The organism is Devosia sp., assembly GCF_017744655.1.
Lineage (GTDB): Bacteria > Pseudomonadota > Alphaproteobacteria > Rhizobiales > Devosiaceae > Devosia.
In genome coordinates, this window is sequence record NZ_JAGIAW010000001.1 from 336467 (window position 1) to 390440 (window position 53974).

Here is a 53974-nt window from a genome sequence, read left to right on the forward strand (position 1 = left end):
GATCATGCTCGGGCTGATCGAGGCGATGATCGACCGGACGGCTGATGCGCTGGAGCGGATCGGTAATGAAACAGACGGTCTGTCGCGCAGCGTGTTCAAGACGGCGCAGGCCAAGACCAAGGCCAGCACCAAGACGCACGATCTTGAAAACGTCATTTCCCTCATTGGGTTAAAGGCGGAGTTACTGACGATGATTCAAGAAAGCCTCGTCAGCGTCTCGCGGCTGGTGGCCTATTATGCGGCGACGGAAGACACGAGCGACAACAAGGAGAGCAAGCATCTGGTGCGGTTGATCCAGCGCGATGCGAACTCGCTGGGCGAGCATGCGCGGGCGCTCTCGGCGCGTCTCGGCTTCCTGCTCGATGCGACGCTGGGGGCGATCAATCTCGAGCAGAACCAGATCATCAAGATCTTCTCCGTGGCTGCGGTGGTCTTTCTGCCGCCGACGCTGGTCGCCTCGATCTATGGGATGAACTATGACTTCATGCCGGAGCTGCACTGGAACTTTGGCTATCCCTTTGCGCTGGGGCTGATGGTGCTCTCGGCGGCCGTGCCGTTCCTCTACTTCAAGCGCAAGGGCTGGCTCTAGGCGGTTAGACGCCGAGGCGATTTCCTCGGCGGGCGAGGCCAATGAGTTTGTCGAGCACTAGGCCCATGACAATGGCGAGGACGATCGCCAGGATCATGCCGAGAAGCGGGTTGCTGGAGAACCAGCGGCCCGCGAGATAGCCCATGGCTACATTGTAGGTGGCCCAGAGGGCGCTCGCGAGAATGCAGAGCGGGGCGAAGCGGCGATAGGGATAGGAGACTGTTCCCGCCGTGAGATTGACCGCGAGGCGGGCCCAGGGAATGAAACGGGCGACAAGCACCAGCATGGCGGGGCGAGTTTGCAGGCTCTTTTCCGCCCAGCCAAGCAGGCGGGTGAGAGGGCGGAAGCGCAGGCTTTCGACACGCTGACGACCGAGAAGGCTGCCAATCAGGTAGGTGGCGTTGTCGGCGATGATGGCACCGAGGGTGGCGATCAGCAGCAATGGCAGCAGATGCGGGGTTTCGCTTGATGCGGCGAGGGCCGCCAGGGCGATGATGACGGCTTCGCTGGGAAAGAGCGGGAAGAAGCCGTCGAGGATCACCAGTGCCAGGGCGATCAGGTAAATCCAGGGCGATGCGGCAAGCGGCAGGATGATGTCGAGCAGGAAGTCCATGTGGGCTTCTAGCGTGGCTGGGGTACGGCTGTGTGACGGCGGAAATCGCTATCGCCGCCAAATGGCCTCAGAACAGCCCACAGGAGGCCTTGTTGCTCGCCTCACATCGGCGTGATCGCTCAAGCGATCGGCTTAAAGCAAAGAGGTTGAAATGAAGAATTTGCGCCTTGCCGCCCTTGCGGCCTTTACGGCCCTGGCCCTTGCAGCCTGTGGCGGCGATGCTCCTCCGCCGGCTGATGCTCCGGCGGACACGAACACCACTACGCCGGCAGCACCACCGCCGGCCTCCTAAGAGGACCGGCTGAAATTTGCCCCGGCTTCGGCCGGGGCTTTTGTTTTGATATTAGGCCGCCCGTGCGTGGGAGGGGCGATGCAGGGCGCTGACTAGGCTGTCAACGCGATAGGGCTTCGGGAAGAAGAGGGCGCCGGCTGGCAGATCGGCTGGGGTCGGGAGAACGCCGCCGGAGACGACGATAATCGGCAGGTGCGGCAGCGTGGTGGCGGCGAGACGCGCCAGAGCCAGGCCATCGGGACCGGCGCCGAGTTCAATGTCGGTGATCAGGGCGTCGACGGCTTCATCGAGGAGATGGGCTCCGGCGCTGGCATTGGTGGCCGGCAGGGGAGAATAGCCGAGGTCGGCCAGCTGATCGCAGAGATCGAGCAGCAGAAGCGGGTTGTCTTCGACGACCAGTATCTTGGAAATGCGTGACATCGGCTTCTCCATTGGCGCAGGCACAAGGGGAAGAGATTCGCCAGCCGAACGTTGCATGCTCACAGCGCATGGCTGGTGGCATGGTTAGCATTTTCCTAAAATTGTAAGCATTAACGCCAGTTGGGCGCTCAGAGTTGCGCGCGATAAAGCGCGACGCGGATGCCGCCGTGAAGCACCGGGGGCAAGGCGGGCTGGAATTTGAGACCCGTAGCGCCTGCCAGGTTCTTGTCGGCGGTGATGATGCCGACGCGCCAGCCTTTGAAGCGGGTTTTGAGGACTGTGCCCAGAGTGCGATGCAGGGTGACGAGCGGAGCCTTGTCGCCGATGCGGGTACCGTAAGGCGGGTTGAGGATGACGAGGCCGGGCGGGCCCGGAGGAGGCTCGAGGTCTTCGATGGATTTTTGGTCAAACTGGGTGAGGGCCGAAGCGCCTGAGCGGGTGGCGTTTTCGCCGGCCATGCGGATGGCACCGGGGTCCTTGTCCGAGCCGTAGAATTTGAGGTCGGTGGTCTTGGATGTGACGGCGCCGCGGAGGGACTGCCAGGCTTTGGCGTCGAAAGAGGGGAGGCTTTCGAAGCTGAAGCTGCGTTCGCGGCCTGGGGGTAGGCCGAGCGCGATTTCGGCGGCTTCGATGACAAAAGTGCCGGAGCCGCACATGGGGTCGAGGACGGGTTCGGTGCCGATATAGCCGCACTGGCGGAGGAACATGGCGGCCATGGTTTCGCGCATCGGCGCCTTGTTGACCGCTTCCTTGAAACCGCGCTTGTGGAGCGACTCGCCTGTGGTGTCGATGCTGAGGGTGACGAGGTCGTCCTCGATGCGGACCATGATGCGGAGGGCGGCGTCTTCCACGATGGGAGCGCCGAACTCTTCGCTGATGGCGGTGGCGACACGCTGGGCGGCGGCACCATCGTGGTAGATGCGGGAGCGCTTGCAACTGGCTTCGACGCGGATGGGGACGGACTTGTCGAGGAAATCGCCCCAAGGGATTTTTCGCGAGCGTTTATCGAGTTGTGCAAGATGCATGGCGCGGAATTCGCCGAAGCGGGCGAGGATGCGGGTCGCGCCGCGAAGAACGAGGTTGGCGCGCCATACGTCGGCCCAGGTGCCGGTGAAGGCGACACCGCCATCGACAACGGTGGCGCCTTCAAAACCCTGTTCGAGGGCTTCTGCGCAAAGCGGGGCTTCGAGGCCCGGGGTCGAGACGAGGTAGATTGGAAAGCTGGCGGTCATGCGCCAGCACTAGCGGGGTCGAAGGGCGGGGGCAATGGTGTCGAGGCCATGCGGAGGCGAGACGGATTGCCGGGACGAGCCCGGCAATGACAACAGAGGGGAAGCGCGTTGCGTGAGGGGGCCGCTCTTGGCTAGTTATTGATCGCCAGAATGCCCCACTGGGTTTCGCTGCAGCTATCGTCGAGGCAGGCATTGGTGATCCACATGGCGCCATTGGCGAGGCCGACGCCTTCGCTGGTGACGATCAGGTCGTCGACGTCCTGCGAGCCAATGGCTTCGAGGGTTTCGGGCAGGATCAGGCTGTCGAAATTGTCGATGAAATCCTGCTCTTCGAGGATGTCATAGGTCTCGCCATTGGCGTTGATGGTGAGGGGGTAGAAGGCGTAGCTGGTGATATCGGTCGGATTGGACATCGTCGCGTCCTGAATGCCGGCAAAGAGTTCGAAGAAGCCGTCGGCGTCGCCATGGATGGCTTCAATATTGGCATAAACCTCTTCTTCGCTGGCCATTGCAGGGGTAAAAAGGGCCAAGGCGAGCAGGGCGGGCGCGGCGTAGCGCAGCATGGGGATGGTTCTCCGGAGGCGACGTTCGGGTGGCCTCAGGCAATTTTGAGCCAAATCGACGCAAGTACAAGACATCAGGCAAAATATACCCGCCGTTAAGTCCGGACCCGGCATTATGAGACCGCTGGAGAAGACAGGTTGGGTCTACTCCCCCGCTTTTGTTTTCAGTATTGCGTCAGGTCGGGTTCGATGCGTCTCATTATCGGTATTGTCTTCGTGTTTGCCTGCGTGCTCGGCGGCTATGCAGCCATGGGCGGGCACGTTGAAGTTCTTTGGCAGCCGTTCGAATTCGTCATCATTCTGGGCGCGGCGATCGGCGCCTACATCATCGGCAATAGCGGTCGGGTGCTGAAATCGACCGTCGGCATCTTCGGCACGCTGTTCAAGGGCCCACGCTATAACAAGGCGGCCTATGTGGAACTGCTGGGCCTGCAGTTCAGCCTTTACAAGCTGATCCAGGCCAAGGGCGTGCTGGCCATCGAAGCGCATATCGAAAACCCGCACGAATCCGAACTGTTCAACCGTTTCCCGACCTTCGCCAAGAACCACCACGCGGTGGAATTCCTCTGCGACTATCTCCGCATGGTCACCATGGGCACCAACAATGCCCATGAGATGGAAGCGCTGATGGACGAGGAACTGGAAACCCACCACCAGGAACAAGAACAGCTCGTGGGCGCCATGCAGGCGCTGGCCGATGGCACGCCGGCTCTCGGCATCGTGGCCGCCGTGCTCGGCGTTATCAAGACCATGGGCGCCATCACCGAGCCGCCGGAAGTTCTCGGTCACCTCATCGGTGGTGCTCTCGTGGGTACCTTCTTCGGCGTGTTCGTCGCTTACGGCTTCTTCGGCCCGATGGCCCAGTCGCTGCGCGGCATTTTCGAAGCCGAATCCAAGTACTTCCTCTCGATGAAGGTTGGCCTTCTCGCCCATATCAGCGGCCAGCCGCCGGTGATGGCTGTCGAGTTCGCCCGCAAGGCGCTGATGAGCGACGTGCGTCCGACCTTCAACGAAGTCGAAGAAGCCACTGCAGCTCTGCCGTCTGCCACCTAAGTTTTCTACTTCTAGCGGGCCGCGCGATCTCCCCACAGATCGGGCGGCCCAAACGCTGCCAGGGGGCACGTCATGGCGAATTTCGAACAGCCGATCATCATCAAGAAGGTCAAGAAGGGTGGGCACGCCCACCATGGCGGCGCGTGGAAGATCGCCTATGCCGACTTCGTGACGGCCATGATGGCGTTCTTCCTGCTGATGTGGCTGATCAACATGACGACGGCCGAGCAGAAGCAGGGTCTTGCCGACTACTTTTCCCCGCCTTCGGTCAGTCTGTCCGATAGTGGTGCCGGTGGCGTCATGGGTGGCCAGGCCATGGATAATGCCGGTTCGAGCATGTCGGGTTCGGCTTCCGACATCACGGCGAAGGAACCGGCGGCAGCGGCGGAAGCCGTGACCGGCGAAGCCGATCTCTCGGTGGGCGGCCAGGCGCGCGACAATGGCAGCGAGCAGGAAGCCTCGAGCGATTCCGAATTCAATCTCAAGGCGGTCGATTCCCAGGAATTCCACTCGGCCGCGGCGAGCATCCGCCAGGCCTGGCAGTCGATGCCGGAGTTGACGCCCTTCATGGACAACCTGATCGTCGAGGAAACCGAAGACGGCCTCGACATCCAGATCGTCGATCAGCAGGGCAAGCGCATGTTCCCCGAAGGATCGAAGTATCCGCTGGAAGTGACTCGCGCCGCGATCGCCGCCATGGCGCCCTACCTGCAGCAGCTCAATTCGCAGATGACGATTTCGGGCCATACGGCTGCCGGCGGCCGCTATGAGAACCCGCGCTATGGCGCCTGGGAACTGTCGGCCGACCGCGCCAATGTCGTGCGTTCGACGCTGGGCGAATTCGGGGTTACCGATGACCGCATCAAGTCGGTGGCCGGGCGCGCTTCGGATGAACCCTTCTTCCCGAATGACCCCTATATGGCGGCCAATGAGCGCGTGAAGATCACCGTGCTGCGGACGGCGCCGCCGGTGCCGGTGGGCCTCAAGCCTTAAATACTGACCGGAACCCCTCGCAAAGCCTGACGTTCTTCTCGCATCGTAACTTTGCGAGAAGCGTCATGTTCCAGCTATTGCTCATTCTCATCGTCATTGCCCTCGTGGCCGGCGCCATGGGCTTTACCGGTATTGCCGCCGGCGCGGCGGGTCTCGCCAAGATCATCTTCGTGCTGATGCTGATCGGGATCGGCATCATGGTGCTGCTGGCACTGATGGGACTGGTGATCCTGTTCTAGAGAAGCAGCTTGAAGCCCTCATGGGACTGCTCGAAGCCGAGCTTGCGGTAGAAGCGGTGGGCATCGAGGCGGATCTTGTTGGAGGTCAGTTGCACGATGCCGCAGCCGGCCTCGCGGCAGCGCTCCACTGCCCATTGCACCATTTGCGACCCGAGACCGTTGCCGCGCTGATCGGTACGGATATGGACGTTTTCGAGGATGGCGCGTCGTGTGCCGAAGCGGGGAAGGCCCGGTAGGAAGCTGATCTGGAGCGTGCCCACGACCTCGTTGTTTCGCTCGACGACGATAAGCCGATGGTTTGGATCGGCTGCGATCTCATCGAAGGCAGCGCGATGGCGTGGGTCCGCCAGCGTCTCCGGATCGAGCGGCGGCGTATCGGCACCGCGGGCATCGCCAGCGTGGCAGAGCGTGAGAATGGTAGGAATTTCTTCGGGGCGGGCGTCGCGGTAGATGAGATCGGACATATCAGCTTCGGTGTGGCGAGAGGGAACGGGCGATCCCTAGCACGACAAGAGCGATGATGGCAGTCACACCCGCGACCCAGGAACCGACCGAGAGCAGGGCGCCTGTGCCGGCCCAGGTGATCGAGGCGAAGGCTTCGGAAATAGTGGCCGCGCGCGAGGCGACCTGGCGGCGGCGGAACATGGCGCGACGCATGGGAATGCGGAACCAGACCTGTATGGCGGTCGCCGAGGCGGCGGAGAGAATGGAGCAGATGCCGGTGGCGAGCGCCATGGTCCAGCTATTGAGCGCGAGAAGGGCCAGGAGCGGGGCGAGAATTGCGGCGACGGCGACGAGCACGGCCTCGACCTTGGCGCGGAGAACGCTTCGGGCCGGGATGGGAGCCGTCGCCACGAGGTCGTAGGCGTCTTCGCCTGAGAGGGCCAGCCAGGCAAGGCCCCCGGCCAATTGGCCCGATGCCATCACCAGAACGGGTACGATGACAATGAAGGCGCCCGCGCCTTCGCCGTAATTGACCCACAGCAGCAGGGCGGGTGGGAGCAGATAGAGCATCTGCATCAGGGTTTGCGACAGGAGCCATGGATCGCGCTGGAGCAAACGCCATTCCTTGTAGCGCAGGACCTGGGCCTGGCTGCGGCCCGTGAAGTAGGTTCCCGTTCTGGTGCGATGGCGGGTCGATTGACCGATGCTGGCTGCCGCAACGGCGAGACGGCCATAGCTGGGGGAAAAGAGCAGCATGGCGAGGGCCAGGGCGGCGAGGAAACTTGCGATGACGGGCACTGCCGAAACGGCGTCGCCCATGACGGCGCGAGCGGGGAGCCAGAGCCGGTGGTCGGGGGGCGGCAGGGCGGCAAGAAGATCGGGCGAGCTGAAGAGAGCGAAGCGCGAATAGGTGTTGAACGATAGAATGGCCACGGCCTGGATGCCGATGACGAAGCCAGCGCCAACAATGGCGGCGAGGATCTGGGCGATGAGGCGCGTGCGTTTGGGGCCGACGAGGCGGAAGAGGCCCATGGTGAGTGCCATGGCGATGGCGACGGCCAGCGCGGAGCAGGCGGGTAGGACGAGATAGGCCCAGAGCCAGTGCGTGCCGGCAAAGAGAGCCAGCATGTTGATGATGGGACTGGCGAGGAGAGCGCTCAGAATGGCCGTGGACAGGGCCACGGCGCCGGTGCGGACGGCGAAGAGCGTGCGGGTGGAAGCAGGGGACGAGAGGATCAGGTCGAGATCTGAGCGGGCGTAGTAGACGCGGGTGATGGCTTCGAGCGCCTGGGAGAGCATGACCGAGAAGAACAGGAGGCCGACGCCTGTCACCATCGCGAGCGTGGGCTTGTCGGGCGCTATGCCATTGGCTGCTGCGGGAGCGATGATGGCGGCGGCGATGAGGTGGAGCAGCGCATAGATGGCGAGGCCGCCGAAGAGAAAGCCCAGGAGGCGGACGCGATGGCCGCCGGTCATCATGGCGAGCCAATCGCGCCATGCGAGGCGCAGTTCGTGGCGCGCGAACCAGAGGAGGGAGCCGGACTGCGCCATCATGCGGTGGCGGAGCTGGTTTCGACGAGTTCGAGGAAGATTTCCTCGAGGGTCGATTCGCGGCCGGTGCGGGCGCGCAGTTCGGCGAGCGTGCCCTCGGCGACGAGGCGACCGCCGGCAATGACGCCGATGCGCTGAGCCATGCGTTCGGCGACCTCAAGGATGTGGGTGGTCATGATGATGGTGACGCCATGGCGCACCTTTTCTAAGAGGACGTCCTTTACCTGACGGGCGGAGCCGGCATCGAGGCCGGTGAGGGGTTCGTCGAGGATGATGAGGCGCGGATCGTGGATCAGGGCGCCGGCCAGGGCGACCTTTTGCAGCATGCCTTTGGAAAAGCCGCCGCAGAGTTCGTTGGCGTGCGGCTTGAGGCCCAGGATGTCGAGGAGGTCGTTGGCGGCGTTGCGGGCTTGGTCGGGGTCGACCTGCCATAGGCCGGCGACGAAATCGAGATATTCGAGCGGGGTCAGGCGATCGTAGACCATGGGCTCGTCCGACACCCAGGCGAGGAGCCGCTTGGCGGCGACCGGGTCTTTTCGGACGTCGGTGCCAAAAATTTCGATGGTGCCGGCATCGGGGGCGAGGAGGCCGGCAACCATGCGCAGGATCGTGGTCTTGCCCGCGCCATTGGGGCCGAGGAGTGCGTAGAACTCTCCGGCGGGAACTGTGAGATCGAGCCCCTGAACGACGGGACGATCGAAGCTCTTGGCGATACTGGTGATGGCAAGGGCGGGGACGGGCATGGGGGCTCCGGGCGGATTGCGCACACTCTAGGTTGACTGCCTTGCTGGCGAGTGAATCGAAATCCTCAAGATTTCGCGTGGGGCAGGGTTGCAAGAAATGCAGGTTGTCGCGAACCGGAGGGTACGGCTAGCTTGACGAAAGGCGGGCCTCCCCTCCCTGCCATTGAAAAATAAGTGTTTTTGACCGGCCTGCTGCGTCTGCAACGGGCCGTATAACGTTGGAGCTTTGCCATGACGACGGGCGTTGCCCCCATTCAGGGCCCCACCAGCCTTGCGACGAAGCTGGCGATTTTCGCCATGGCCATCGGCTCCTTTGGAATTGGTACAGGCGAGTTTGCCATTATGGGCCTGTTGCCCAATCTGGCGGGCGATCTTGGCGTGACTGAGCCCGAGGCAGGGCATGTGATTTCGGCTTATGCCTTTGGCGTGGTGGTTGGCGCCCCGCTGATTGCCGTGTTGTTCGCGCAGGTGCCGCGCAAGCCGCTGCTGCTGGCACTGATGGCGCTGTTTGCATTGGGCAATTTTGGTAGTGCCGTGGCGCCGGATTATTGGTCGCTGGTGCTGCTGCGTTTTGTTTCCGGGCTGCCGCATGGCGCCTATTTTGGCATTGCGGCGCTGATTGCGGCCTCGATGGTGGATGTGGGGTTCCGGGCTCGGGCCGTGGGTCGGGTGATGCTGGGGCTGACGCTGGCGACGCTGATCGGCATGCCGCTGGCAACCTGGCTGGGGCAGGGACTCGGCTGGCGGCCGACCTTTTTCGCCGTGGGCGGCATCGGGGCGCTGGCTGTGTTGATGGTCATGCGCTTTGTGCCGGCCATTCAGGTGGCGGAGGGCGCAAGCCCGCTGCGCGAACTGGGGGCGCTGAAGCGGCCGCAGGTGTGGCTGACGCTTGGCATTGCGGCGACGGGCTGCGGCGGCATGTTTTCCGTCTTTACCTATATCGTCCCACTTCTCACCGAGGTGACGGGTATTCCGACCATCTGGGTGCCGGTGGTGCTGGCGCTGTTTGGTGTCGGCATGACGCTGGGCAATGTGGTGGGCGCCTATATGGCCGACCGGGCGCTGATGAAGACTATTGGCGGCATGCTGGCGTTCAATATCGTCAGTCTGGCGGCCGTGCCGTGGCTGGCACAGGCTTGGCCGACCGCAGCGCTGAGCGTGCTCGGTGTCGGCTTTACGGTGGCCATCGGGACGGCGCTGCAGACGCGGTTGATGGATGTGGCGGCGGATGGGCAGACGCTGGCGGCAACGCTCAACCATGCGGCGTTCAATATCGCCAATGCGCTGGGTGCACTGTTTGGCGGGATGGCAATTGCGGCAGGGTTGGGCTGGGCCTCGACGGGACCGGTTGGTGCGGTGATGGCCGTCGTTGGGCTGGCCCTGTTCGGGGTGTCCGTCTGGCTTGAGCGCCGAGACAATCGGTGGACCCCGGACGCAGTGGCGGCCGAATGAAAAAGGGCGCCTCAGGGGGCGCCCTTCTTGTTTCAGGCGACGGTCAGTTTTACGTCGACATTGCCACGGGTGGCATTGGAATAGGGGCAGACTTCGTGGGCCTTGTGGACCAGCGCTTCGGCATCATCCTTGGAGAAGCCTGGCAGGGTCACCTTGAGCTCGACAGCGATATTGAAGCCCTTGGCACCTTCATTGGCATTTTCGCCGAAGGAAACCGAAGCGTCGATGGTAGTTTCGTCCGGCACCTTGATCTTTTCGCCGCGGGCGACGGCCTTGATGGCGCCGAGGAAGCAGGCGGAATAGCCAGCGGCAAAAAGCTGCTCGGGATTGGTGCCCGGTCCGTCATTGCCGCCCATGGCCTTGGGGGTATCGAGCGTTACTTCCAGACGACCATCGTCAGTCTTGCTGGTGCCGGTGCGGCCGCCAGTGGTGTGGGCGTGAGCGGTGTAAACTGCAGCTTTGATGGACATGGCGACGATTTCCTTTGGAGGGGTGAAATTTCGTGACGGCTATTCAGTAGTGCACAATTCAATTGCACGCAATATAAATCTGTGTGATAAATTTTTGACACTGAGGGGAGAGGCGATGAGCGAGAAGCGGATGCCGACGATCGACCAGATGCTGTGCTTTGCCGTTTACTCGGCGGGGCACGCCTTTACGCGCTTTTATAAGCCCCGGCTGGACGCGCTGGATTTGACCTATCCGCAATATCTCGCCTTTCTGGTGCTTTGGGAAAAGGACGACATCACGGTAAAGGCGCTGGGCGAGCGATTGTTCCTCGACTCGGGAACAATTACGCCTCTCATCAAGCGGTTAGAAGCGCGGGGCCTCGTCGGTCGCCATCGCGATGAAGAGGACGAACGGCAGGTGCGCATTCGCCTGACTGCCGAGGGACGTGCGCTCAAGGATAAGGCGCTGTCCATTCCGCTGGCCGTTATCGACGGCGTCGGGCAATCTTTTGAGACCACTGAGGCGATGCGGCGCGAACTGGTGGCGCTGCGGGAGCGGCTGGATAAGGCGGCGGGTTAGCTCAAGAAAGAGTTTTGGTCATCCACAGGACGAGGTCATCATCCATGCGGACGGATGCGCCGGGTGCTGCGTAATCGTTTCGGTAGGTAGCGCCGCGACCGTCCAGCGCATAGCCGTTCGCGCTATAGAGACGTTGGGCCGGACCGTAATCGGCGTAGAGACCAACGCCGAGACCAATCTGCTTGTGACCGGTGGCCCGTGCATGTGCCTCGATATGAGCGATGAGCGTGGTGGCGATGCCGCGATGGCGAGACGCCTTGGCAGTCACGAGGTCGTGCAACTCGGGAATGCGCTGTGCGGCGAAGGCCGGGTAGCCTGATTGCCACAAGATACTGCCGTAGGCCGCTGCGTGGTTCTCTTCCATGGCAACCAGGACGAAGCGCTCTCCTGCTTTATGCTGCTGGAGAATTTCCGCCCATATGTCGGGATTGTTCTTCCAGCCGTTGCCGCCATCGCAGCTCAGAATGGCGTCTCTGTTGGCCTGATTCAGTGGCTCAATTCTCAGCATGCCGGCCTCAGCGTAGCCCTACGGCATCGACCTGGCCGGAGCGGCAGCCGCCGTCCGTGGGGGAAGCTGCGGCAATGAGGCGGGGTAGGGAGTCGGGGCCGTCGATCCTGCCGGTAAGGCCGATGGTCAGTTCGGTGATGATGGTGCGATTGCCGTCTTGCTCGCAGGTCATACGGACACGCTCGCCGGCGCGGGGACCGAAAGCGTTGTCGAAGGCGGTGCGGATCTGGGTGAGGGTGATGCGCTTGCCAATGTTCGATGCAAAGAGTTCGGCGACTTCGGACGTGTTGAGGGCCAGCATGAGGTCGAGGGCGTCGGAATAGTATTGGCGCGCATCGGTGCCGTAGCAGGTGCCGTGCTTGGTCCATTCGTGGCGGTCTAGGCCGGATTGGCTGCCGGGCATGACTTCGTCGAGGTCGCGGCGAATGGCGAGGGGCAGGTCGAGGATGGGAAGATCGCGCCAGCGGCCGTCCTCGCTAGCGTAGCGATCGCCGGGAGAGACGTTGCAATATTCGTTGCTGCGCGGCTGCGGCCAGAGGCCGTGCAGGGTGAAGTTGGTGGCTTCAAAGCTGTTGGGGCGCTGGTTGCGGCACTCGGTTTTACGGGGGCTGAGTTCGCAGAACGCGGGCTGCCAGTTTACAGCGAGGATGTATTGGGTGCCGCGATAGGTTGGTGGCGGGGCGGGAGGTGAAGGTTCGTCGATGCGACCCTCCGCGTCGGTCGCGCGGATGCCGCAATCGACCGAGACCCAGCGACGGTCAGGTTCTGCCCCCGGGACGACGATCCAGAGATGGGTGGGCTGGGCCTTGTTGCCGGCGATCAGGTCATAGGCAGTGCCAGGCCGGGTGGTGATATCGCCAGGATTGGTTTCGCGACTGATGGACTGGAAGGCCGGGCAGGCTTTAGTGGCGGTGAAATAGCCGGTGAGGAGGACTTCGGCCCGGGCGGGCATGGTGAGGAGGGCGAGAAGCAGAGTGGTAAAAATCCGCAACACTTTATCCGCCCGCTCCTACAATGGTCGTCGTTGCCCGTCTTTTCCGGGCAATTCATCTTTCGTCCGCATGAACCACCGGGACAAGCCCGGTGGTGACGAAGTGCGGAAGATTTTGTTCAGTGCCTACAGAGTAATGCGGTAGACGCCGAAGCCGTCGGCATTGGTTTCGCCTGTCGCTTCAATCTTGACCGCAGTGACGTCTTCCAGATGTTCGGCGGCCTTGGGGCCGGTGGCGAAGAGCACGGTGGTGTCGGCGATGGGGGCCAGCGACCAGTTGCTGTCGGCCTTGGGGTTGATCGTGCCGTTTTCGATGATGAAGCGCACGATGATGTCGCGGTTGGTATCGGGACCCTTGAAGACGATCACATCGGAATTGATGTTCGGGAAGGTGCCGCCGCCGCCGGCGCGGTAATTGTTGGTGGCGACAACGAATTTTTGGGCCGGATCGATCGGCTTGCCGTCATAGGACAGGTCGACAATGCGGTTGGCGTCGGGGTTGGGCTCTTCCTTGCCATCCGAGGAGTATTTGGAGGGCTGGGTCAGGTCGATCTTGTAGGTGACGCCGTCGATCACGTCGAAATTGTAGGACGGGAAGTCGAGGTTGATGAGTTCGGCATCTTTCGCGCCGGCTTCGATCTGGTTGAAGATGCCGGCCGAGCGCTCGAGCCAGTTCTTCACATCGGCGCCGGTGATGACGACGGCCTGGATGGTGTTGGGATAGAGGTAAAGGTCGGCGACGTTCTTGATGGCGACGGGGCCAACGGGAACGTCTGTATAGTAATCCGGGCCGCCGCGGCCGCCGGACTTGAAGGGGGCCGCAGCCGACAGGATCGGCAGGCTTTCCCATTCGGTGCCCTTCATCATCTGCTCAATGTACCACGTCTGGGCCTGGCTCACGATCTGAACGGATGGATCGTCGGCCACGAGGGCGAAGTAGGAATGGAGCGGGGCAGCGGTCTCGCCGACGGCGCGGCGGATATAGTCGAGGGTTTCCTCGTGTTCGTCGGTGACTTCCGTGATGATGTCGGCTTCGTCCTCGACGAGCGCATTCACCTTGCCTTCGACGCGCTCGAAGATCGGGCGGGCTTCGGAAGTGTGCGAGGCAATGGTCCACCTGCCGTCGGCATCCTGCTCGAGCAGCAGGTCGATGAGGCCCATATGGCTGCCCCAGAAGCCAGGCATGACGGCCGGCTTGCCGGCAAGCGTGCCGGCAGTGATGTCGGCGCCTTCGATGCCTTCATAATCCGGGCCCGGGAAGACGAGGTGCTGGTGGCCAGTGAGGACGACGTCGATGCCTTCAACGGCAGCGAGCTGGAGCGAGGCATTTTCAGCGCCAGTCGTCTGGTCGGCGGCGATGCCGGAATGGGAGAGGGCGATGATGATGTCGGCGCCTTCTTCCTTCATCTTCGGCACATAAACCTTGGCGGTTTCGACGATGTCGCGGGTGTTGACCTTGCCGGTAAGGTGCGTCGCGTCCCAGGTCATGATCTGGGGCGGCAGGAAGCCGATGAGGCCGATCTTGATGGTCTTGGTAGCGCCAGAGCCGTCAGTCAGTTCTTTTTCGACAATACGATACGGCTGGACATAGGTTTCGTCGGCGAGCGCATCTGCGGCGAGATCGCCGCGCACGAGATTGGCGGAGACGAAGGGGAATTCCGCCCCTTCGAGGGCCTTGTCGAGAAATTCGAGGCCGTAGTTGAATTCGTGATTGCCGAGGGTCGCGGCTTCGTAGCCGAGCGTGTTCATGGCGGCGATGATCGGGTGGATATTGCCGTCGAGGCCCTTTTCGTAGGCGATGTAGTCGCCCATGGGATTGCCCTGGATGATGTCGCCATTGTCGAGCAGCATGGAATTGCCGGCTTCGGCGCGGATGCCTTCGATGAGGCTCGCGGTGCGCGCCAGGCCCATAGTGTCATTGGGGGCGTCGGCATAATAGTCATAGGCAAAGACCGCGACATGTAGGTCCGTGGTCTCGATGATGCGCAGGTGCGCCTGGTTCGCTTGCGCCTGGACGGCGAAGGGGTGCATTGCTGCCATTGCTCCTAGACTAGCAGAGCCGGCGAGAAAGCTACGGCGCGAAATCTTTGGAAGAAAATTCATCTGATGATCTCCAAGTGAAATGCCATGTGAGCCTGGGGCCGAAATTCCCGCTTGGCCGGTCTGGTCCGGCTTCTCAGGCGCTTCCTCTCCCGGGAAGCGGCTTCGACATGCCCGCCTTCGGTGACGATGGCATGACGGAGCAGGGAGACGCTATGTAGTTTTTACCGAGTGGTCAATTTATGACAGTTTGATGACGGCGACCTTTTTAGCGGCGTGTGCAACCCGTTCCAATTGTTGCGGCTTGTTGCTACCAAAGACGTGAATATGGAGGGCCGTCATGAAGTGGCGTGGTCGGGAACGCAGCAGCAATATCGAGGATCGTCGTGGACAGGCGGGCGGTTTCGGCGGACCTTCGCTAGGGCGCAGTGGTGGCATTCGCATTCCGACCGGAGGCGGATCGCGTGGCGGCATAGGCGGGGTTATCGGCATCATCGTGGTACTGGGCATCATCTGGATGGTGACAGGACAGAACCCGTTGGACTCATTGTCCGGCGGCTCGGACCCCACGACGTCGAGCGCATCATCGCAACAGCTGCCGACGGAGGGTCAGGATGAACTGGTCGATTTCGTCGGCGTGGTGGTCAAGGAAACCGAAGACCTCTGGACCGAGGTCTTTGCGGCGAGCGGCGAGGATTATCCGGAGCCGCCCGTGGTGCTTTTCAGCGGGCAGACAAATTCGGGCTGTGGCGTGGCCGACGCGCGGACCGGGCCGTTCTACTGCCCGGTGGATTCCAAGGTCTATATCGATTTGAGTTTTTATGACGAGTTGCACCGCAAGTTCGGCGCGCCGGGCGATTTTGCGCAGGCTTATGTTTTGGCGCATGAGGTGGGGCACCATGTGCAGAACCTCACCGGCGTGCTGCCGGAGTTCAATCGCCGCCGCCAGAGCATGAGCCAGGAACAGGCCAATGCCTATTCGGTGCGGGTTGAATTGCAGGCCGATTGCTACGCGGGCGTCTGGGCCAATTATGCTGGGCAGCAGAACCTGCTCGATTCCGGCGATATCGAGGAAGCGCTGAATGCGGCCGAGCAGATTGGCGACGATACACTGCAGAAGCGCATGCAGGGCTATGCAGTGCCCAAGACGTTCAATCACGGTACGTCGGCGCAGCGGCAGAACTGGTTTGAGCGCGGCTATGAATCCGGCAATCCCAACGATTGCGATACGTTCTCGGGGAATATCTGAGGCGAGATGGGGTAGCTTCGGGACATAGGGTTGGCTAAACCGGGCCGGTCTTTTTGAGTTGGCCGGCCCATGATCCCGAAAATCCTTCATTTCACCTGGAAATCCGAACAGCTTCCGCGCCAGATGCAGGCCTATTACGACGCCTGGCGGCTGTTGCATCCGGACTGGGATATTCGTCTCTGGACCGACGAGACGATGCGGGCCTTCGTGGCGGAGACCTATCCGACCGTTATCGCGACATATGACGCCTATCCCAAGATGATCCAGAGGGCAGATTCCTTCCGCTATCTGGTGCTAGGCGCCATGGGTGGCGTTTATGCCGATCTCGATGTCGAGCCTTTCCAGTCCATCGATGGGTTGCTGAACTACGAGTGTTTCCTGGGCATCGAGCCGCTAGAGCACATCTTTCCCGATCGCCATCACCAGGGCGTGCCGTTCCTTCTGACCAATGCCTTCATGGGGTCGGTGCCGGGGCACAAATTGTGGCAGGGCATTATTGCAAGGATGCCTGATTTGGTGGATCAGGAAACCTTCTATTCCACCGGGCCGTCCATGGTTACGGCGTCGGTGCTCAGGCTGCAGAAGGAAGATCGCCCGACATTGCTGTCGCCGATGGTCTGGTCGCCGCTGCTGGCGGATGGCCGCAAGACGCGCTCTGACGCCGAAGCCATCGCACTGCTGGAGCCGATCGGTACCGTTGTGCCCGCGACGAGTGGTTCGCTTGTGTCCCATGTCTGGATGACCACCTGGGTGCCCTGGCACAAGCGGGGCAACAGATTTGCTCCCATTCTGCAGGTGCCCACGGCCATCAAGTGGGCGTGGCGGCAGATGATCAATCCGGCCGTTGCCAAGGTGGTTATCTCCGATCCGCTGCAGCTTTACACCAATCAGGTCATAGTAGCGACCGAGGAACGGCCGCAGGTTCAGGTTGCGGTGCGGCTTGGGAAGCGTGATCTGTCGACGGCTCTCGCGGCGGCGCTGGCCAATCTCGACTATCCTAGGGATCGGCTGACCTTTGCAGTCCATATTTCTGCCGATGCCCACCGAGGGGACGTGGCTGCAATGCTTGAGCGGAGCGGATTGCAGGCGGAGATCGTGGGCGGCGATTTCGCGTCTTCGGCGGCGCGGGACAATGCCATTCTGGATGGGTTCGCGGCTGACAGGGATTATCTGCTGCTGGTCGACGGGGCAGTGACTTCTATTCCGGCCGATGCGATCCAGCGCATGCTTGGCGCGGGGCTTCCCGTGACGACGGTCAACGTGGTCGATGAAACGGGAGCGCCGGGGGATGACCAGCTTTTCCGCTACGAGAAAGCTGCGCCTTTTAAGGTGCTCTACAAAGATGGCGGGCGGGATGGCGTAGTGCGCCGGAATAAAGTGTTCCGGACCTATTTGGGCCATCAGAAGGTTTTCGCGCTGTTGCCGCTCGATGGGGTGGGGGAGAGTTTCGTGCTTATTGCCCGGGCTGTCGTCGACGCCGGTGTACGCTTTGCCGAGACGCCTTACAAACTACACCTCGGCGCTGAGGCCTTTGGCATCATGGCGCGAGACAAGGGTTTTGAAGCTGGTGGCCTGACCAATCTCAAAGTGGTGCGGCAGAGGTCGATCTAGGGATCAGAGACCAAAAGCGTGGCGGCAGAGCATGGCGGTGGCCCATCCGGCCGCCAGCATGATCAGGCCGGGATATTTGAGGCTGACGACCAGCGCCACAAGCATGGCGAGCTTGATGTCGTAGCCGCCGTTGAAGAAGGCGGGGGCGCAGAGGGTGGTCAGAACGGCGGCCGGAACGGCATTGAGCGCAGCTTCGAGGCGCGGCGGTATGCTGCTCATGCGGGTGATGAGCACGTAGCCGCCAATACGCGTCAGATAGGTGGCGGCGGCAGCGGCGATGATCAGCCAAGCGGTCGCCGGATCGAGTGCGAAATTCATGAATGGCCGGCCTTTGCGGTCTTGGCGCCGGACGGGGGCGACAAGGGCATGAGCGCGGCGACGAGCACGCCGAAGGCGGCGCCGATGCTGACATGCCAGGGGGAGCCCACGAACTGGTAGCCCAGGACCGAGCCGATGAAGCTGGCCGCGACCACGGGATAGAAGTTGGGTTTGCGGCGGAAGCCGACGACGATGCCGAGGAAATAGAGCGGCAGCAGGACGTCGATGGCCCAGATGCGCGGATCGCCGATCATGGCGCCAAAGGCGGCGCCTATGACGCTAAAGGTCAGCCAGGGTACGTAGATGGTCGCAGCGAAGGCGAGATACCATTCGAGCGTGATGGTCCTGCCGCCTTCGGCGCGGCGGACGGTTTCGGCGAACTGGGGGTCGATGAGCACGAAGAAGGCAAGGAGCTTCTGGCCCAGCGTGAAATGGGTGAGATAGCGGGTGAGCGCTGCCGAATAGAGAACGTGGCGGAAATTGACGGCAAAGATCGAGAGCACGATCAGCCAGGCAGCGACGTGCTGGCCGAAAAGCTCGATGCCGACGAGCTGGCTGGCGCCGGCATAGACGGTGGCCGACATCAGGGCCACTTCGGGAAGGCTGAGGCCGTTGTCCACGGCGACTGCGCCGAACAGTACCGCAAAAGGCGAGGAGGACAGCGCAACAATGGCGCCGCCCTTCAGGCCTTCAACGATCTCCTGACGGTTCATTTAGGCCGCGGGCGCCTTGTGCTCGGGCCATTCGGCAATGCCCTTCTCCTTGCGCACCAGATTGAGGAAGCGCGTGAAGAGGTAGTGGCTGTCCTGCGGGCCGGGGCTGGCTTCGGGGTGGTACTGCACCGAGAATATCGGCTTGCCGTCGACCGCGAGGCCGGCATTGGAACCGTCGAAGAGCGAGATGTGCGTCTGGGTAACGCCAGCGGGCAGGTTTTCGGCGTCTACGGCGAAACCGTGGTTCATCGAGGTGATTTCGACCTTGCCTGTGGTCAGGTCTTTCACGGGATGATTAGCGCCGTGGTGGCCCTGATGCATCTTGCTGGTGGTACCGCCCAAGGCGAGGCCGAGGAGCTGGTGGCCGAGGCAGATGCCGAACATGGGCTTGCCGGTCTCCATCAGTTTCTGGATGGTCGGGACCGCATATTTGCCGGTCGCGGCCGGATCGCCAGGGCCATTGGAGAGGAAGATGGCATCGGGATTGTGCGCTAGGACGTCGGAAGCCGAGGCGGTGGCGGGGACGACGGTGACCTTGGCGCCCTGATCGGCCAGGCAGCGCAGGATGTTGCGCTTGGCACCGTAGTCGATGGCGACAACGTGGAAATCAGGGTTTTCGACCGTGCCGTAGCCCTTGTTCCATTCCCAACTGGTCTGGTCCCAGTGATAGGTTTGGGCGGTGGTGACTTCCTTGGCGAGATCGAGACCTTCGAGGCCCGGGAAGGCCGTCAGTTCGGCCTTGATCGAGCCCTCGTCGAACTGGCCGGTCGGCTCGTGGGCGATGACGCCGTTGGGCATGCCGTTTTCGCGGATGAGGGCGGTCAGGGCGCGGGTGTCGACACCGGCGATGCCGATGATGTTGCGCTTCTTGAGCCAGGCATCGAGCTTTTCGGCAGCGCGATAATTCGAGGGGTTGGTGATGTCGGCCTTGAGCACGACACCGCGCACGCCCGAGAGGGCGGCCATGTTCACCGTTTCGATATCTTCGTCGTTGGTGCCGACATTGCCGATATGGGGGAAGGTGAAGGTGATGATCTGGCCGGCATAGGAGGGGTCGGTGAGGACTTCCTGGTAGCCGGTCATTGCCGTGTTGAAGCAGACTTCGCCGGCGGCGTGGCCGACTGCACCGATGCCATGGCCCTCAAGGCGCGTGCCGTCAGCCAGAATAAGAACTGCGGTCGCGGGGGATTGCTGCCAGCCGGTCACGGTCGGTCTCCATGCTTGGTTCGTCGGATCGCGCGCAAAGGAAAGCGGCGGAAAGCCGCTACAATGCTGCGAGGTATGTCGGTTGAGGCCTCCTCTTAGAAGGGCAAGCGACATAGCGCAAGTGGCGCGACCAGCGTTTCGCGCCTATATGGGGACAACAAATTGCATGGCAAGGAGCACACAAAGATGCGCGAAGAGATCAGCGAAGGGCTGAAAACTGCCCTCAAGGCCCGTGACCAGCGGAGAACCGCGACCTTGCGCGCCATCAACGCGGCGATCAAGGATCGCGATATTTCCAATCGTGGCGACGGCAAGGCGCCGGCGACCAATGATGAAGTGCTGGCCATCATCCAAAAGATGGTGAAGCAGCGTGAAGAGAGCTTTGCGATCTATGCGCAGGCCGGGCGCGCCGATCTCGCGACGGTGGAAAAGGAAGAGATCGACATTCTCAACGAATTCCTGCCCAAGCCGCTGAGCGAGGACGAAGTGGCTGCCGCTATCGAGGACGCTATCGTATCGAGCGGCGCGGAAGGTCCGAAGGACATGGGCAAAGTGATCGGTGTGCTGAAAGCCAATTATCCCGGTCGAATCGATTTCGGGAAGGTGAGCGGACAGGTGCGGAACGCGCTGGCAGCGAAGGGCTGACGATCTGGCGGGAGGTCAGTGGCCTCCCGCCAATTTGCTCAGGCGATGCCTTTGAACGGGTCGCGCCAGGCGTCGATCTGATTAAGACGATCATGCCAGGCGCGAATATTGGCATAGGTATTGAGAGGGATCTGCCCGCGCTCGGCATAGGGTAGGGCGGAGGCGACACGGAAGTCGGCATAGCTGAGTTTGTTGCCGACCAGCCAGTCGCGTCCGGCGAGAGTTGATTCAAGAATCGCTGCGAAACGATTGAAATCGTTGGTGGCGTCTTCAACTACATTTGGGTCCGGGTCGCCCATGAAGGATCGCGCAGTAAAATTGTGCCAGACGAGCGCTGCGCCTGCATTGGTGAAATGGTGTGCGCTCCAACTCACCCACATCATCATCTCCACCGCGTGTTCATCCGGCCAGAAGTCGCCGCCGGCAAGGCGGGAGAGCCGTAGGGCGATGGCGTCGGCCTCCCAGAGTGGCTTGCCGTCTTCGACCAGCAAGGGCGCCAGCGAATTAGGATTGAGCGGCAGGAACGCCTCGCGATCGGCCCCCATAGGCTCATAGCGGACAAGGTCGACGGGCGATTTGAGATGGCGGGCGACGGCCACTGCGACACGCGGATTGATGTTGTGGGTGTAATAGAGTGTTCTGTCGGTCATGGCTTTCCTCCTGATGCGAACCGGAATTGGTCGCGCTTTGCGGGCCGGACAACGTGGCGACGCACGCGGAAAGAGCGGTTCGACTATCGGTGGAAAAATTTTTGGCGGCTAGGCTACCAGCCTGAGCGCGGCGAGTCTGACCTGATTTCTTCCGCCATTCTTGGCCTGGTACAGGGCAGCGTCGGCGCGATTGAGGAGGACGGAAAAGTCCTCCTCGGCCGTTGAGATGGCGAGGCCGATGCTGACGGTGGCGATGAGGCCTTCGTCGTCGATGGCGAGTTCGAGATCGGCAAAGGCCTTGCGGATGCGCTCGGCGATGACTTTCGCGGCTTCCTGGTCGGCATCCCTGAGAACGACGCAGAATTCTTCGCCGCCAATGCGGGAGGCTATATCGGCCTGCCGCAGCTCTTGATCCAGAACACCCGCGAAACGCTGCAAAACGCGATCGCCCTCGGCGTGGCCCAGGCGGTCATTGACCTGCTTGAAATGGTCGAGATCGAACATTAGAACGGCCGCGTTGAGCGGTGGCTTCGAAGCGCCGAAGCGCTCGAAGAGGGCGCGACGGTTGAGGACGCCGGTCAGGGGGTCGGTATTGGCTTCGGTGTGATGATGCGCGGCGACACGCGCATGGTGCAGGGTGAGCGTGAAGGCGCCGATGCCGGTCAGCCCTACCAGCGACATGATGGAATTGAAGTCTTCGGCCCAGTTGTCAGGCGGCGCGGTCAGGTCCCAACTGCCTTCAATGGCAATGATGGCGGCACAGCAGACGAAGGACACGGCTGTCGCGGTGTAAAGCGTGGCAATGGCCGTAAGCGCCAGGCGAGGCCGGTCGTCGCTGCGCCAGTGCTCATAGGCGCAAAGGAGCATAAGCAGGGCCGACGCGAGATTGAGAACGAGGGTGCCGAAGCCGGAGAACCCCAGAGCCAAGGGAGTAGCCGTTGCGGCGATCGTGACAATGGCTGCGAGGGCCGCGGGCCATAGGGCGGCATGCTTGTTGCGGAAGCGGCGGGCGCCGGCATAGACGAGGCTGAAGCCGGCCAGGAGGAGGCTGAAGGGAACAAGCTGGTTGAAGAGCCCATAGGCGCCATTGCGCAGCCCCATGCTCACCAGGGCCAGGACCACCAGCGCCATGCCGCCTGCGCCGAAGACCAGATAGGTTTCGCTGCGCGAATTGAGCCAGCCGACCAGCAGGGCGAGCAGCAAGGAGGCGCTCGAAAACGCGATGCCGATCAGCAATGTGGCATTGTCGATGACCATTCGAGCACCCGACGCTTTGGCCCCTATTAGCGGCCAAAGTTACAACGCCCACTTACAAAGAAGCTGCAATTGTATCCATTGGCGATCACGTTTTAGGGTGAGCTATTCTGCCGCGGTGGCCACGGGGGATGGTGGCAGGGCGCCGGTGCTGTGGTCCCAGAGGCCGGAGCCGATGGCGATGGCTGCGGCGAGGGCCGAGGAAATGCCGCCGATGAGCGGGAGGAAGCCGTAGCCGAGGCCCGAATCGATAACATGTGCACCAAAGACCGCGCCGATGGCGATACCGATATTGAAGCCGGTGGGGATCAGGGCCGATGCAAGGTTCGGGGCGTCGGCGGCCCAGGCGAGGACGCGCGACTGGACCGGGGACCCGAAAGCGAAGTTCACGCCGCCCCAGAGGATGGTCACGATGGCCATGACGATGGGGTAGGGGCTGACGAAATAGATGGTGACGAACATCACGGCTTGCAGGGCCAGGATGACGACCAGCGAGGGCATGAGTTTCCAGTCGGCAAGGCGCCCGCCGATAAAGACGCCAATGGTCGAGCCGACGCCGTAAAGCAGCAGCACCCAGGGGACGACGCCGGTTTCAAGGCCGGTGACATTGGTCAGGAGCGGGGTGATGTAGGTGAAAAGGCTGTATTGGCCGATCATCACCAGGATGACGATGAAGAGCGAGGCGACGATCTGCTGGCGGCCGAGCACCTTGAACTCGCGCATAAAACTGCCGGAGGTGGTTTCCGAGGCAGCATTGCGCGGCAGGAAGAAGGCGACGGCCAGCGTGGCGACGAGACCGATAATGCCAACGGCCCAGAAGGTGGCGCGCCAGCCGAGGGCGTTGCCGATGGCGGTGCCGCCGGGAACCCCGAGAATATTGGACACGGTGAGGCCAGAGAGAATCAGGGCCACGGCGAAGCCACGCTTGTCGGGAGAGACGATGCTGACCGCGACGATGGCGGCGATGCCGAAATAGGTGCCGTGCACCACCGACACCAGCACGCGGGCCAGCATCAGCATTTCGAAGTTGGGTGCGAGGGCGCAGAAGGCTTGGCCGAGAATGAAGATACCGCCTAAAAGCAGAATCAGCGCCTTGCGGGTCATTTTCTTCGTCGCCACGGCAAGGAGCGGACCGCCGATGGCGATGCCGATGGCGTAACCTGAAATCAGATAGCCGGCGACGGGAATGGAGACGCCCAACCCAGTCGCAACATCGGGCAGGATGCCGGCAATGACGAATTCGGCCGTGCCGAAAGCGAAGGCGGCGAGGAAAAGGGCGATGAGCGGCAGGGACATGTCAGTAACCGCGCAGGCGGCCTCGATTGGAGCTCGCTCATTTCATAGTGAGCAAATCCGCACAATCCATATTTTGCCCGAAGCAGTATAGAAAAACTATAGTGGTACAAGGCTGGCGCCAATGGATTGGTAGCGCTAGACTTCTTGTGCTGGAAGGGCCTCTTCGGCCCGATGGAGGGCACTAGAATGACGGTTTCATCTCAGACGAAGCGGCGCTTTGCGGCGGCGACGGCCTTACGCGGACTGTTGATGCTGCTGGCGGGACTTTATGCCATCATTTTCCCGGGCGACGCGCTCACGGTGCTGGTGCTGTTCGGCGGCATCCTGCTTATAGTTGATGGTGCGCTCGGGCTGTGGAGCCTGACTTTTGGTGGCGGCAAGAGCGGCAATTACTGGTTCGATATCATCGCCAATGCCGCGTCGCTGATCCTCGGCATTCTGTTCTTCGTCCAGCCGTTCGTGGCGACGATTTTCACGGCGACCTTCTTTGGCACCATTGTGGGTCTGGCGGCCCTGTTCGTGGGCGTGATGCAGATCGTGGTGGTGGTGCGGGAGCGGGAAAGCTATGCGCGCATCTGGCCCGTGGTGCTGTCCGGGGTGTCCTACGTGCTGCTGGGGCTGGTCTTTTTGTTTTTCCCGGTGCTGACGGCGGCCGTCGGCATGGTCATCGGCGGCATTCTTCTGGTCTTCTTCGCCATTGGTCTCTTCGGCTGGGCCTGGCGGCTCTATCAGGCCAGCAAGGCCTGAGACCTATTTGTAGGTGACGGTGACGCCGGCGACGCTGGCGTCATCGCGAAACACAGTGGCGTCGGCGGGGCGGGTGATCGCTATTGAGTCCGCAGCCAGCCATTGTGCGGCCAGGTCGGCCTCCGCGCCGACCGAGAAGAAGCTTGCGGCATCGAACGGGATTTCTTCGCCGGGAGGAACCAGGGCGGCCTGAGTGTTGGGTTCGGTGTCGCCGCAGTCGCGTGAGAAGACCACGAGGTCGAATTGTTGATCCGGCGAAGTCAGGCGCGAGTGCTCTTCGATCGTGCATGCCGGCACAAGGTCGGCAACGATCCAGAGCGTGGCGCCGATGGCGATTGCCGGCAGCAGGGTGAAGGCAAGGAGCACCGGAACTGGCATTTTGGCGCGGGGCATGGCTGTGGAAAAGCTCCTGGCTGATGACTTCGGCCCAAGGAGTGCTTAGGTAGCACCCATGCGCTTTTCCGATCAGTTCCTGGAAGAAATCCGTCAGCGCCTGCCTATCACGCAGGTTGTGGGCGAACATGTCCTTTGGGACAAGCGGAAATCGCAGCCGGGCAAGGGCGACATGTGGGCCTGCTGCCCGTTTCATGCCGAGAAAAGCCCGAGTTTTCACGCCGATGATCGGCGCGGCATCTATCATTGCTTCGGTTGCGGGGCGAGCGGCGACCACTTTCGGTTTCTGACCGAAAAGGCCGGGATGAGTTTTCCTGAGGCAGTGGAAAAGCTGGCTGGTATGGCCGGTGTCCCTATGCCGGCGCGGGACGAGCGGACCGAGCAGCGAGAGGCGGCGCAGAAGGGCCTCACCGAGGTTATGGAACTGGCCGCCAAGTATTATGAGGCGGCGCTGTCTCATAATATCGGGGCGCGAGCACGGGGCTATCTCTTTGATCGCGGCGTATCGGCGGCCAGCCAGACGCGGTTCCGGATCGGCTTTTCGCCCGATAGCCGCAATGGCTTGAAGGAGCATCTGGCGGCCAACGGGGTTTCGGCGCAGGCCATGCTCGATGCTGGTCTCGTGACGAGCCGTGACGATGATCCGCTGACCTATGACCGGTTCCGCAATCGCGTGATGTTTCCGATCACCGATTTCAGGGGCCGGATCATTGCTTTCGGTGGCCGGGCGCTGAGCGCCGATGTGCCGGCCAAATATCTCAACTCGCCCGAGACCAGTCTCTTTTCCAAGCGCCAGACGCTTTACAATGGGCAATCGGCCCGTGCGGCGGCCCGGGAAGGGGCCACGGTTATCGTGGTGGAGGGCTATCTCGACGTGATCGCGGCGGTGGCTGCGGGCTTTGAGGGCACCGTCGCGCCTCTGGGTACAGCGCTGACGGAAGAGCATCTGCAATTGCTCTGGCGCATGGCCGAGGTGCCGGTGCTGTGCTTTGATGGTGACAAGGCGGGCCTCAAAGCCGCGGAGCGCGCCATGGATCTGGTGTTGCCGCACTTGAAGCCGGGTCAGACGGTGAAAATTGCAACGCTGCCGGAAGGGCAGGACCCGGACGACCTGATCAAGGCGCAAGGGCGGCAGGCATTTGCTGATGTGATCGACAAGGCGCGAAGCCTTTCGGACATGCTGTGGAGTCTTGAGACGGGTGGCCTCGTGCCAGAGGCTCCGGAAGAGCGGGCGGCCTTGCAGGCGCGGCTGCGCGAAAGAGCCAATTCCATTCAGGACCAGACTGTCCGCTTCCACTATCAGCAGGCGTTTGACGAAAAGCTGAAGGCGTTCTTTGCGCCGATCCGGCAGGGCAGGGATAGTCAGCGCGGTGGCGGACGGCCGGGTTATGGCAAAAGCGGCGCCTATGGTTTTCCTGCGCGGGGGACGCCGCGTTCGGTTGTTTCCGATACGCTGCGCAATTCTCGACTCGTCCGCGGTGGCCCAGGTATCGAGGCGACGCCGCGCGAAGCGACGATTATCCAGACGCTGGTCAATCACCCGGCGCTGGTCGAGGACAAATTCGAAGTGCTGGCGGCGCTCGATTGCGAAACGCCGACGGCGCAGAAGGTTTTGAGCGACATTCTGGCGCTCGCTGTGCGGCACCATGATATTTCGGCGCCCGACATGCAGGCGGCCTTGGGCGCGCGGGGCCATGGGCCGGTTCTTGACCGCATGGCGGAAACTTTGGTGCGCCAGGGCGTTTGGCAAGTGGGGGCCGATACAGCGCTGGCCGATGCCGAAACCGGATTAAGTCATGCGCTGGCCTTGCATAACAAGAAAGTTCAGCTAAATAGGGAATTGAAGGCAGCCGAAGCGGCGCTGGGCGAAGACCCGAGCGATGAAACCTTTGAAAGGCTGCGAGACATCAAGAACCAGATTACCACTGTCGATGGCACTGAGGCATTGATCGAAGGATTTGGTTCGCTATCTGGACGCGCGACTCGCAGTTTTTAGAGGACTTCTCTAAAGACCGGCGAAGACGCGCGATTTTGCATATGGCGAGTTAGCCATGGCGTCCCGAAGCGAACCATTGTGAGCGTGGCGTGTTAACGCCTTGGTTACCAAACCTTTACCTTGTCTTGAGCCGACACCACCTATGACAAGTCCGGCGCCCGATGCCCACGGGTCCCGAGGAGTAGCATATGGCCACCAAGGCAGCGAACAAAGCCAGCAAGGAAACCGAGAAGCCCGAATCCGGGGCTCCGGAGGCCTCCAATGACAGCCCCCTGATCGATCAGAACGATGCTGCGGTCAAGAAGCTGATCAAGGTCGCCAAGAAGCGCGGCTATGTTACCTATGAAGAGCTGAACGCCGTTCTGCCCGCGGACGAAACAAGTTCCGAGCAGATCGAAGATTTCATGTCCATGTTCTCGGAAATGGGCATCAATGTCGTCGACGAAGACGAGGTCGAAGAGACCGAAGTCGAGAAGGACGAAGACGAAACCGGCTCGGAAGTTGCCCCCTCGAGCGGCACTGCTCTTGCCAGCACTTCGAATACGAAGTCTGGCTCTGACCGTACCGACGATCCCGTGCGCATGTATCTGCGCGAAATGGGCTCGGTGGAACTGCTGAGCCGCGAAGGCGAAATCGCCATCGCCAAGCGCATCGAGGCCGGTCGCGAGACCATGATCGAGGGCCTCTGCGAATCGCCGCTCACCTTCCAGGCCATCATCATCTGGCGCGACCAGCTTGCTGAAGGCGAAATTCTGCTGCGCGACATCATCGACCTTGAAGCGACCTATGCTGGCCCTGATGCCAAGCAGGCTGCGCCGGAAATTCCGGTGGCGCCGGCGCGTCATGAGCCCGAGGTGGTGAAGGAAAAGGCCAAGCCTGCTCCGCGCCGCGCGTCTTCTTCCGATGACGACGACGACTATGTTCCCGAGGAGCCGGAAGCTCCGCAGGATCCGGTCGAAGACGACGATGACGAATTCGACAACGCCCTGTCGCTCTCGGCCATGGAAGCCGAGTTGAAGCCGCAGGTCGTGGAAACGTTCAACCGCATCGCCGAGGCCTATGGCCAGATGCGCGTCATGCAGGATCGTCACGCCGTCGATCGTACGGCTGCCGTTTCCGATGCCGAATCCAAGAAACTCGGTTCGCTCCGCGCTGACGTGATCACCGACGTGAAGTCGCTGTCGCTCAATACCAGCCGTATCGAAAGCCTCGTCGAGCAGCTCTACGACATCAACAAGCGCCTCGTGCGGCTTGAGGGACGCCTGCTGCGCCTGGCCGAGAGCTATGGCGTCAAGCGCGAAGTGTTCCTGCAGAACTATTATGGCCGCGAGCTGGACCCGACCTGGGAAACCGGGCTTGAGGGTTTTGACGGCAAGGGCTGGGGCGAATTCGCCCGTCGCGAAGCTGATACCGTGCATGATATCCGTCACGAGATCGCTACGCTTGCCACTGAAACCGGCCTCGATATCGCTGAATACCGCCGCATCGTTCACAAGGTGCAGAAGGGCGAGCGCGAAGCCGCAATCGCCAAGAAGGAAATGGTGGAAGCCAACCTTCGCCTCGTGATCTCGATCGCCAAGAAGTACACGAACCGCGGCCTGCAATTCCTTGATCTCATTCAGGAAGGCAATATCGGCCTGATGAAGGCTGTGGACAAATTCGAGTATCGTCGCGGTTACAAGTTCTCGACCTATGCGACGTGGTGGATCCGTCAGGCCATCACCCGCTCGATCGCTGATCAGGCGCGTACGATCCGTATTCCGGTGCACATGATCGAGACGATCAACAAGATCGTCCGTACGTCGCGCCAGATGCTGCACGAAATTGGTCGCGAACCGACGCCGGAAGAGCTGTCTGAAAAGCTTCAGATGCCTTTGGACAAGGTGCGAAAAGTCCTCAAGATCGCCAAGGAGCCGATCTCGCTCGAAACGCCGATCGGCGACGAAGAGGATTCGAACCTCGGCGATTTCATCCAGGACGTGAATGCGATTCAGCCGATCGATGCGGCGATCCAATCCAACCTGCGTGAAACGACGACCCGGGTTCTCGCTTCGCTGACGCCGCGTGAAGAGCGTGTGCTGCGCATGCGTTTCGGCATCGGCATGAACACCGACCATACGCTCGAAGAAGTCGGTCAGCAGTTCTCGGTGACCCGCGAACGCATTCGCCAGATCGAAGCCAAGGCGCTCCGCAAGCTCAAGCATCCGAGCCGCAGCCGGAAGCTCCGGAGCTTCCTCGATAACTAGGAGCAGCCCAATGGCTGCTCTGCGCCTCAAAGTCACCGCCATCCGCGCCAGCATTCCGTTCAAGCTGGCGGTGACATTTTCCGATGGCACGCATGGCGCCTTCAATGCGGCGCCGATGCTGGCCGAGCGCGGTGAGGGGACCGAACCGCTGCGCGATCGGGCCTTTTTCGCCAAGGTAGGCCTCGCCAACGGCACGCCGACCTGGCCGAACCATTTTGACATCTCTCCGCAATGGCTGCAGGAGGAGATGGACCGGCGGGGCGAGCTCGTGCGCCCCAGGCCGCCAAGACGCATGTGAGGGAGTTGCCTATGTCGTTCTGGAAGAAGCTCTTTGGTGGTGGCGGTGCCGAGGATAGCGCGCCGGCTGGCGACAAGTCGCTCGGCGAAGAGAGCTACAAGGGCTTTCTGATCAAGGCCATCGAGATGCGCGCGGGCAGCGAATATCAGCTTGCCGGCACCATCGAGAAGGATGTGGGCGGGGAACTCAAAAGCTACAAGTTCATCCGCGCAGATCGGATGGGTTCGAAGGACGATCTCGTCGCGCTGGCGTTCAGCAAGGGCCGCCAGATCATCGACGAGCAGGGCGAAGGCATCTACCGCTAACGCCAAACTGGAATTTTGTGTCGACCGCGGGCCTTAGGGCTCGCGGTCCTGTTTTTGAAGGATTGCCATCATGGCCAAGAAGCCGACAGCCCGTAGTGAATTCGTGATGTTCGATATCGTCTATGAAGACGGCTCGCAGCGCTCCAACCGCAAGGTTGATGCGAACCTGCTCGGCGGTCTCGATGGCGATGAGCCAGCCCGCGCGGCCATCGAAGAGCAGGACCGCGCCATCTCCGAGAAGTCGGGTGTGCCGCCGCTGGCGATCAAGAGCATCAAGCGCTCGGGCAAGTAATCGATGAATTCGGAAACGCTGCAGCTAGGTAAGGATGTCGGGGTGCCGCAGCGTCCCGAGGACGCCGTGCTCGACCCGGTGCCAAATCCGCATCCGGACGTGAATTATGTCGCGCGCTATGTCGCGCCCGAGTTCACTTCGCTTTGCCCGGTCACCGGTCAGCCCGACTTCGCGCATCTGGTGATCGACTATGTGCCGGATCAGTTTCTGGTCGAATCCAAGTCGCTAAAGCTCTATCTGACCTCGTTCCGCAATCATGGCGCGTTCCACGAGGGCTGCACGATCGATATCGCCAAGCGCATCGTTGAGACGATCAAGCCTCGCTGGCTGCGGATTGGCGGCTATTGGTATCCGCGAGGGGGCATTCCGATCGATGTGTTCTGGCAGACCGGCGCTCTTCCTGATGGCACCTGGGTGCCGGATCAGGGCGTGCCGCCCTATCGCGGTCGCGGTTAGAGAAAAGGCCCATCCGAGGATGGGCCTTTTGTTTGTTTTACTTACCGAGCGCCTTGTCGATGGCGGGCTTTACGACCGTGCCGTAGAGCTCGATGGCTTTCATGATCTTGCCGTGGGGCAGGGTTCCGACGCTGAGCTGCAGGCCGAAGCGGTCGTGCTTGAACCATTCGTGCTGCAAGAGGATCTTGTCGATCACTTCCTGCGGCGAGCCCATGTAATAGGCGCCTTCCGGGGTGGTGCTGGCGTCGAACTGCGCGCGGGTGCCTGGCGGCCAGCCGCGTTCGGCACCAATGCGGCTCATGGTGGCGTTATGGGCCGGGAAGGCGACGTCGCGGGCGTCCTGGCTGTCCTCGGCGATGAAGCCGTGGCCGGAGATGCCGACTTTCAGGAGAGAAGCATCGTGGCCGACTTTTTCGCCGGTCTGGCGGTAAAGGTCGACCAGCGGCATGAACTGGCGCGGACGACCGCCGATGATGGCGATCATCAGGGGCAGGCCATAGTAGGCGGCGCGGGCGACGGAATTGGGCGTGCCGCCGACAGCGATCCAGAGTGGCAGAGGCTTTTGGACCGGTTCGGGATAAACGGCAATGCCGGGGATGGCATTGGTGTGCTTGCTGCCGGCCCAGTTGACCTTGCCGCCCTTGCGCAGCTCGAGGAGCATTTCAAGCTTTTCTTCGAAGAGATCGTCGTAGTCGTCGAGATCGAGGCCGAAGAGCGGGAAGCTTTCGACGAAAGAGCCGCGGCCGGCCATGATTTCGGCGCGGCCATTACTGATGAGGTCGAGGGTCGAAAACTGCTGGTAGACGCGGACCGGATCTTCGGAGGAGAGGACGGTCACGGCGGTCGAGAGCCGGATCGACTTGGTGCGGGCGGCAGCGGCGGCGAGGATCGTCACCGGCGACGAGGCGACATAGTCGGGGCGGTGGTGTTCGCCGAGGCCATAAAAGGCGAGGCCAAGCTGGTCTGCCAGTTCGATCTCTTCGATCAGGTCGCGCAGGCGTTCGGCCGCCGATTGCAGGTGACCGCCGTTGAGCGGGTCGGGGGTGTTTTCAGCGAAGGAATAAAGTCCGAGTTCCATGGCGTTCTCCTTGCGCGAAGAGATGGCGGCCGAAGCGCCCCATCGCAAGAACGCACATGGGTGATACCGCGCGGCGGCGCGCGCGGTATCGTATCAGCCATCAGACATTGTTGCCCGACGGCGTATAGGCCCAAGGCTGCGGCGGCGTCGGAGCAGGCTGGGGAGCCTTTTCGCCGGCGGCCTTGTGGATTTCGGTGACAAGGGCCGGATCGAGGCGGAGCTTGGCGGCCAGCGCTTCGAGATAGGCCTGTTCGGCTGGGGTGTCGGCCGTGATGGCGACGAGGGAGGCCGCGTAAATTTCGGCGGCGTGCTCGGGCGTATCGGCGCGGGAGACCACGGCATTGATATCGAGCGGCGTCGACAGTTCGTCAAAGACCCAGGCCTTTTCCTCGGCGGAAAGCGGCATGGTCTTGAGGCGCTCGAAGATGGCGTCCTTTTCTTCGGCGTCGATGCGGCCATCGGCCTTGGCGGCGGCGATCATGGCGCGGACGAGGGATTTGCCGAGGTCTTCGGCCGCAGCTTCATTGCCGGGGGCGGGAATGAAGGCATCTTCACGCGTGGCAGGCGACTGGGAAGCCTGTGCGGTTCCGGCCTGCTTGTCCTGATAGGACTGCCAGGCCTTGTATGCGAGGCCGCCGACGGCAGCGACGGCGCCGAGCTTGGCGGCATTGCCCAATAGCTTGGTCGGCTTGCCGCCCGAAAGCAGCAGACCGGCGGCGAGGCCAGCAGCACCGGTCATTGCCGTCCGCTGCGTATTCGGATCGGTCTGAATGGCCTTGATGATCTGGTCGATATTGAACATGGACGCTCCCTTTCTGGATTCCTGTTGAGATGGGAATTCGGCCCGCCTTCCGCAAGCCGTCGAAAGGGCTGGGACGTGCGGCAAAAAGGCAAAAAAGAAGCCCCGGTTACTGGAACCGGGGCCCGGGAAGCCTCGAAGGGAGGGGTCGAGGCTCTAGGGATTGGAAATATTAGGCGCCGGGAGTGGCGGCCGGTTCAGCGGCGGGAGCCGGGGTGGCTTCCGGAGTAGCTGCCGGGGTTTCAGCCGGGGCCGGAGCGGCTTCCGGGGTGGCAGCAGGAGCTGCGTCAGTTGCCGGAGCCGGGGCTTCGGTCATGGGAGCCACTTCAGGGGTGGCGGCCGGAGCTTCGGTCATCGGGGCCGGAGCGGTTGCCGGGGATTCCACGGCCGGGGCGCCATTGACGTCAACCGTGGTGGACGGACCCGAATTGGCCGAGAACACCAGATAGCCGATAGCCAGCAGAGCGAGGGCGACGATGATGCCCACGAACCAGCCGGTTCCGTTGCTTTCACGGGTATAAACCGTGCGGTTGCCGTCGTTGGTATAGATAGTATCACGTTCTGGGGTAGCCATTGTGTGCTCCTTAGCAAGTGAATTCTGGCTAAAGAACGCACCCTCTCCGAAGTCGGTTCCCTATTTCGTGATCACAAGACCAAACTCAATTGTGGCGTGAAAAAGATCCATTTATATCAATTGGATATACTGGCTTTTCAGAGGTCTGGACCTTTGCCTTTGTCGCCCTTTTTCGAAATTTTGTCGATCAATGCGAGGAAAAGCGCCGACAAAATGAAGGTCACATGTAGCACCGTGTACCAGAAAATCTGCTCGTTGGTGTACTGCGGCACGTTCAGGAATATCTGCAGCAGGTGGATCGAGGAGATGGCGACGATCGTGGAAGCCACCTTGATCTTGAGCGAGCCGGCATCGATCTGGCCGAGCCAATGGACATCGCCCTCATTGTCGAAGCGCGAGACGAAGTTTTCGTAGCCCGAGATGATGACCATGACGACGAGGCTGGCAATCAGCGCGGCGTCGATGAGGCCCAGGATTTTGAGGATGGTTTCGGTTTCGTCCATGCCGACGAGATGGCTGGCGAAGTCCCAGAGCTTGTAGCCGAAAGAGACGGCATAGAGAGCCAGCGCCAGCCCGAGGCCAATGTAGAAGACGACCAGCAGCCAGCGTGAGGCGAGGATGATGCTTTCGACGAAGACTTCGAGACGTTTCATGGCGGACTCCAGCGGCACCGCGCACGGATAGCAAGTCTATATGCGCTGGCAAGAGGCGCGCTGACGCAGGCAAAGAAAAAGGGCCGGACTTTCGTCCGGCCCTTCGCTGTTTTCGGGGGATTAGCCGTTGTTAGCCACGGTGATCAGCGGCGTGATGCGGCGGATGGTGACGCGGCGGTTTTCGCGTTCGGCGGCTTCCGTGCGGATCTTCAGGTAGCGTTCGCCATAGCCCTGGGTCGCCAGGTTTTCCGGCGGAACGCCGTAGAAGTCGGTGAGGATACGGGCAACGGTGGCGGCACGCAGGTCCGAGAGGCGCAGGTTGGAGATATCCGAGCCCACGGCGTCGGTGTGGCCTTCGATGAGGAAGGTTTCCGCCGGGTTGGTCCGGAGCAGTTGCAACATGGCATTGGCGACGCCGGAGAGGGCGCTCACCTGGTCGCGATTGATGGTCGCGGCGCCGGTGTCGAAGGTCAGGTTGCCGACTTCGAGGCGACGGACCGAGTCACGGACGCGAGCCGAACGCTTCACTTCGTCGATGGAATAGACGCGAGCGACCTGTTCGACCGGTGGCTGGGCGAAGAAGTTGCCAACTTCGTTTTCATCGGCATAGGAGGCGTCGAGGACGTAGTCGCGCACCGGGATATTGAGACGGAGCGGGGGAAGGTCCTGGCCCGGGTCACGCCAGACGAGCAGATCGTTGTCGTAACGATCGTCGAAGTAGGCGAGGACGATTTCCCGGCCATCCGGGGTGATGCGCGAACGGCGCAGGATATCGCCGTTGCGATTGCGCACGGTGATGACCTGGCTGCCGTCGGGACGTTCGACAACTTCGCGCACGCGACCGCCGGGGAGGTTTTCGTAGTAAACCTCGTCCTGCTGCGGATTGTAGAAGCGATCGGTATCCTGGCCGATGGAGTTGACCACGAGCTGGGTGCCGACCTGCAGGATCACCTGAGTGATGATGTCACCCGTGCTCGCAGGCTGAACCGGCACCTGCTCGACAACGGTGACGTTGTTCTGCTGGCCGATATTGTTCTGCGTATTGTTGGTCGTGTTGTTCGTCACGTTATTGGTGACGTTGGTGATGTTCGTGATGTTGTTGATGTAGTTGTTGACGACAGTCTGGTTGACGGTCGTGTTCTCGGTTGCCGTAACGGCGGTGCCGGCCTCGGCAGCGACCGGGGTGATCGGCGCGGCGGCGAAGGCACGCATTTCCTCGGACTGGGCTGCTGCGTCGGATTCCGGCGGCGGCGCGAGCGGGGCTTCGGCGACCGGCGGGGCGACTGGAGCCTGGCCATCGACAGCGGGCGCTTCGAGCTGAATGTCCTTGGCGCTGTCCAGCACCGGAGCAATCTGCTCTTGGGTAATGCCGGCCGGCAGGTCTTCAACGATTTCGGCCGGCTGGCCGTCGACGGTCACCGGGGTTTCGGCAGGCGCTGCGTTCGGATCCACAGCTGCGGGCTGTTCGACCGGCGTTTCGGTCGCTGGCTGCTCTGCGGGGACTGCAGGCTGTTCCACCGGCGCCGGTTCGATGGCCGGGATCGGCGCAAGCGTCAGGCCCAGCGGGGCAAGGCAGCTCTCGACGTCGGGCATGCCGGCATTGGAGCAAATGCTGTTGATTTCGGCCAGAGCCGCATCGATGCGGGCCTGGGCGGAAGCGTCGCCTGCGGCGAGTTCCGTAACGGCGGCATTGTAGGCATCAACCTGGGCGACGAGCGCCGAAGCAAGATCGGTCGGGGCCGGCTGCTGCTCTGCTGCGGGCGCGGCTTGCGGGGCGGGGGCCGATTCAGGTGCGGGGGTAGGCGCAGCTTCCTGAGCGGGCTGTTCCTCGACTGCCGGCGCGGGTTCTGCCTCGGGGGCGACCTGCATTTCGACAGGAGCCTCGGGCTGGGGCTCGGGAGCGGCCTCAACTGGCGCTGGCGCCTCGACAGGAGCCGGCTCGGGGGCGGATTCAACAGCGGCAGGTGCCTCAGCGGGAGCTGCTTCCACGGGGGCAGGTTCTTCGACCGGGGCCGGCTCTGGTGCGGGCTCAGGAGCTGCCTCGGGCGCTGGCTCGGCGGCCGGCGCGGGTTCCTCGGCCGGGGGAGCTACCTCTGCGGGCGCAGGCGCTTCTACAGCCGGCGCTTCGCCAGCGGGTTGAGCTGCGATACACTCTTCAAGCGTCTCGAAGCCCAGGTCGATACAGGCTTGTGGCAGTTCGGGGGCCGCGTCCTGAGCAAAGGCACTGCCTGGCGCCATGCTGAGAAGGGTGAGGCTTGTGCCGGCGAAGAGCCAGTTTCTGAGGCGCATTGTTCTTCTTCCTTTATGTCGAGTGACATTTGAGACAAGCATCGCGGCGCCATCCTGAACACAGTCTGAATGGTTGGACGAGCCCTTTACGTGATGCTGTGCCCCCGCAAAGCCCGCAACGCCTGGATTTGGCGTTGGTTCCCCCGGGCTGACGGCATGAGGTTGAGCGAGCGAACATGGCACCAGTGGGGCAAAGTGGACGGTTTGGGTTGGTCATGCGCTGGTTCCACAGGCGAGGGCATGCTAGGCCCAAACCATGCAGCAGGCCGTCCACAGCATCAGCATTTCCACAAGAGGGCAGGGACTTTACGAGTTCACCGATGTACTGGACCGGTTCGTCGCAGAATCAGGGATTGCCACAGGACTGGTGACGGTCTTCGTGCGCCACACATCATGCTCGCTGCTGATCCAGGAAAATGCCGATCCGGATGTGCAGACCGACCTTCTCGGCTTTTTCCGGCGTCTGGCACCGGAGGGCATGGACTGGCTGGTGCACACCACCGAAGGCCCGGATGACATGCCGGCGCATATCAGGTCGGCCCTGACCCAAACCTCTATTTCCATACCTGTCGTGGATGAGCAAACGGTGTTGGGGACCTGGCAGGGCATCTATCTTTTCGAGCACCGCCGCCGTCCGCATCAGCGGAGCGTGGTGCTGCATATCATCGGGGAATGAACATGGATTGGGCTGTCATCATCGGCTATTGGCCGTTTGTGCTCGGCATGCTGGCCACGGGAGTCGTTTCAGGCGTGGCGGCGGGATTGCTGGGTATTGGCGGCGGGGCCGTCATTGTGCCGGCGCTGAGCACTGCGCTGCTTTGGATGGGCTTTGATTCCGACGTGGTGCAGCATGTGGCCGTGGGGACGTCGCTCGCCATCATCATTCCCACCGGGATCATGAGCGCGCGGGCGCACCATAAGCGTGGGGCGCTTGATATCGAGGTGTTCAAGCTCTGGGCACCGTTCATCGTGGCGGGCACTTTCATAGGCGGGCTGATGGCTGGCTGGTATTCGGGCGACGTGCTGCGCATCGTTTTCGCCGTCATGGCCTTTGTCATTGCGGCCAATATCGTCTTCTCGTTCCAGACCAAGCTCATGGGGCACCTGCACGGCTCGAAGCCCACGCATCGGGCTGCGGCGTTCGTGGTTGGCTATCTCTCGTCGTTGATGGGGATCGGTGGCGGGTCGCTGACCGTGCCGACGCTGGTGGCCTTCGGCCATACCATGCACAAGGCAGTGGGGACATCAGCGGCCATCGGCGTGGCGATTGCCCTCTCGGGTACGCTGGGCTTTCTTATCTCGGGCTGGGGCGTAAGCGACCTGCCGCCGCTGAGCGTGGGCTATATCAATATTGTCGCGCTGGTGCTGGTTGGCGCAATGGCAGCGGTCTGCGCGCCGCTGGGTGCAGCGCTGGCGCATAAGCTGGACCAGAAGACGCTCAAATACGTCTTCGCCGCCTTCCTCGTGGCCGTGGGCCTCAACATGCTCTGGAAAGTGCTGGCGGGCTAAGCCGCCGGAAAGGGCAGGTGGGGGCGGGTGACTACGGTGGTCCGCCCCCACCGTCCAAGCCCCCCTCAACAGGGGGAACCCGGAAATCTGGATGCCACCTACCTCGGAAAGGCCTGAACCGATGGCTCCGGTTCAGGTGGCAGGTGTGCCATGAAGGTGGCCGGTTCAAGGCCACCGGCGTGAATTAGTTTGCTTTAGTGTCCAGTTCCCACTGAACATTGACGCCGATCTCGAAGGTCATCTCGCCCGCTTCCACCGGAACGGCCGAGGCAGCTACATCAGCGCGGGCATACATCGGCATGGGGATCGGACTGTTGATGTTCTGGCTTTCCGAGATGGCTTCGAGCTCGCCCAGCGTCGCATTGGCGGCGGTGGCGTAGAGTTCGGCCTTGCTGCGGGCATCGGCAAAGGCGGCCTTGCGGGCTTCATTGTAAAGCTCGGTCGGATCGGTCACCGAGAAGCTGACACCATTGATGGTGTTGGCGCCGACATTCACCGACTTGTCGAGGATGCCGCCGAGTTCTTCGAGATCGCGGACGGCAACGGTGACGGTATTGGACACCTGGTAACCGTTGATCTTGGGCGGCAGAGAATAGCCGTTTTCGTCGCGGGCATCGGAATAGACATAGTTGGGATTGACCGAGAAGCCCGAGGTCTGGATGTCGCGCGCTTCGATGCCGGCTTCCTTGAGGGCGGCGATGAGCTCGGCCATCGCGGCGGTGTTGGCATCGAGTGCTTCGCGGGCAGTGGCGCCCTGGGTGGTTACACCCGAATTGATCAGCGCCATATCCGGCGCAGCCCGGACTTCGCCGCGGCCTTCAATGGTGATCGTACCGGCAAAAGCGGGGACGGCGGCAGCAAGAAGGGCGAGGGGGGCGAGGGCAATCGCGAGACGCATGGCAAACTCCGTATGTGTGTTTGGTGAGGCAATTCATTCCTCAGCCAATGCGTCAGTATTGGGGCGCACATGAACGCCAGTTGAACGAGCCGTTTATGTTTCTGTGGATGTTGGGAAATCGTCGGAATTGGCTGGGATTCTCGGAAGACAAAAAGATTGGGCGCCAAGGGCTCTTGGCATTGGCAATAAGTATGACTATTTAGATGGCGGGCTTGCGCCGTGCGGTTCCGCTGGGGTAGTCACAGCTAACATTTTAGTTGGGGGAGCCAGCATGAGCGCGAACGTCATTCCCGAGGGCATTCTAATTGGCCGCGCCCGCGTGCCGGGCCATTCCGAGCCGCGCATCGTGACGGTGCGCGACGGAAAGCTCGTCGACATCACGGCCAAGGGTTTTGCGACCGTGCGCGACATCGCCGAAAGCGGCAAGGCCGCGGCGCATGTGAAGGCTGCCGCAGGCGTGGTGCTTGGCGATGCGGCAGCGGTGGTTGCCAATTCCGTCGCTGGTCAGACCAGTGAAAATTTGCCCGTTCTCCTGTCTCCCATCGATCTGCAGGCCATCAAGGCCTCCGGCGTGACCTTTGTGGTTTCGCTGCTCGAGAGAGTAATCGAAGAACAAGCCCGCGGGGATAAGTCTCGTGCGGATGCGCTCAGGAATGAAATTCTGGAGCTGATCGGCACCGATCTTTCCCAGCTCGTGCCGGGTTCCGAGCCGGCGATGAAGGTCAAGGCGGCGCTGATCGAAAAGGGCGTCTGGAGTCAGTATCTCGAAGTCGGGATCGGGCCGGACGCGGAAATCTTCACCAAGAGCCAGGTGATGAGCTCGGTGGGCTATGGCGCGGAAGTCGGGCTGCATCCGATTTCGAGCTGGAACAATCCCGAGCCGGAAGTGGCGCTGCTGGTGACCAGCAAGGGCGAAATTATCGGCGCGACGCTGGGCAATGACGTCAATCTGCGCGACGTGGAAGGCCGCTCTGCGCTTCTCTTGGGCAAGGCCAAGGACAACAATGCCTCGGCTTCGCTGGGGCCGTTTGTCCGCCTGTTTGACGGCGACTTCACGCTCAACACGATCAAGAATTCCGAGATTGCGCTGCGCGTTGAAGGGACTGATGGCTTCGTTCTCGAAGGCGCTTCCAACATGGCGCAGATTTCGCGCACGCCGGAATCGCTGGTTGCCGCGACCATTGGCGGGCATCACCAATATCCCGATGGGCTCGTGCTCTATCTCGGCACCATGTTCGCGCCGGTGAAGGATCGCGACGGCGCCGGCAAGGGTTTTACCCACAAGCTCGGCGACACTGTCTCCATTTCGACGCCGTCGCTCGGTACGCTGACCAATACCGTCAATCTCTCGACCAAATGTCCGCCCTGGACCTATGGCTCGAGCCACCTGCTGCGGGATCTTGCCCGCGCCGACCTCCTTTAGCCCTGCTGACCTCCTCCCCACGGGCGATGCACGACATTTCTGAAAGGCTTTCCACATGAGCGAATTGCACAAGAACCTGATCAACGGCGAATGGGTCGGCGCCGACGGCGTTGAGAACATCAACCCGTCCAACCTCAACGAAGTGGTCGGCGTCTATGCCCGCGCCACGGTTGAAGAAACCAAGCAGGCTATTGCCGCCGCCAAGGCCGCGTTCCCGGCCTGGTCGCGTTCGGGCATCCTTGAGCGCCACGCCATCCTGCGAAAGACCGCCGATGAAATCCTCGCCCGCAAGCAGGAACTGGGCGAGCTGCTGAGCCGCGAAGAGGGCAAGACGCTGCCGGAAGGCATCGGCGAAGTGACCCGCGCAGGCCAGATCTTTGATTTCTTTGCCGGTGAAGTGCTGCGCCTTTCGGGCGAAGTGCTGCCGTCGGTTCGTCCGGGCGTTGGCGTTGAAATCACCCGCGAGCCGCTGGGTGTTATCGGCATCATCACGCCGTGGAATTTCCCGATCGCCATTCCGTCCTGGAAGATTGCTCCGGCGCTGGCCTATGGCAATACCGTGGTGATCAAGCCGGCCGATCTCGTGCCGGGTTCGACCTGGGCGATCGTTGATATTCTGGTGCGCGCGGGCCTGCCCAAGGGCGTTCTTAATCTTGTCATGGGCAAGGGTTCGGTTGTTGGCCAGACCATGCTCGACAGCAAGGATGTCAATGCCATCTCGTTCACCGGTTCCGTAGGTACGGGCAAGCGTGTTGCGGCCGCTTCGATCGAGCACAACCGCAAGTTTCAGCTCGAAATGGGCGGCAAGAACCCGACCATCGTGCTCGATGATGCCGATCTCAAGGTTGCCGTTGAAACCGTTGCGCAGTCGGCGTTCTTCTCGACCGGCCAGCGCTGCACCGCCGCCTCGCGCGTGATCGTCACGGAAGGCATTCATGATGCATTCGTGGAGGCCCTGGCCGAGCGCACCCGCAATCTGCGCGTTGGCGATGCTCTTGATAAGAATACGGAAATCGGACCGGTGGTCGATCCTAGCCAGCTCAAGCAGGATACGGATTACATTGAGATCGGCAAGGGCGAAGGCGCCAAGCTGGTGGCCGGTGGCGAGCGCGTGAAGGGGGCGACGGAAGGCTACTTCCTGCAGCCGACGCTGTTCACCGAAGCGACCAATTCCATGCGTATCGCCCGCGAAGAAATCTTTGGGCCGGTCGCAGCGGTGATCAAGGTGAAGGATTATGAAGAGGCACTAGCCACTTCCAACGACACGGAATTCGGCCTGTCCGCGGGGATCGTGACGACCTCGCTGAAGTATGCGACGCACTTCAAGCGCAATTCGGAAGCTGGCATGGTGATGGTCAATGTGCCGACCGCCGGCGTTGATTTCCACGTGCCGTTTGGTGGCCGCAAGGGCTCTTCCTATGGCCCGCGCGAGCAGGGTCGTTATGCCTCGGAGTTCTTCACCATCGTGAAGACGGCTTACACCGCTGCCGGCTAAGCCGAGGCGAATATCGATTTAGCAACGGGGCCCACTGGGCCCCGTTTTCGTTAGCAGACTGCTAGCGTTGACGCTGTGTGAGCCACATCCCGGCGAGGATCAGGACAACGCCAAGGGCGGCGGCCCAGATGGTCACGGGGGCGCCGCGCAAAAGATCAAAAATCACGCCAAAAACCATCTGGCCGGCGATGACCAGCAGCGTCGAATTGACAGCGCCGATGCGGGTGATGAGCCACGAGCCGGCGGCGACGAAAACGACGCCAATGGCGCCGCCGGTGTAAATCCACCAAGGCATTTCGGTGATATTGGCAGGGATGAGGCCGCCGATGACGAGGCCGACGACGGTGAGGAAGGCGAAGCCGACGAAGTGGTTCCAGAAGGACGAGATGAGCGGCGTCGTCGACATCGAGAGCCGGCCATTGACCTGGCGGCTGAGGATGACGAGGAGGCCGGCGGCGAAGGCGGCAAGAATGGGGATGATCATGCGGCGCCGAGCCCGAAGAGGATGATGAGGAGACTGCCGGCGGCGATGAGGATGACGGCGCCGGCATCGCGCAGGTCAAGCTTGCGCTTGGGCAGGCCGAGAAGGCCCCAGAAATCGGCGGCGAGGCTGAGGACGACCTGGCCGGCGAGGCCAAGGGCGAGGGTGCCGGCGAGGGCAAGGGGGGAGTTCACCGAAGTCGAGGTGAGCATGACCGTAACCGCGCCGAGGAGGCCGCCGGTATAGGCCCAGAGCGGCGCCTTGCCGATCTTGGCGGTCGCTTCAGCGGAGGCGGCGCGCTGGCCGCGCCACACGGCGGCGAGGAAGATGATGGCGACCACGGTGCCGGTGCCATGGGCGAGCCAGGAGGAGAACATGGCGCCGCCGAAGCGGCCGGCTTCGCCATTGACGAAAATCGCAAGGGTGAGAATGCCGCCGCTGGCAAAGGCCGCGAGCAGGTGCAGCGGGTTGGTCCGCTGGGTTGGGGGTGAGGTCATGGTTCGATTCTAGCAGGAGAGGGTGGTGCCACTCTATTCGGTGTTGGATGGGCGGCAAGTGGGGGTGTTTGAGCGCGGGGCTCCACCCCCTCCCATCCTCCCCCATCAAGGGGGAGGTGTTGCATCGAGTTGCGCCTTGGCGATGTGCCGCCGACGTCCTTGTTCGACAGGCACAGGGTGAAATCTATTCATGGCGGGGCGGTCTTGTGCCCTTGCCACCTGACGTTGACTCGCCCATGACAGGGGCAGGAGTTGAATCATCATGGCCGAGCGCACATCCATCACGGCGCCATTCCGTCACGAGACTTTTCGGACACTGTGGCTGGCGACCTTGTTCTCCAATCTCGGGGGATTGGTACAGGCGGTTGGCGCGGGCTGGATGATGACGACGCTGACCACGTCGCACAATATGGTGGCGCTGGTGCAGGCCTCTAACACCCTGCCTATCATGGTATTTTCGATTGCCGCTGGCGCACTGGCGGACAATTTCGACCGGCGCAGCGTGATGCTGGTCGCGCAGAGTGGCATGGCCGTGGTGTCGCTGTTGCTCGCCGTGACGGCCTGGTTTGGGTTGCTCAATCCCTGGCTGTTGCTGATGTTTACCTTTCTCATCGGCTGCGGGACGGCGCTGTTCAATCCGTCCTGGCAGGCGTCGATGGGCGATATCGTGCCGCGCGAGGACCTGCCGGGTGCGGTGACGCTCAATGCCATGGGTTTTAATATGATGCGCAGCGTCGGTCCGGCGGTGGGTGGCATGATCGTCGCCTTTGCCGGGGCGAGCGCGGCTTTTGCGGTCAATGCCGTGTCCTACCTGGCGCTGATCGGGGCGCTGTGGCGCTGGAAACCACAAAGGGTCAAGGCGCGGTTGCCGCGCGAGCACCTGGGAAGCGCCATGTGGGCGGGCGTGCGCTATGTGTCGCTGTCGCCGAACCTGCTTTCGGTGCTGTTTCGCGGCTTTCTCTTCGGTTTTGCCGCCATTGTCATCATGGCGCTGCTGCCTTCGGTGGCGGAGGAATATGTGGGCGGTGGGGCGCTGGTCTATGGCACGCTGCTGGGGTGTTTTGGGCTCGGGGCTATTGCCGGGGCTGTGGTCAATGGACGGGTGCGGCAGCTCTTTTCCAATGAGGTGATCGTCCGCATCGCCTGCCTTGGCTTTGCGCTGAGCTGTCTGGGGCTGGCATTCAGCCGCGATCCGATCCTCAGCCATTTTGTGCTGCTGCCGGCGGGCGCCTGCTGGGTGCTGTCGCTCTCGCTGTTCAATGTGTCGATCCAGCTTTCTGCGCCGCGCTGGGTAGTGGGGCGGGCGCTGTCGCTCTATCAGACGGCGACCTTTGGCGGCATGGCCGGGGGCAGCTGGGTCTGGGGTCTGACGGCTGATGCGGCCGATCCGCAATGGGCGCTGGTGCTGGCGGCGGGCGTGCTGGTGCTTTGTCTCGTGGTGGGGTTGAGACTGCCGCTGCCGCAGTTCAACGAGCGCGATCTCAATCCGCTCGATACGTTCAACGAGCCGCTGCTGAAACTCGATCTAATGCCGCGCAGCGGGCCGATCATGATCATGATCGACTACCAGATCGCGCAGGAGGATATTCCGCGCTTCCTGGCACTGATGAGCGAGCGGCGACGTATCCGCATTCGCGATGGTGCACGGCAATGGGGCCTGCTGCGCGACCTCGAAAAGCCCTATATCTGGGTGGAGAGCTATCATGTTCCGACTTGGGTCGACTATGTCCGGCACAATCTGCGGCGCACCAAGGCGGATGCCGATAATACCGAGCAGTTGCGGGCGCTGCATCGAGGGCCAGGCCTGCCCGAGGTGCATCGGATGATCGAGCGGCAGACGGTGCCGCTCGATGATACGACGCCGCTGCGCGACAGTCCGGAGGTATAGCGTCATGGTTGCGGTTTTCGTCGATGCCGATGCCTGTCCGGTGAAGGACGAGGCGGCGCGGGTGGCCGAGCGGCATGGGCTGGTGATCACCTATGTCGCCAATTTCGGGCTTCGGCCGTCTCGCGATCCCATGGTGCGCAATGTGATGGTGCCGCAGGGTGCGGATGCAGCCGATGACTGGATCGTCGATAATTCGGCGCCGGGGGATGTGGTGGTGACGGCGGATATCCCGCTGGCGAGCCGTATTCTTGCCAAGGGCGGGGCGGCGATTGGGCCGACGGGAAAGCTCTTTACGACCGATTCAATCGGCATGGCGCTGGCCATGCGGGACCTGAACCAGCATCTTCGCGAGACCGGCGAGAGCCGGGGGTTCAATGCGGCGTTTTCGGCAAAGGACCGCTCTAACTTCCTGCAGCAGTTCGATGCATTGGTGCAGCGGGCAAAGCGCGTTTGAGCGGGACCAGACGGGCGCTTGGCGCACGCGCCTTGACTTTGGCGCATTTGACGTAGACTATTGGAGAATACGTTTTCTGCCCCCGTTGGCGAACTGACCCTGCCGGCCTATCCGGTTGCTTGGCTTTCCTTCCGAACTGCAAACGTTAATAGGCTTCTGTAGCATGTTGCTGCAGGGGAACCGCTCGCTTGCACCGCTTCGAGCCAATTCATGAGGACGCCAATGATCAACGGCACCGTGAAATTTTTCAATTCGACCAAGGGCTTCGGCTTTATCTCGCCCGATGGCGGCGGCAAGGATGCCTTCGTCCACATTTCTGCGCTGGAACGTGCTGGTATTTCCAGCCTCGCAGACGGCCAGAAGGTGACCTTCGACCTCGAAAAGGGTCGTGACGGTCGTGAATCCGCAATCAACGTGCAACTCGCCTAAGAGGCGTATCGCGATCTCCTGGAGGTCGCGACGTCTACCAGGCCCTGCTGTGCGGCGTTTTCAAACCGGAAAGCGGTTCGCCTCTTTCTGAAAACGCTAGTGTTTGAGTTTGGTCGGGGCGGTTGCGCCCCGGTTTCCAAAGGAGCGCTCGATGTCTCACCTCTATAAAGTCGGCCAGATGCTCGACCTGCGCTCCGCCCCGCGTCACAGCAACCGGCCAGCAGGCCCTTGCGAAGTGATCTCCTGTCTCCCACATGAGATTGGCCCGGTGCTTTACCGGGTAAAGTCTCGCGGTGAGACCAATGAACGCGTTGTCGAAGAGGGCGATCTTTCGCCTAGCGACGCGTCCAGATCGGCTCGCATAGAAGGCGCCAGCGTCTTCAGCATTGCCGTAAACAAGCGCTAGACGCCAGCCAACGGCTGATATCGATAATTCAGCTGGTTCCGGATTTCGCCGGACTAGGTGTGCTCTTGCTTGAGAGCGCGGCGCATGGCGCCGTTGCCGGCAATGTCACGCGGCTGAGACAATCACCACGCAATATTGCGAAAGTGAATCAGAAGGCAGTGCGAAGAGCGCTGCGCAAAACCGGCTATTCGCCGGCAGAAAGACTAGAATGAATACGCATATACTCAGTAGCCCGAGCGAATTGTTCCTCGGCAGCGACGTGGCAACGGCGCTGGCACAGGGGGCGCGGCGCTTTTCGTCGGCCGCCAAGGCGGTGCGCTTCGCCATGGAACAGGCGGCGCCCGTGAGCCTTCGCGGCGCGATGCTCAAGATCGATGGCCAGACACTCGGCCCGGATCAGATCCGGTCCCTCCATCGACAGATGGAAATCATCGGCCAGGCGCGCGGAACGCGCCAATGAAAACGCCGGCCATGAGGCCGGCGCTTTTTTATTCCGAACTGGCATCCAGTTTCGGAGGCAGGTCTTAGTCCTGCGAACGCGGAGCCGAGCCGCCGGAGCGACCGCCGAAGCTGCCTGCGGGGCGCTTGGGAGCCGCGATCAGACCTTCGCGAATGGCCTGCTTGCGCGCAGCCTTGCGATTGCGGCGAATGGCTTCGGCCTTGCGGCGGACACGTTCTTCCGAGGGCTTCTCGAAATACTTGCGGAGCTTCATCTCGCGGAAGACGCCTTCGCGCTGAAGACGCTTCTTGAGAACGCGGAGGGCTTGGTCGACGTTGTTGTCGCGTACCTGTACCTGCAAAAAATTTCCTAACTTGGTGTGCGCCTTCTCCATCAAAGGCAGGCGGAGTCGATCTGTGATCGGTGCCCTTCGTTATCAGGCCCGATCCGCGATGCCAACCCGTGAAGTGGGGTTGTGATGGTCTATCAGGCGGCGCGGCTGCCCAGAGCTTCAGTGACGGCGATTTCGGCCATGGCCAGCGCGGCATTCCTGGTCTTGGCGGCGGCGATGAAGCGGCCGTTGTGGCAGAAGGTGGCGCCTTCGACGCCGCTCGCCACTTCCAGATCGTGATTGGTGAGCCCGGCCCAGGCGGCGGGCAGGTCGGCGCGCAGCTCGAAGCCGTCTTCGCTGCGACGGATGCCGGTGAGGCACCAATCCTTGTCGCGCGGATGGACGACGAAAAGCAGGTGATCGGCGCCGGCCTTCACGACGGCGGCGCGGAAGGGCATGCCCATGGGCAGTTCAAGCACGCGACCGGAGCCGGTTGCCTCGATGGCCTTCGTGACCAGGGCTTCGGCGCGGAGTTTTGCGGCGCTACGCGCCACACCGGCTTCGACGAAGCTGCGCGCCACGACAAGGGCTTTCTGGAACGCCTGATTGTCGGCATCGCCATCGCGATCATCGAAATCGGGCTTCAGGGTTTCCAGGAGAGAGGAGAGAGACAGGCTTGCCAGGGGGCCAGATGGGCTGATGGCGCCATTGTCGACGAGGTCGATGGGGAGCACCAGGTTGCCATCGACGGAAGCGTGGACGCTCTCGATGTGTTCGGCAGGAACATTGAACGAGGCGATGTAGTCGCGGCCAAAATGCTTCCAGACGAGGCCAAAGGAACTATAGGGCTGGCCGTCGTCGCGTAGCGGGGCGCCGCGCTGGTGGTGGTCGAAAATCCGGAGGTCGGCATCATAGGCGCCGCCGACATCGTAGATGATACGATCGGGGGCAGGGGTAATCCATTCCGGGGCGCGGCTGCGCACGATCTCGGCATTTGGGAAGAGCCGGGTCAGGATGACGCTCGACAGCAGTTCATCGGCATGAAATCCACCGGAGTGGGTGACGAGGAATGCTGGTGTCATCTCTGGGGCGGTCCTGCAATTTTAATCGGGCGTCACGACCCCACGCGGTCCCGACAACCCTTGCTATCCTGCTTCGGCTGCCCGATGCAATGTTATCGTTAAGAAAGCGTTAAGATATGCTTCTGGCATTGTCCCTGGCGGCGGTTTGCGACGGTGGGACGACAAAGCCATAAGCATCCCATTAACCCGGCATCTTTATGTCTCCGCCGCAAGCAGCAGGCGTGCAGGCCCGCAGCGCGGTCAATTGCGACAGGCAAACGTCATCCACGGGAGGGTAGATGATCAGTCTCAGCTGGGTGACGACTGGGGGCTTTGCCATTCTGGCAATGCTCTGCGTCAGTGTTTTCTTTGGTATGCGGCGGCTGACGTCCCTCGCCTGGCTGACGGTCACGGCGGTGGTCGCCACGGTGCAGACGGCCTTTCTTGCCGACGCGCATGAAATGGTGCTGAGCTCGATTGCCGTCACCGTATTGAGCCCGCTCGCCTATATCTGTTTCGGCCAATCCATTCGCGCGGCGCTGGGGCAGGACGAGCAGAACCGTGCGCTCTATGTGACCGTGGCGCTGCTCACGGTGCTTGGGATCGGTCTCAAGCTCGCGGATGTGCCCTTTGTGCTGCGGACGCCGGTTTTCCAGTTTGCCTGTGCGCTGGCGCTGTTCGACAGCCTGCAGCGGCTGATGAATTTTCGCGAGCGCCGGGTGGTGGAGAATGTCCTGCTGGCGGTCGTCGGCTGCGTGACTGCCATTTTTGTGCTGCGGGGCGTGGCCTATCCGCTGATTTTTCCGGCCGACATGGCCTATGGCGTGCTGCGCGCCAGCATGCTCGAACGCGCGACACTATTGTTTTCGGCGGTGTTTTCGGTGCTGGCCATGTTTCTGTTGCTGGCGCGGATCATCAATGGCGTGATCGTCAACTATCGGCGGCGGTCCGAATGCGACAGCCTGACGGGACTGTTGAACCACCAGGCCTTTCACCAATTGGGCGGTGTGGTCAGCAAGGTTGGGGGCAGTGTGGTCTTTTGCGATATCGACCACTTCAAAACGATCAATGACCGGTTCGGGCACCTCGCCGGAGACAAGGCGCTTTGCGCTTTTGCCGATCTTTTGCGGGCCAGCGGCTATCAGGCCGGGCGGGTCGGGGGCGAGGAATTCGCGGTGATCGTGCCGGGGCTTTCGGGACAGGCCGCCATGATCGAGGCGGATCGGGTGCGCAAGAAATTCAAGGATCTGCGCCATGCCGGCATGCCGCCGGAATGGTGGATCAGCGCCAGCTTTGGCGTTGCCGAATATGGTGCCGGCCAGGCGCCGCAAAGCGCCTTTGGGCGGGCGGATGCGGCCCTTTACCGAGCCAAGACGGCGGGCCGCAATCGCGTGGCGATATCAGAGGTCCCGGCGGAGGCCGAGACCGAAGCGGCGTGAGCCGTCAGGCTGGCTGGCCGAAGCGTTCGTCGAAGGCGTAGCCGGCGCCGCGCACGGTGCGGATCGGGTCGTTTTCGCGGCCACGATTGATGGCGCGGCGGAGGCGGCCGATATGGACGTCGACGGTGCGTTCGTCGACATAGACGTCATTGCCCCAGACGCCGTCGAGAAGCTGCTCGCGCGAATAGACGCGGCCCGGGTGGCGCATGAGATATTCGAGCAGGCGATATTCGGTTGGGCCGAGATGCACGTCGCGGGTGGAGCGACGCACGCGGTGCGTGGTGCGGTCTAGCTCGAGATCGCCGACCTTGAGGGCTGCGGTCACGAGGTTCGGATTGGCGCGGCGGAGGAGGGCGTGGATGCGTGCGACCAGCTCGGGAACCGAGAAGGGTTTTACCACGTAGTCGTCGGCACCTGTGGACAGACCGCGGACGCGTTCTTCTTCTTCACCGCGGGCGGTGAGCATGATGACCGGGATGCGCGAAGTTTCTTCGCGGGCGCGGAGGCGGCGGCACAGTTCGATGCCGGAGATTTCGGGCAGCATCCAATCGAGCAGGATCAGATCGGGCAGCTTTTCGGCAATGGCGTGCTGGGCTTCGTCGCCGGTTTCAGCGGTGACGACGCGAAAACCCTCGGCTTCGAGGTTGTAGCGCAGCAGAATGGCGATATCGCCCTCGTCTTCGACAACGAGAATGGTCGCGGGCATAGGCGTGCTCCATCGATCGGCAGCCGCATGCTGCCGTCATTCGTTCTGTTTTGTCACCACCCTCTTCAGCTGCCCCCACGAAGGAGGCGGTGACTCGTTTGGGATAGTCCTCGGCCGTCAGGCCTTGATCTGGGTGCGATGCAGTTCCTGCACATCAGCGGTGAGCTGCTTGCCAGTCTGCAGGTAATAGGCGCGTTCGGCGATGTTGGTCGCGTGGTCGCCGATGCGTTCGAGGTTCTTGGCGCAGAACAAGAGATGCGTGCAGGTGGTGATGTTGCGCGGATCTTCCAGCATATAGGTCAGGAGTTCACGGAAGAGCGAGGTGTACATGGCGTCGACTTCGTCGTCGCGGTTGCACACTTCCACCGAGGCCGCGGCGTCGCGATTGGCATAGGCGTCGAGGGCGTCCTTGACCTGACGCAGCACAAGGGCGGTCATGTTCTTGACGCCATTGTAGAAGGTCGGCTGCAGGTTGATGCCTTCGAGCTTGAGCGAACGGCGGGCCAACTGCTTGGCCATGTCGCCGACGCGCTCGAGGTCGTTGGCGACGTGGATGGCAGTGACGATCGAGCGCAGGTCGCTGGCCATGGGCTGGCGACGGGCGATGATCGACACGCACATGTCATCGATCCGGCGCTGCATGTCGTCGATGCGCTGGTCGGCGATGATGGTGAGGTCGGCCAGCTCACGGTCGAGCTTGAGAAGGGCCTTGGTGCCGTTCTCGATGGCGACTTCAACCTGGCCCCCCATTTCGGCGATAGCCTGGGCGAGGGTGTTGAGCTCGTCGGTGAAGGACGAGACGATATGGTCGGATGCGGTATTGGGCATGATGTTGGTTCCTCGTTCCGCGATCAGCCGATGCGGCCCATGATGTAGTCCTGGGTCTGCTTGTTCACCGGATTGGTGAAGATGTCCTCGGTCGGGCCCTGTTCGATCAGGTTGCCGAGGTGGAAGAAGGCGGTGCGCTGGGAAACGCGAGCGGCCTGCTGCATCGAGTGGGTCACGATGACGATGGTGTAGTTTTCGCGCAATTCGTCGATCAGCTCTTCGATGACGGCGGTCGCGATCGGGTCGAGGGCCGAGCAGGGCTCATCCATGAGGATAACTTCCGGGCCGACGGCGATGGCGCGGGCAATGCAGAGGCGCTGCTGCTGGCCACCGGAAAGACCGGTACCGGGCTCCTGCAGACGATCCTTCACTTCTTCGAAGAGACCGGCCTTGCGCAGGGACGACACGACGATCTCATCGAGGTCGGCCTTGTTGCGAGCCAGGCCATGGATGCGGGGGCCGTAGGCGACGTTGTCGTAAATGGACTTGGGGAACGGATTGGGCTTCTGGAAGACCATGCCGATGCGGGCGCGCAGTTCGACCACGTCAAGCGCCGGGGCGTAGATGTCTTCGCCGTCGAGCTTGATCGTGCCGCCAACCTTGGCGCCTTCGATGGTGTCGTTCATGCGGTTGATGCAGCGCAGGAACGTCGACTTGCCGCAGCCCGAGGGTCCGATGAAAGCGGTGACGGCGCGATCGGGGATGTCGATCGAGATGCCGTGCAGGGCCTGCTTGGCGCCGTAGTGAACGGTCACGTCGCGAGCGGTGAGGCGGATGGGGCGTTCGAGCACATCAGTCGGGTTCATGGCGGAGTCCACGTTCAGGGAAGTCTTCTTAACCTTGCCGGCAAGCATATCCATTTGGCTCATCCTTAAGCACGCTTTTCAAGGCGCGAGCGGAGATAGATCGCCACGCCGTTCAGCAGGATCATGACCGCCAGCAGCACCATGATGGCGGCAGCCGTGCGGGGTTCGAAGAAGTTGCGGTTTTCGTTGCCCTGCCAGAGGTAGATCTGGACAGGGAGAGCGGCGGCCTGGTCGAGCGGGGTCGCAGGGACCGAGGCGACGAAGGCCTTCATGCCGATCAGCAGGAGCGGAGCGGTTTCGCCCAGAGCGTGGGCGACGCCGAGAATGGTGGCCGTGAGGATCGACGGGAAGGTCACCGGCAGCACGTGGTGGAACACCATCTGGGTCTTGGATGCGCCCATGCCGAGGGCCGCCTGGCGCAGGGCCGGGGAGACGCCCATCAGCGCGCCACGGGTGGCGATGATGATGGTGGGCAGGGTCATCAGGGTCAGCACCAGACCACCGACCAGCGGAGCCGAGATCGGCAGGTGGAACCAGTTGATGAACACAGCGGCGCCGAGGAGACCGAAAACGATCGAGGGGACGGCGGCGAGGTTGTTGATGTTGACTTCGATGAGGTCGGTCAGACGCGACTTCGGCGCGAACTCTTCGAGGTAGATGGCGGCGGCAACACCGATCGGAACGGCCAGGACGACCACGATCAGCATCATCCACAGCGTGCCGACGAAGGCACCGAGCAGACCTGCCGAGGCAGGGGCGGCACGGCTATCGACATTGGTGAAGATCGACCAGGCGAAACCATTCGAGATGGTGCCGTTCTCGACGAAGATGTCGATCAGCTGGCGGGCCGGCGGCGACAACTGCTGCTGGGCATCGCCGAGGTCACGGTTGATATTGCCCTTGATCCAGTTGGCGGCATTGGCCGAGGCGAGCACATCGACTTCCACGGTCTGGCCGAGGAGCGAGGGATCACGCACGAACATTTCGCGGATCTGGTGACGGGCGTTGGTTTCCGGGATCGACTGGATCTGACGGCTGTCGATCTCGAAACCTTCCGGAGCGGCCTTGCGGAGCGAAGCCTCAACGATGGTGTTCCAGTTCAGCAGGGCCAGATCGCGCTGCCACTTGAGGCTGGCAGCGGTGTATTCGGCGTCCGAAGCAAAATCGCCGCGTGCCGGAGCCGGACCAACGTCGATCACTTCGGCATCGAAGGTCACCGAGAGGTGGACGTTCGACTGGACGAAGGCCGGGATGCCCTTGCGGAACACGTCTGCAAAGAGCAGCGCCACGAAGCCAAGGGCGATGGCGATGGCTGCAATGCCGAGCCCGCGGAAGATCTGCTCATTGAGGTGACGGCGACGAAGGCCGGCGCGAATGAGGGCAGTACGTTCGGACGAGGACTTGTCGGGGGAAGTCTGAATGTCGGTAGCCATTTTATTCGTACTGCTCCCGGAAGCGGCGGACGATGTAGAGGGCGAAGATATTGAGGCAGAGGGTCACGACGAAGAGCGTCAGACCGAGTGCGAAGCCAACGAGCGACTGGGGACCGGTGAAATCGGTATCGCCGGTGAGCTGGTTGACGATGGAAACGGTGATGGTCGAAACCGGCTCGAACGGGCTGCCACGCAGGATCGGCGCGTTACCGGCGGCGAGAACCACGATCATGGTTTCGCCGATGGCGCGGCTGACGGCGAGGAGGAAGGCGCCGACGATACCGGGGAGGGCGGCTGGCAGCAGCACATTGCGGATCGTCTCGGACTGGGTGGCGCCAAGGCCGTAAGCACCGTCGCGCAGGGTGCGCGGCACCTGGTTCATGATGTCATCGGAGAGCGACGACACGAACGGGATGATCATGATGCCCATGACGATACCGGCGGTCAGGGCCGAGGTGGCGCTGATCTGAAGGCCGATGGCATTGCCGAAATCGCGGAGGAAGGGGCCAACCGTGACGAGGGCGAAGAAGCCGAAGACGATCGTCGGGATACCAGCGAGGATTTCGATGAGCGGCTTGGCGACAGCGCGGAACGACTTGGGGGCGTACTGGCTGAGATAGATGGCCGACAGGAGGCCAACCGGGACAGCGACGATCATGGCGATGGCCGTGATCATCAGCGTGCCGGAGAGCAGCGGCAGGAGGCCATAAGAGCCGTGATTGTCGCCGCCGGCATTGTTCGGAGCCCAGACGGTGCCAAAGAAGAAGTCGATCGGGTTGATGAAGGTAAAGAAGCGCAGCGCTTCGGTGACCAGCGAGGCCACGATGCCGACGGTGGTCAGAATGGCGACGGCGGAACAGGCGAGCAACAGGACATTGACGACGCGCTCGACCGAGTTGCGGGCCCGGAGGCGGGCATTGATCTGGGAGCGGGCGTAGAAGAGGCCGGCGCCGCCAGCGACCACTGCGAGGATCAGCGTGCCAGCGAAAGTGAGGAAATTGAACGAGCGTACAGCGTCGCCGGCTGCCTGCTCCCAGGGAGCGGTTTCGCCTGCCACGCCGTAGCCGGAGGCCAGGGCATTGATGCGGATCAGAGCGCCATTGAGGCCAGCCTGGTCGAGCGAGACGAGGATGTCCTGCGGGATCTGCGAGACGGTGTAGTTGTGGGTGATGCCGCCGCCGAACCAGGCCCAGAGCAGCAGGATAACCAGCGCCGGGATCATGGCCCAGATCGCGGTGAACGACCCGTGATATTGCGGGCGAGAGTGAACCTTGACGCCATCAGCAGTGACGAGGTTCCGGCTCTTCGACCAGCCGGTCTGATAGGAAATGCCTAGAAGGACAATTAGTACGCCGGCTACGACCAGAGCATTCATCGCGATGCGCCCCCGCGGGAAAACGAAAGAGCGGGCCGCACCGGAATGGTGCGACCCGCGAAAAGTCTATTACTGAGCGCCAGCTTCGAAAGCAGCGAGAACTTCAGCGGTCTTTTCAGCCGGCTGCGGGATCAGGCCAGCGGCTTCAAGAGCACCACCTTCACCGGAGACGCCTTCGGAGAGGAAGAACTGGACGTATTCTTCGATGCCCGGGATCACGCCGATGTGCTGACCCTTGACGTAGAAGAACAGCGGA

60 protein-coding genes (2 of these 60 cut by a window edge) are annotated in these 53974 nt (G+C 62.0%); 26 read left to right on the top strand and 34 right to left on the bottom strand.

The window, feature by feature from the left end:
• A protein-coding gene (locus tag J7557_RS01645) for a magnesium transporter CorA family protein (RefSeq protein ID WP_291416697.1) crosses the window boundary here: on the top strand, positions 1-589 show its 3' portion. 389 nt of this gene lie to the left of the window's left edge; the window shows 589 of its 978 coding nt (coding positions 390-978); the start codon falls outside the window, past its left edge; its stop codon occupies positions 587-589.
• Between the two features lie 4 nt (positions 590-593).
• Here J7557_RS01645 and J7557_RS01650 read toward each other — a convergent pair whose 3' ends face one another.
• A complete protein-coding gene (locus J7557_RS01650) occupies positions 594-1202 on the bottom strand; it encodes a VTT domain-containing protein (protein WP_291416699.1) in 609 nt (202 codons plus the stop codon).
• A 151-nt stretch (positions 1203-1353) separates the two neighbouring features.
• Here J7557_RS01650 and J7557_RS01655 point away from each other — a divergent pair, with 151 nt between their 5' ends.
• On the top strand, positions 1354-1494 hold the full coding sequence (locus J7557_RS01655; protein ID WP_291416701.1) for a hypothetical protein: 141 nt from the start codon (positions 1354-1356) through the stop codon (positions 1492-1494).
• Between the two features lie 51 nt (positions 1495-1545).
• Here the strand turns inward: J7557_RS01655 and J7557_RS01660 are convergent, their stop codons facing one another.
• The 3 genes from J7557_RS01660 to J7557_RS01670 form a co-directional block, all read right to left on the bottom strand.
• Positions 1546-1914 carry a response regulator gene (locus J7557_RS01660; RefSeq protein WP_291416703.1) on the bottom strand — a complete coding sequence of 123 codons (369 nt, stop codon included), beginning with the start codon at positions 1912-1914 and terminating at the stop codon, positions 1546-1548.
• A gap of 128 nt (positions 1915-2042) precedes the next feature.
• Positions 2043-3146 carry a class I SAM-dependent RNA methyltransferase gene (locus J7557_RS01665; RefSeq protein WP_291416705.1) on the bottom strand — a complete coding sequence of 368 codons (1104 nt, stop codon included), beginning with the start codon at positions 3144-3146 and terminating at the stop codon, positions 2043-2045.
• A gap of 131 nt (positions 3147-3277) precedes the next feature.
• The gene (locus J7557_RS01670) at positions 3278-3709 is read right to left on the bottom strand and encodes a hypothetical protein (RefSeq protein ID WP_291416707.1); all 432 of its coding nucleotides are present in this window, start codon (positions 3707-3709) and stop codon (positions 3278-3280) included.
• A gap of 189 nt (positions 3710-3898) precedes the next feature.
• Between J7557_RS01670 and motA the strand changes: the two genes are divergently transcribed.
• From motA to J7557_RS01685, 3 genes are all read left to right on the top strand, one after another.
• Positions 3899-4762, top strand: coding sequence for a flagellar motor stator protein MotA (motA, locus tag J7557_RS01675; protein ID WP_291416709.1), 864 nt, complete (start codon positions 3899-3901; stop codon positions 4760-4762).
• A gap of 72 nt (positions 4763-4834) precedes the next feature.
• Positions 4835-5755 (top strand): flagellar motor protein MotB, encoded by a 921-nt coding sequence (locus J7557_RS01680; protein WP_291416711.1) that lies wholly within the window; start codon positions 4835-4837, stop codon positions 5753-5755.
• A gap of 65 nt (positions 5756-5820) precedes the next feature.
• Positions 5821-5994, top strand: a complete 174-nt coding sequence (locus tag J7557_RS01685; protein WP_035080373.1) for a DUF1328 family protein — start codon at positions 5821-5823, stop codon at positions 5992-5994.
• Here J7557_RS01685 and J7557_RS01690 read toward each other — a convergent pair.
• From J7557_RS01690 to J7557_RS01700, 3 genes are read right to left on the bottom strand one after another with little or no spacing between them, the layout of a single operon-like run.
• Entirely contained in the window at positions 5991-6458 is a 468-nt protein-coding gene (locus tag J7557_RS01690) for a GNAT family N-acetyltransferase (protein WP_291416714.1), read from the bottom strand. The genes J7557_RS01685 and J7557_RS01690 overlap by 4 nt on opposite strands.
• A gap of 1 nt (position 6459) precedes the next feature.
• Complete coding sequence (locus J7557_RS01695; protein ID WP_291416716.1) at positions 6460-7992, bottom strand: permease; 1533 nt, start codon at positions 7990-7992, stop codon at positions 6460-6462.
• Complete coding sequence (locus J7557_RS01700; protein WP_291416718.1) at positions 7989-8732, bottom strand: ABC transporter ATP-binding protein; 744 nt, start codon at positions 8730-8732, stop codon at positions 7989-7991. The genes J7557_RS01695 and J7557_RS01700 overlap by 4 nt, the downstream gene beginning before the upstream one ends.
• Positions 8733-9029: 297 nt before the next feature.
• Here J7557_RS01700 and J7557_RS01705 point away from each other — a divergent pair, with 297 nt between their 5' ends.
• The gene (locus J7557_RS01705; RefSeq protein ID WP_291418257.1) at positions 9030-10184 is read left to right on the top strand and encodes an MFS transporter; all 1155 of its coding nucleotides are present in this window, start codon (positions 9030-9032) and stop codon (positions 10182-10184) included.
• A gap of 32 nt (positions 10185-10216) precedes the next feature.
• Here J7557_RS01705 and J7557_RS01710 read toward each other — a convergent pair whose 3' ends face one another.
• A complete protein-coding gene (locus J7557_RS01710) occupies positions 10217-10654 on the bottom strand; it encodes an organic hydroperoxide resistance protein (RefSeq protein ID WP_291416720.1) in 438 nt (145 codons plus the stop codon).
• Between the two features lie 115 nt (positions 10655-10769).
• Between J7557_RS01710 and J7557_RS01715 the strand changes: the two genes are divergently transcribed.
• The gene (locus J7557_RS01715; RefSeq protein WP_035080364.1) at positions 10770-11213 is read left to right on the top strand and encodes a MarR family winged helix-turn-helix transcriptional regulator; all 444 of its coding nucleotides are present in this window, start codon (positions 10770-10772) and stop codon (positions 11211-11213) included.
• 1 nt (position 11214) lies between these two features.
• Here J7557_RS01715 and J7557_RS01720 read toward each other — a convergent pair whose 3' ends face one another.
• The 3 genes from J7557_RS01720 to J7557_RS01730 form a co-directional block, all read right to left on the bottom strand.
• Positions 11215-11721, bottom strand: coding sequence for an N-acetyltransferase (locus J7557_RS01720; RefSeq protein ID WP_291416722.1), 507 nt, complete (start codon positions 11719-11721; stop codon positions 11215-11217).
• Between the two features lie 7 nt (positions 11722-11728).
• The gene (locus tag J7557_RS01725; RefSeq protein ID WP_291416724.1) at positions 11729-12715 is read right to left on the bottom strand and encodes a ribonuclease; all 987 of its coding nucleotides are present in this window, start codon (positions 12713-12715) and stop codon (positions 11729-11731) included.
• A gap of 123 nt (positions 12716-12838) precedes the next feature.
• Positions 12839-14743 (bottom strand): bifunctional 2',3'-cyclic-nucleotide 2'-phosphodiesterase/3'-nucleotidase, encoded by a 1905-nt coding sequence (locus tag J7557_RS01730; RefSeq protein WP_291416725.1) that lies wholly within the window; start codon positions 14741-14743, stop codon positions 12839-12841.
• Positions 14744-15092: 349 nt separating this feature from the next.
• Between J7557_RS01730 and J7557_RS01735 the strand changes: the two genes are divergently transcribed.
• Positions 15093-16001 carry a neutral zinc metallopeptidase gene (locus J7557_RS01735; protein ID WP_291416727.1) on the top strand — a complete coding sequence of 303 codons (909 nt, stop codon included), beginning with the start codon at positions 15093-15095 and terminating at the stop codon, positions 15999-16001.
• A 69-nt stretch (positions 16002-16070) separates the two neighbouring features.
• A complete protein-coding gene (locus J7557_RS01740; protein ID WP_291416729.1) occupies positions 16071-17612 on the top strand; it encodes a glycosyltransferase family 32 protein in 1542 nt (513 codons plus the stop codon).
• Positions 17613-17615: 3 nt separating this feature from the next.
• Here the strand turns inward: J7557_RS01740 and J7557_RS01745 are convergent, their stop codons facing one another.
• Genes J7557_RS01745 through carA form a run of 3 tightly spaced genes read right to left on the bottom strand, consistent with a single transcriptional unit; the run spans position 17616 to position 19849 of the window.
• Positions 17616-17930 carry an AzlD family protein gene (locus J7557_RS01745; RefSeq protein WP_291416731.1) on the bottom strand — a complete coding sequence of 105 codons (315 nt, stop codon included), beginning with the start codon at positions 17928-17930 and terminating at the stop codon, positions 17616-17618.
• Positions 17927-18643: an AzlC family ABC transporter permease gene (locus J7557_RS01750; RefSeq protein WP_291416733.1), complete on the bottom strand. Its 717-nt coding sequence runs from the start codon at positions 18641-18643 to the stop codon at positions 17927-17929. The genes J7557_RS01745 and J7557_RS01750 overlap by 4 nt, the downstream gene beginning before the upstream one ends.
• Complete coding sequence (carA, locus tag J7557_RS01755) at positions 18644-19849, bottom strand: glutamine-hydrolyzing carbamoyl-phosphate synthase small subunit (protein WP_291416735.1); 1206 nt, start codon at positions 19847-19849, stop codon at positions 18644-18646. It lies immediately after the preceding gene.
• 186 nt (positions 19850-20035) lie between these two features.
• Here carA and J7557_RS01760 point away from each other — a divergent pair, with 186 nt between their 5' ends.
• Positions 20036-20494, top strand: coding sequence for a GatB/YqeY domain-containing protein (locus tag J7557_RS01760; RefSeq protein ID WP_291416737.1), 459 nt, complete (start codon positions 20036-20038; stop codon positions 20492-20494).
• Between the two features lie 38 nt (positions 20495-20532).
• Here J7557_RS01760 and J7557_RS01765 read toward each other — a convergent pair whose 3' ends face one another.
• The 3 genes from J7557_RS01765 to J7557_RS01775 all read right to left on the bottom strand — a co-directional run bounded on the left by J7557_RS01765 (position 20533) and on the right by J7557_RS01775 (position 23694).
• Positions 20533-21144, bottom strand: a complete 612-nt coding sequence (locus tag J7557_RS01765) for a glutathione S-transferase family protein (protein WP_291416739.1) — start codon at positions 21142-21144, stop codon at positions 20533-20535.
• Between the two features lie 108 nt (positions 21145-21252).
• Entirely contained in the window at positions 21253-22401 is a 1149-nt protein-coding gene (locus tag J7557_RS01770) for a GGDEF domain-containing protein (protein WP_291416741.1), read from the bottom strand.
• Positions 22402-22503: 102 nt separating this feature from the next.
• Positions 22504-23694, bottom strand: a complete 1191-nt coding sequence (locus tag J7557_RS01775; protein ID WP_291416743.1) for an MFS transporter — start codon at positions 23692-23694, stop codon at positions 22504-22506.
• Positions 23695-23880: 186 nt separating this feature from the next.
• On the opposite strand from J7557_RS01775, the gene J7557_RS01780 reads away from it, so the two are divergent.
• Entirely contained in the window at positions 23881-24441 is a 561-nt protein-coding gene (locus J7557_RS01780) for an HdeD family acid-resistance protein (RefSeq protein ID WP_035080340.1), read from the top strand.
• A 3-nt stretch (positions 24442-24444) separates the two neighbouring features.
• Here the strand turns inward: J7557_RS01780 and J7557_RS01785 are convergent, their stop codons facing one another.
• Positions 24445-24834 (bottom strand): hypothetical protein, encoded by a 390-nt coding sequence (locus J7557_RS01785; RefSeq protein WP_291416747.1) that lies wholly within the window; start codon positions 24832-24834, stop codon positions 24445-24447.
• A 58-nt stretch (positions 24835-24892) separates the two neighbouring features.
• On the opposite strand from J7557_RS01785, the gene dnaG reads away from it, so the two are divergent.
• From dnaG to queF, 6 genes are all read left to right on the top strand, one after another.
• Complete coding sequence (dnaG, locus tag J7557_RS01790) at positions 24893-26830, top strand: DNA primase (RefSeq protein ID WP_291416749.1); 1938 nt, start codon at positions 24893-24895, stop codon at positions 26828-26830.
• A 188-nt stretch (positions 26831-27018) separates the two neighbouring features.
• On the top strand, positions 27019-29076 hold the full coding sequence (gene rpoD, locus J7557_RS01795) for an RNA polymerase sigma factor RpoD (protein WP_291416751.1): 2058 nt from the start codon (positions 27019-27021) through the stop codon (positions 29074-29076).
• A 10-nt stretch (positions 29077-29086) separates the two neighbouring features.
• On the top strand, positions 29087-29374 hold the full coding sequence (locus J7557_RS01800) for a DUF2442 domain-containing protein (RefSeq protein WP_291416753.1): 288 nt from the start codon (positions 29087-29089) through the stop codon (positions 29372-29374).
• An 11-nt stretch (positions 29375-29385) separates the two neighbouring features.
• Positions 29386-29679: an HlyU family transcriptional regulator gene (locus J7557_RS01805; RefSeq protein WP_291416756.1), complete on the top strand. Its 294-nt coding sequence runs from the start codon at positions 29386-29388 to the stop codon at positions 29677-29679.
• A 70-nt stretch (positions 29680-29749) separates the two neighbouring features.
• Complete coding sequence (locus J7557_RS01810) at positions 29750-29971, top strand: hypothetical protein (protein WP_291416758.1); 222 nt, start codon at positions 29750-29752, stop codon at positions 29969-29971.
• A 3-nt stretch (positions 29972-29974) separates the two neighbouring features.
• Positions 29975-30427, top strand: a complete 453-nt coding sequence (gene queF, locus J7557_RS01815; RefSeq protein WP_291416760.1) for a preQ(1) synthase — start codon at positions 29975-29977, stop codon at positions 30425-30427.
• 37 nt (positions 30428-30464) lie between these two features.
• Here queF and J7557_RS01820 read toward each other — a convergent pair whose 3' ends face one another.
• The 5 genes from J7557_RS01820 to J7557_RS01840 form a co-directional block, all read right to left on the bottom strand.
• On the bottom strand, positions 30465-31505 hold the full coding sequence (locus tag J7557_RS01820) for an Atu2307/SP_0267 family LLM class monooxygenase (RefSeq protein WP_291416762.1): 1041 nt from the start codon (positions 31503-31505) through the stop codon (positions 30465-30467).
• Between the two features lie 100 nt (positions 31506-31605).
• Positions 31606-32307 (bottom strand): tellurite resistance TerB family protein, encoded by a 702-nt coding sequence (locus tag J7557_RS01825; protein WP_291416764.1) that lies wholly within the window; start codon positions 32305-32307, stop codon positions 31606-31608.
• 169 nt (positions 32308-32476) lie between these two features.
• Positions 32477-32878, bottom strand: coding sequence for a hypothetical protein (locus tag J7557_RS01830; protein ID WP_291416766.1), 402 nt, complete (start codon positions 32876-32878; stop codon positions 32477-32479).
• Between the two features lie 137 nt (positions 32879-33015).
• Positions 33016-33531: a TIGR00645 family protein gene (locus J7557_RS01835; RefSeq protein WP_291416768.1), complete on the bottom strand. Its 516-nt coding sequence runs from the start codon at positions 33529-33531 to the stop codon at positions 33016-33018.
• 120 nt (positions 33532-33651) lie between these two features.
• Entirely contained in the window at positions 33652-35820 is a 2169-nt protein-coding gene (locus J7557_RS01840; protein ID WP_291416770.1) for an OmpA family protein, read from the bottom strand.
• Between the two features lie 256 nt (positions 35821-36076).
• Between J7557_RS01840 and J7557_RS01845 the strand changes: the two genes are divergently transcribed.
• Both J7557_RS01845 and J7557_RS01850 read left to right on the top strand, forming a co-directional pair.
• Entirely contained in the window at positions 36077-36496 is a 420-nt protein-coding gene (locus J7557_RS01845; protein WP_291416772.1) for a secondary thiamine-phosphate synthase enzyme YjbQ, read from the top strand.
• Between the two features lie 2 nt (positions 36497-36498).
• Positions 36499-37329, top strand: a complete 831-nt coding sequence (locus tag J7557_RS01850) for a sulfite exporter TauE/SafE family protein (RefSeq protein ID WP_291416774.1) — start codon at positions 36499-36501, stop codon at positions 37327-37329.
• A gap of 184 nt (positions 37330-37513) precedes the next feature.
• On the opposite strand, the gene J7557_RS01855 is transcribed toward J7557_RS01850, so the two are convergent.
• Positions 37514-38227 (bottom strand): SIMPL domain-containing protein, encoded by a 714-nt coding sequence (locus J7557_RS01855; protein WP_291416776.1) that lies wholly within the window; start codon positions 38225-38227, stop codon positions 37514-37516.
• A 271-nt stretch (positions 38228-38498) separates the two neighbouring features.
• Between J7557_RS01855 and J7557_RS01860 the strand changes: the two genes are divergently transcribed.
• Positions 38499-39650 carry a fumarylacetoacetate hydrolase family protein gene (locus J7557_RS01860; protein WP_291416778.1) on the top strand — a complete coding sequence of 384 codons (1152 nt, stop codon included), beginning with the start codon at positions 38499-38501 and terminating at the stop codon, positions 39648-39650.
• Between the two features lie 55 nt (positions 39651-39705).
• Positions 39706-41145, top strand: a complete 1440-nt coding sequence (locus tag J7557_RS01865; protein WP_291416781.1) for an aldehyde dehydrogenase family protein — start codon at positions 39706-39708, stop codon at positions 41143-41145.
• Between the two features lie 61 nt (positions 41146-41206).
• Here J7557_RS01865 and J7557_RS01870 read toward each other — a convergent pair whose 3' ends face one another.
• Positions 41207-41629 carry a DMT family transporter gene (locus J7557_RS01870; RefSeq protein ID WP_291416783.1) on the bottom strand — a complete coding sequence of 141 codons (423 nt, stop codon included), beginning with the start codon at positions 41627-41629 and terminating at the stop codon, positions 41207-41209.
• Positions 41626-42123, bottom strand: a complete 498-nt coding sequence (locus tag J7557_RS01875; RefSeq protein WP_291416785.1) for a DMT family transporter — start codon at positions 42121-42123, stop codon at positions 41626-41628. Before J7557_RS01875 ends, J7557_RS01870 begins: the two co-directional genes overlap by 4 nt.
• Positions 42124-42385: 262 nt before the next feature.
• Between J7557_RS01875 and J7557_RS01880 the strand changes: the two genes are divergently transcribed.
• The 4 genes from J7557_RS01880 (at position 42386) to J7557_RS01895 (ending at position 45760) form a co-directional block, all read left to right on the top strand.
• Positions 42386-44011 carry an MFS transporter gene (locus J7557_RS01880; RefSeq protein WP_291416787.1) on the top strand — a complete coding sequence of 542 codons (1626 nt, stop codon included), beginning with the start codon at positions 42386-42388 and terminating at the stop codon, positions 44009-44011.
• A 4-nt stretch (positions 44012-44015) separates the two neighbouring features.
• On the top strand, positions 44016-44465 hold the full coding sequence (locus tag J7557_RS01885) for a YaiI/YqxD family protein (protein ID WP_291416789.1): 450 nt from the start codon (positions 44016-44018) through the stop codon (positions 44463-44465).
• Between the two features lie 222 nt (positions 44466-44687).
• On the top strand, positions 44688-44894 hold the full coding sequence (locus J7557_RS01890; RefSeq protein ID WP_291416791.1) for a cold-shock protein: 207 nt from the start codon (positions 44688-44690) through the stop codon (positions 44892-44894).
• Between the two features lie 614 nt (positions 44895-45508).
• A complete protein-coding gene (locus J7557_RS01895) occupies positions 45509-45760 on the top strand; it encodes a hypothetical protein (RefSeq protein WP_291416793.1) in 252 nt (83 codons plus the stop codon).
• Positions 45761-45824: 64 nt separating this feature from the next.
• Here J7557_RS01895 and rpsU read toward each other — a convergent pair whose 3' ends face one another.
• Both rpsU and J7557_RS01905 read right to left on the bottom strand, forming a co-directional pair.
• Entirely contained in the window at positions 45825-46100 is a 276-nt protein-coding gene (gene rpsU, locus J7557_RS01900; RefSeq protein WP_291416795.1) for a 30S ribosomal protein S21, read from the bottom strand.
• Between the two features lie 125 nt (positions 46101-46225).
• Positions 46226-47152, bottom strand: a complete 927-nt coding sequence (locus J7557_RS01905; protein ID WP_291416797.1) for an MYG1 family protein — start codon at positions 47150-47152, stop codon at positions 46226-46228.
• 278 nt (positions 47153-47430) lie between these two features.
• On the opposite strand from J7557_RS01905, the gene J7557_RS01910 reads away from it, so the two are divergent.
• Positions 47431-48570, top strand: coding sequence for a diguanylate cyclase (locus J7557_RS01910; RefSeq protein ID WP_291416799.1), 1140 nt, complete (start codon positions 47431-47433; stop codon positions 48568-48570).
• A gap of 4 nt (positions 48571-48574) precedes the next feature.
• On the opposite strand, the gene phoB is transcribed toward J7557_RS01910, so the two are convergent.
• The 6 genes from phoB to J7557_RS01940 all read right to left on the bottom strand — a co-directional run.
• Positions 48575-49276 carry a phosphate regulon transcriptional regulator PhoB gene (gene phoB, locus J7557_RS01915; protein ID WP_035087338.1) on the bottom strand — a complete coding sequence of 234 codons (702 nt, stop codon included), beginning with the start codon at positions 49274-49276 and terminating at the stop codon, positions 48575-48577.
• 117 nt (positions 49277-49393) lie between these two features.
• Positions 49394-50104, bottom strand: coding sequence for a phosphate signaling complex protein PhoU (gene phoU / locus J7557_RS01920; RefSeq protein ID WP_291416803.1), 711 nt, complete (start codon positions 50102-50104; stop codon positions 49394-49396).
• A 23-nt stretch (positions 50105-50127) separates the two neighbouring features.
• The gene (gene pstB / locus J7557_RS01925) at positions 50128-50910 is read right to left on the bottom strand and encodes a phosphate ABC transporter ATP-binding protein PstB (RefSeq protein ID WP_291418259.1); all 783 of its coding nucleotides are present in this window, start codon (positions 50908-50910) and stop codon (positions 50128-50130) included.
• A 65-nt stretch (positions 50911-50975) separates the two neighbouring features.
• Entirely contained in the window at positions 50976-52343 is a 1368-nt protein-coding gene (gene pstA / locus J7557_RS01930) for a phosphate ABC transporter permease PstA (RefSeq protein ID WP_291416805.1), read from the bottom strand.
• 1 nt (position 52344) lies between these two features.
• Entirely contained in the window at positions 52345-53718 is a 1374-nt protein-coding gene (gene pstC / locus J7557_RS01935; RefSeq protein WP_291416807.1) for a phosphate ABC transporter permease subunit PstC, read from the bottom strand.
• A 69-nt stretch (positions 53719-53787) separates the two neighbouring features.
• Positions 53788-53974: the 3' end of a substrate-binding domain-containing protein gene (locus tag J7557_RS01940; protein ID WP_291416809.1), read on the bottom strand. The gene runs 836 nt beyond the window's last position; the window shows 187 of its 1023 coding nt (coding positions 837-1023); its start codon lies beyond the right edge, outside the window; it ends in the stop codon at positions 53788-53790.

Bases quoted from the DNA above. Each gene is read 5' to 3' on its own strand.
- J7557_RS01830 (WP_291416766.1), bottom strand. From the start codon at position 32,878: ATGGCTACCCCAGAACGTGATACTATCTATACCAACGACGGCAACCGC.
- J7557_RS01760 (WP_291416737.1), top strand. From the start codon at position 20,036: ATGCGCGAAGAGATCAGCGAAGGGCTGAAAACTGCCCTCAAGGCCCGT.
- J7557_RS01740 (WP_291416729.1), top strand. From the start codon at position 16,071: ATGATCCCGAAAATCCTTCATTTCACCTGGAAATCCGAACAGCTTCCG.
- rpoD (WP_291416751.1), top strand. From the start codon at position 27,019: ATGGCCACCAAGGCAGCGAACAAAGCCAGCAAGGAAACCGAGAAGCCC.
- J7557_RS01845 (WP_291416772.1), top strand. From the start codon at position 36,077: ATGCAGCAGGCCGTCCACAGCATCAGCATTTCCACAAGAGGGCAGGGA.
- phoU (WP_291416803.1), bottom strand. From the start codon at position 50,104: ATGCCCAATACCGCATCCGACCATATCGTCTCGTCCTTCACCGACGAG.
- J7557_RS01715 (WP_035080364.1), top strand. From the start codon at position 10,770: ATGAGCGAGAAGCGGATGCCGACGATCGACCAGATGCTGTGCTTTGCC.
- J7557_RS01695 (WP_291416716.1), bottom strand. From the start codon at position 7,992: ATGATGGCGCAGTCCGGCTCCCTCCTCTGGTTCGCGCGCCACGAACTG.
- pstB (WP_291418259.1), bottom strand. From the start codon at position 50,910: ATGAACCCGACTGATGTGCTCGAACGCCCCATCCGCCTCACCGCTCGC.
- queF (WP_291416760.1), top strand. From the start codon at position 29,975: ATGAATTCGGAAACGCTGCAGCTAGGTAAGGATGTCGGGGTGCCGCAG.
- J7557_RS01770 (WP_291416741.1), bottom strand. From the start codon at position 22,401: ATGGTCATCGACAATGCCACATTGCTGATCGGCATCGCGTTTTCGAGC.
- J7557_RS01805 (WP_291416756.1), top strand. From the start codon at position 29,386: ATGTCGTTCTGGAAGAAGCTCTTTGGTGGTGGCGGTGCCGAGGATAGC.
- J7557_RS01690 (WP_291416714.1), bottom strand. From the start codon at position 6,458: ATGTCCGATCTCATCTACCGCGACGCCCGCCCCGAAGAAATTCCTACC.
- J7557_RS01775 (WP_291416743.1), bottom strand. From the start codon at position 23,694: ATGTCCCTGCCGCTCATCGCCCTTTTCCTCGCCGCCTTCGCTTTCGGC.
- J7557_RS01660 (WP_291416703.1), bottom strand. From the start codon at position 1,914: ATGTCACGCATTTCCAAGATACTGGTCGTCGAAGACAACCCGCTTCTG.
- J7557_RS01885 (WP_291416789.1), top strand. From the start codon at position 44,016: ATGGTTGCGGTTTTCGTCGATGCCGATGCCTGTCCGGTGAAGGACGAG.
- J7557_RS01720 (WP_291416722.1), bottom strand. From the start codon at position 11,721: ATGCTGAGAATTGAGCCACTGAATCAGGCCAACAGAGACGCCATTCTG.
- J7557_RS01700 (WP_291416718.1), bottom strand. From the start codon at position 8,732: ATGCCCGTCCCCGCCCTTGCCATCACCAGTATCGCCAAGAGCTTCGAT.
- J7557_RS01810 (WP_291416758.1), top strand. From the start codon at position 29,750: ATGGCCAAGAAGCCGACAGCCCGTAGTGAATTCGTGATGTTCGATATC.
- J7557_RS01840 (WP_291416770.1), bottom strand. From the start codon at position 35,820: ATGCGCCTCAGAAACTGGCTCTTCGCCGGCACAAGCCTCACCCTTCTC.
- dnaG (WP_291416749.1), top strand. From the start codon at position 24,893: ATGCGCTTTTCCGATCAGTTCCTGGAAGAAATCCGTCAGCGCCTGCCT.
- phoB (WP_035087338.1), bottom strand. From the start codon at position 49,276: ATGCCCGCGACCATTCTCGTTGTCGAAGACGAGGGCGATATCGCCATT.
- J7557_RS01670 (WP_291416707.1), bottom strand. From the start codon at position 3,709: ATGCTGCGCTACGCCGCGCCCGCCCTGCTCGCCTTGGCCCTTTTTACC.
- J7557_RS01910 (WP_291416799.1), top strand. From the start codon at position 47,431: ATGATCAGTCTCAGCTGGGTGACGACTGGGGGCTTTGCCATTCTGGCA.
- J7557_RS01780 (WP_035080340.1), top strand. From the start codon at position 23,881: ATGACGGTTTCATCTCAGACGAAGCGGCGCTTTGCGGCGGCGACGGCC.
- J7557_RS01650 (WP_291416699.1), bottom strand. From the start codon at position 1,202: ATGGACTTCCTGCTCGACATCATCCTGCCGCTTGCCGCATCGCCCTGG.
- J7557_RS01825 (WP_291416764.1), bottom strand. From the start codon at position 32,307: ATGTTCAATATCGACCAGATCATCAAGGCCATTCAGACCGATCCGAAT.
- J7557_RS01785 (WP_291416747.1), bottom strand. From the start codon at position 24,834: ATGCCCCGCGCCAAAATGCCAGTTCCGGTGCTCCTTGCCTTCACCCTG.
- pstA (WP_291416805.1), bottom strand. From the start codon at position 52,343: ATGGCTACCGACATTCAGACTTCCCCCGACAAGTCCTCGTCCGAACGT.
- motA (WP_291416709.1), top strand. From the start codon at position 3,899: ATGCGTCTCATTATCGGTATTGTCTTCGTGTTTGCCTGCGTGCTCGGC.
- J7557_RS01890 (WP_291416791.1), top strand. From the start codon at position 44,688: ATGATCAACGGCACCGTGAAATTTTTCAATTCGACCAAGGGCTTCGGC.
- J7557_RS01895 (WP_291416793.1), top strand. From the start codon at position 45,509: ATGAATACGCATATACTCAGTAGCCCGAGCGAATTGTTCCTCGGCAGC.
- J7557_RS01750 (WP_291416733.1), bottom strand. From the start codon at position 18,643: ATGAACCGTCAGGAGATCGTTGAAGGCCTGAAGGGCGGCGCCATTGTT.
- J7557_RS01850 (WP_291416774.1), top strand. From the start codon at position 36,499: ATGGATTGGGCTGTCATCATCGGCTATTGGCCGTTTGTGCTCGGCATG.
- J7557_RS01665 (WP_291416705.1), bottom strand. From the start codon at position 3,146: ATGACCGCCAGCTTTCCAATCTACCTCGTCTCGACCCCGGGCCTCGAA.
- J7557_RS01820 (WP_291416762.1), bottom strand. From the start codon at position 31,505: ATGGAACTCGGACTTTATTCCTTCGCTGAAAACACCCCCGACCCGCTC.
- J7557_RS01905 (WP_291416797.1), bottom strand. From the start codon at position 47,152: ATGACACCAGCATTCCTCGTCACCCACTCCGGTGGATTTCATGCCGAT.
- J7557_RS01765 (WP_291416739.1), bottom strand. From the start codon at position 21,144: ATGACCGACAGAACACTCTATTACACCCACAACATCAATCCGCGTGTC.
- J7557_RS01865 (WP_291416781.1), top strand. From the start codon at position 39,706: ATGAGCGAATTGCACAAGAACCTGATCAACGGCGAATGGGTCGGCGCC.
- J7557_RS01855 (WP_291416776.1), bottom strand. From the start codon at position 38,227: ATGCGTCTCGCGATTGCCCTCGCCCCCCTCGCCCTTCTTGCTGCCGCC.
- J7557_RS01680 (WP_291416711.1), top strand. From the start codon at position 4,835: ATGGCGAATTTCGAACAGCCGATCATCATCAAGAAGGTCAAGAAGGGT.
- J7557_RS01710 (WP_291416720.1), bottom strand. From the start codon at position 10,654: ATGTCCATCAAAGCTGCAGTTTACACCGCTCACGCCCACACCACTGGC.
- J7557_RS01730 (WP_291416725.1), bottom strand. From the start codon at position 14,743: ATGCACCCCTTCGCCGTCCAGGCGCAAGCGAACCAGGCGCACCTGCGC.
- J7557_RS01835 (WP_291416768.1), bottom strand. From the start codon at position 33,531: ATGAAACGTCTCGAAGTCTTCGTCGAAAGCATCATCCTCGCCTCACGC.
- J7557_RS01655 (WP_291416701.1), top strand. From the start codon at position 1,354: ATGAAGAATTTGCGCCTTGCCGCCCTTGCGGCCTTTACGGCCCTGGCC.
- J7557_RS01745 (WP_291416731.1), bottom strand. From the start codon at position 17,930: ATGAATTTCGCACTCGATCCGGCGACCGCTTGGCTGATCATCGCCGCT.
- J7557_RS01875 (WP_291416785.1), bottom strand. From the start codon at position 42,123: ATGACCTCACCCCCAACCCAGCGGACCAACCCGCTGCACCTGCTCGCG.
- pstC (WP_291416807.1), bottom strand. From the start codon at position 53,718: ATGAATGCTCTGGTCGTAGCCGGCGTACTAATTGTCCTTCTAGGCATT.
- J7557_RS01705 (WP_291418257.1), top strand. From the start codon at position 9,030: ATGGCCATCGGCTCCTTTGGAATTGGTACAGGCGAGTTTGCCATTATG.
- J7557_RS01800 (WP_291416753.1), top strand. From the start codon at position 29,087: ATGGCTGCTCTGCGCCTCAAAGTCACCGCCATCCGCGCCAGCATTCCG.
- J7557_RS01685 (WP_035080373.1), top strand. From the start codon at position 5,821: ATGTTCCAGCTATTGCTCATTCTCATCGTCATTGCCCTCGTGGCCGGC.
- J7557_RS01735 (WP_291416727.1), top strand. From the start codon at position 15,093: ATGAAGTGGCGTGGTCGGGAACGCAGCAGCAATATCGAGGATCGTCGT.
- J7557_RS01880 (WP_291416787.1), top strand. From the start codon at position 42,386: ATGGCCGAGCGCACATCCATCACGGCGCCATTCCGTCACGAGACTTTT.
- J7557_RS01870 (WP_291416783.1), bottom strand. From the start codon at position 41,629: ATGATCATCCCCATTCTTGCCGCCTTCGCCGCCGGCCTCCTCGTCATC.
- J7557_RS01860 (WP_291416778.1), top strand. From the start codon at position 38,499: ATGAGCGCGAACGTCATTCCCGAGGGCATTCTAATTGGCCGCGCCCGC.